Source organism: Bartonella sp. AC62GZZY, assembly GCF_042196525.1.
In the GTDB taxonomy this organism is placed as follows: Bacteria; Pseudomonadota; Alphaproteobacteria; order Rhizobiales; family Rhizobiaceae; genus Bartonella.
On the sequence record NZ_JBHIQN010000010.1, the window covers coordinates 16,549 to 60,214 of the forward strand.

The following is a 43,666-nucleotide window of genomic DNA, read 5'->3' on the forward strand; positions in this document are numbered from 1 at the left end:
GACAACCTCAGACAACCTCAGACAACCTCAGACAACCTCAGACAACCTCAGACAACCTCAGACAACCTCAGACAACCTCAGACAACCATATGAAAGGCTTTAAAAAAAATTTCCTCATCGAAAATTTTTACAAGGTATTTTTTTAGATTATACTCTATTTTCCACCTAAAATGTTGACTTTATCACCTGATAATCAAAGAAAAATGTTTGATCACCTTGCATGCTGTATCAACCTTTCCCAAAATGACAACGCCCACACCGGTCTTTAAATCCGGTCTTTAAATAATGCCAATCAATAAACAATGGTTTGTAAACAATCTGGCTTCTTATCTAACAGATTTAACTTGGCTTCCCCCTTCAAATGCCTCTTTGTAATGTATCCCTATTTAGAGTAACTCTACAAAAAAAACACTGCTTTAGGAATACTCACAGACGAAAAACACCCTATGCATAAAATTTTAACCACATCTCAAACAATGGTATTTTACAACACAACGGAACAAACTATTGTCTTACAGATTTTCTCGTATCACTCTCATCCTGTTTCAAGAAGTTTCCTGATAAGCACAAAATGCCATCTCAGAGAGTTCAATGCCTCACCATACGTTACAACGCATCACCAACCTGCTGCTTCTAGCCAACAGTACACCCATTTTGAAAGCAAAGAGGAGCCTTTTTTCCTACATGCTTTGCCAAAAAAGGGAGTGCTTCATTTTGCCTTTTCTCACTTTAAATAAACATATCCGTTGACCTCTTCCCACCACCCTCAAAGGACAAAGGTTTTAGCCCCACATCGGTTTGTAAACAATCCAACTCCTCTGAAGGAGCTCCATATCTGCTCATTATTTATATGATTCACTTGCATAATACTTAACCAAGCAAATCCTCCCCAGAACAGTTGCTAATGTATTAAATACTTTAAGCTATCTTACTGATATCACCACCTTCAATAATAGTGTTTTAATGACGGTACTTTACGCTATAATAGGATAAAATTATCTAGGGGCTTTTTGTCATCGCACAGCAGCGGTTTAAACCCAGCACTTGAAACAATGGATCACGATACCACAAGAGAGAGGCATTTGGGATAAAATCTTTATTCCTCAGCAAAAAACGCCATGAATAAAGAAATTTTTTTTGTTCTTTCCCTACCTTTAATAATCACTGTCTTGATCCTCTAAAGAACAATAGATAAACTCACCTTTAGGCATCCAACAAAGGCAGCACAAAAAATAAAAGAATAAAGAGAGTTGAGTTTTTTTTCTAAAGCGCCTCAAAACTTTCTGCACAATATATTCTATAAGACTTTTTTCATAACAAACATTTTGCAAGCATTTTTATCTTTCTCTCACACAGCTTTCATTCTCAGGCTTTGACAGCATAAACCACCGCCACATTGACAGGACGTGTTTCATCTCCCCCTGTTTTTTGCAACAAGACCTTATGTTCATGCTCTCCCGCAGGACCTGTCAACAAATTTTTATTGTAAATTTGAGCCAGATTTCTATAATATTCACCGTGATTCATATCCCAAACTACCTTTTCAATCATGGGGTAACTATGCTGGTGGTTACCTGTTGAATCTGTTTTTCCTTCATGGGTATGAGATTTAAAAGACTCTTCTTGTCGACTTCCCAAGCGACGTCCTTTATCAATTGCTTTTCCACTATCGAGCCCCCGTAAAAACATTCCACGCAAATCGGGAACATTGAATGTTGTTCTCCCATCTCCTTTTCCCCATGTTTCTCCCAAAACAGCAAAGAGATTAGCATAGTTCCTTCGCGAATATTCTTTACCATCACAGAGTAACCATCCAGAGGGTATTTTTTCTGTAGCAAAAGTCCCAATAAATCCAGAAGAAAAAGTTTCAGGCAAAGGAGGAAAGGGAGGGATTTCAGGAAGTTTTATAGTAGGATTGGTTAAAAACCAGCCATCAGCATTTTTTCCGGCAATATCATGCGTATAGACGACTTCATAAAGCCCCCCCTTTTGAATTTCCTCCCCTTTTAAAGGCATGATACCCTCTGGCGTTGCCATATAAGTTGGTCTTGGAAGTAATTGATTCAAAGAAATATTTGTCTTTCCTCTATTGACGCCTTGTGCTTTAAAGCGCACAACAATGCCATCCATATAAGTCTCAAAAAAAGACTTTGTTGCCAAACGAAGTGATGTCCTCTCGTTTTCCACATCGACAGTAAACTGTGTTTCAATCCCGCCCCCATTATCCAACAAATATTCTTTGATGCGTTGCATCATAGCGCGAGCACTATCATTGACTGTGCTTGGCGGTTGCCCTTCTGCCCAGTTTATACTTTCATCGGCATAAGCATTTTCTGATGCAACAATTGACCAATCATAAATCGAACTCATAGAAGATACTCTTTTTTCAAAAAGGGAAAACGAGCAAAAAATGAAGAAAAGAAAGCCGCAACTTTATTTTTAGATGCCGGTATTTTTTCCATTTTCACTTTTTCCATTTTCAAACCTATTTTGTCATAATCAACATGCAATAACTTTGTTTTTGCATTGACATAAACAGCTTCAGGCTTCACACGCAACACATCTTGCGCCATAACGCCCTGATAACGTTGTGGATTTCCTTTATAATTAAAGGTATAAAGTGGATATCCCTTTTTCTGCCCCACAGGGATAATATTTTCTTTTGCTCTCACATCACAAAGCCCTAAAATTCCTCCGACCAATCCAAGCACTTGCTGCGCATCACGCAACGGATCTTTTGTCACAGAAGGTATTGTTGTAGATTTTCCTGAAGTTGTTCCGTAATTTCCAGCGGCCTGTGTTCCTACCTGTAACAAGCGTTCTAAGCGATTCCAATCTTGATTATCTTTTTCTGACCATTTTTGGCGCTCCGCATCTAAGACATTTTGACGATTCATATCTTGAATCATTCCTCCTTTCAAAGCATTGCTTTGCGCATTACTCTGTCCTTGATAATAGCTATTTGCTGCATTAACCTGATCCTGCTGAGAGCGATCAATCATCTGGTTCGCGTTCATCATATTATTAATATCTTGATTATACTGCTGTACCGCAGCATTTGTTGCCAAGGCGCCTAACTCATCGGCCAGCACACCAGTATGAGCGCCAGAACCATAACGTCCTGCCCCAGACATAGATTGATTAATCGCATCAGAAGTTTTATTCAAAGCATTTTGCAATGCAGTATTAAATTTACTATTGCTTCCAATCCAGCTTCCCTTAGCCATACCGGAAAGATTTGTAGCGCTGTTGGTTGGTGCATTCAACCATTGCGTTACCGTTGGATTATTGTAGAGCCCTGCTGCTTGTTGTAAACCGGTCAGCGCATTTTTTGTCATATCGCTAAGACCGGCAACTCTCTCTCCCTGATAAACGTTTCCACCAATTCCTTTATTATAAAGTCCAAGCGCGTTAGCACTGGCTTGTTTAAGAATATCAGCGGCCCAAGCGGGTGGTGCATTTGTTTGTGTTGTTGTCTGTACTTGAGGTGTTTTTTTTCTACTCATGAACCCAGAACCTTTCTATATTGAATAAGATTACGAGAATATCCGTGATGAGCGAGCTTTTTCGCCCATCCAGTTCTTCCAAACATGTGCATTTCGTCCGCATTGATTGTTCGCGCCCATTTTTCGACTTCATCAATCAACTTGACCAATTTCAGCCCTCCCTCTCCCGCAAGATCTGAGAGAACGACGCATTTTTTTCCCGTATGGGTTATTTCAACTTTGGTAATTGCAAAAGCACTAAATTGGATTTTATTTTTTAAGACCAGCCACAATTGTGCTTGTCCTGTAGCGATTTCTTCAGCAATTTTTTCCAGACAAACATCATCCGGAAAGCGCTGCGCATATTTTTTCAATGCAGCATTGAGTGCCTCTTGATAGGGAGCTATTTTTTCCCATGGCCACTGCTCTGTCAGATGAGCAGAATATAAATCTTGACTCTCAAGCATCATAATTTGGGCTCTTTTAGCTTTGTCACCCCCTCTTTGAGCAATACGCATCCCCATGCATACTTCACGCATTCGTGCTTACCGCACAACTTTCAAAAAGAAGAAGAGAGACACCACAACAAAAAATAATCCCCCATCATCCCTTGTAACAAGAAATAGGGAATACGCCATTCCTACTTTATAGAAACCATGGTGCAGCCTATTTTTCCTTTATTGCAGAAAAGCATGAAACATAACGCACCACATTGTTCTTCATACTATAAAGACACGGCTTATCGCATTGTGCCTTTGTTTATAAAGGCTTGGGAAGCCTATGGGGCATTTGTTCTTTAATAATAGAGGCTTTGAACCTATCGCATGGTATTATAAAAGGGCATGCCTATTGCATGGTATTATAAAAGGGCATGCCTATCGCATGCCGGCAGACGTCAATTCCACATCAAATCCGGTGACATGAGTCCAATTCACCCCTTCAGGAATACGCAATTTAAAGCGATAAAACCGTGCCCTTGCGCGACAATGAATTTGTCCAGTATTATAAGAGGGTTGTTTTTCTGGCAACCAAACAGTTTCCTCTTCAAGAGATTGTCGAAAGCGCATTCCCACAGATAAATAAAACTTTCCACTATTGACCTGAGGCATAATATTTTTCACGCGTGTTATCATGCCATTTGTCTGTCCCATTTCTTGTGATATCACCACACAAGCCATAGGACACCCAGAAAACGACCCCAGTCTGCCCTGTTGATCAAATGCCCCCAGCATAGGTGATTCATTTCTCCACACTTTACTATCAAGAGAAAAGGACAAATCGTCAATATTCTTAGTCACAAAATCAAGACCTTCTAGAGTTGTTCCGGCTAAGAAAATAGGCAATATCATTTTGATATCGACGAGAGCTTTTGTCCATTTTTGCAATCCCCAATCATAAATGAGCAAGATCCGTTTATGAATGTTCTCATCAGAATCAACCATCCAATAAACACGATTGTACACCCCATCGATAGCAGCAGACAGAGTGTACAGATTATCCTTCCTTGATTTTGCTGTCATCGTTCGATCCACTTTTTCGAACCCAATAGGGATAATCTGTCCCTCATTTGTTATTTGATAAAAACCGCCCTCATCGGCAAAGAATGCTAAATCGCCCCGACAAACGATTGATTCAGCATTTTTAGCGCCTCGTTTATCGTGGATTTTTTGGAAACTAAAAATAATCTTTGATCCAGGGATAAAAGAACCGGCATAGATTGCAGAACGCATAAAGATAATTGGATTTGTTGTCTCGGTTGCCCCTTGGACGAATCCGCCATCAGGAAAATCTTGATAATCACAACTTTTTTTCCCCACGGTCCAAAATTCAGCATCATTCAATCCAGACCAATGAACCCGTCTTGGATTTTCGGTTAATTTCATCAAACAAACGAAATCTCCCCAGATTCGAACAATCCCCGCTTGTGGCGGATTACCTCCTAAATTTCTAAATGTTTTATCATGGTTAATATCGATCACTTGTGGTCTATCATTGGCATTAACAGCAATGATCAAATCACCAAACAAAGCAAAAGACCACGGAGCATCGATATTAGCAAGATAAGATTTTCCTTTTTGGCTAATATCCCTCCACTTCATTGTTGTATTATCAAGCAAGTAGATTTTTTCTCTTGTCCCAGCAATAATAGAAACCCCATTTTTTGTTTTAACCGCAAGAGCACCTAAAATTGGCTCCGGACAAGGCTCTGATAAAGGTTCAAAACTTGGCATAGGAATATAGGAGCCATCAGCTGGAAGCACATTAACAAGTTCATCAGTAAAAATTCCATTGATATCCGCCACATCGGGTCGATAATCAGCGATTGGGAAAAAAGCCATCAAGACCCCCATAAAATCTTTGAAGAGCCCAGTGCCATTCAAGACACCAAGGCTTATTAATAATAAAAAAAACTACAAAAGCCCTTAGAACAAAACTCTAAAGGCATAAAATTTAAGAAAATAAACAACCTTAGGTTGTTTAATGCATCAAAAAAACGATACCATCAATAATAGCCACCCCAACGCCATCCACCAGCGCCAAACCAAAATCAACTGCCCGCAATCACCCACAATGACGGGGGGAAAAAGCCATTAAGGCCCCCATAAAATCTTTGAAGAGCCCAGTGCCATTCAAGACACCAAGGCTTATTGATAAAAACTATAAAAGCCCTTAGAACAAAACTCTAAAGGCATAAAATGCAAGAAAATAAACAACCTCAAGTTGTTTAATTCATCGAGCAAAATGTGACCATAAAGAATGGTGGAGCCCAACGCCATCCACCAGCGCCTAACCAAAACCAACCGTCGTCACCAATCCCCATGATTGGGAAAGAGCCTTAAAACCCTTCATAAAATCTCTAAAAGAGCCCAGTGCCATTCAAAACACCAAGGCTTATTGATAAAACTAACCATAAAAGCCCTTAGAACAAAACTCTAAGGACATAAAGTACCATAATACACAACCTCAGGCTGTCTCATTTATCGAGCAAAATGTGACCATAAAGAATGGTGGAGCCCAACGCCAAACACCAGCGCTTCACCATCAACACCCAACGCGCATCCAACCATAAAGGACAAACCAACCTTCAACGCCCGCCATAAACGATTTCGAAAAAAGCCTTTTAAAAACGCATTGGACGAATTTTTGAAGAACCTTTTCGACGCGATGTTTCAATACGCAAAGCTTGAAGCTGTTCTTGAAAATCTCTGAAAGAAACGGCGGCATATTCAGGATCTTTAAGGATATTTTTATACAATTCATATTTTGCCCGCGCTTTAATAAGATCAAAAGCATGAAGCAACCAAGGATTATCATCTTCTCTCAGCTGTTCATCCGCAATATGAATAGGAGCATACGAGAGCTTTACGGTTTCCACATGTTCTGGTGTTGGAAAGAGACCTATTTTTTGATCAAGGTACGTATAAAAGAATGACGTTCCTAACGCAGGATGCATACCATATTGTTGATGCAACACTTCCAAGGGCTTAAAGAACAATTTTGTTGGTGTTTCATCGTTTGTTGCTAAAAAGACGCTCTCTAAAACCTTTTCTGATTCAATAAAAACCCCCTCTTCTTGCCCATACCATGTTTTACCACTTTGTGTTTTAAACGTCCTTTCTCTTTTTTCATTAAAGAAAAAGGGTTCGCGTTCACACAAACGCAAAGCCGTAAAAATTGAATCTTGAATTTGCAGGGAATATTCCGCTGTTGTATCGTCAATTTCATCTTGAATAAGCGCGACCATATAAGCAAAAGTTTTAGAATGGTCTGAATGTGTAAGGTTTAGATTTTGGGGATCAGTGAATAAAGTGGTCATAAGCCTGTCCTTGTTTCTGGAAGCATTTTAAATTTTTCCCCCAACAGATCCCTCTTGTTGGGGGAAGAGAGCAAACATTCGCTTTAAGCGGGCGCTCCATAAGTTGGGATGACGATAGTGCCAAAATCCTGAGCCCCTTGCGTACTTCCTGGCAAGGTAAAGCAAGTTTTTTTCATACCGATAATGGTTTTTGCCGCGACCCCGAATTCTCTTTCATAGTCGAAGAGTTCTTCCACCAATTTATAGCGTGTTGCTCCTCGATCTTTACCAAAAGCAATCACAGCACTCTGCGCACCAAGCAGAACAGCCCGCCGCACATTTGGTACAGCTTTATTTGCCGTCCCAGATTCAACCCCTTCGGTAATATGTTCAGCTTCGCGTAAAACCACACCATTATACATGCCCAAAGACCCATCATAGAGCGGATTTTTGATACGACTTCCACTATAGATTGCCTTAGTAATGTCGAGCCATTGCCCCGCATCTGTATTGGTTCGCAATTGCGTCACTTGGGTTGGGTGCAGATACAGCACATAGACATTTTCGCCATCAATCCGCACAGGTCTAATTTTAGGATTTGCCAATTTAGCCCGTTCGACAGCTTTATCAATGAGCTTAAGATCAAAAACATCGCCTTCTTTTAAGTCCTCATCTTTTGCTTTATCGTTAGGACGTACCACGCGTTTATTGGTTGGTGCCGTTGGCGCATTAAACCCATAATGGACAGGTTTAAGAGTAATCGTACGTCCCTCAAAGTTAATAGCTTTTGCGGTATAACCACACACTTGAATGAAGAACATCATACTCAGACGATCTGCATACCAATCAACCAAACCATTTTTTGCCTCGGTGCGCAAATCATGGAGAATTCGTTGCTGATCAATTGTTCCCTCATTTTTGACACGCACAGCATGAACGAGTTCATTAATTGCCAAGCGATCATTGAGAAACTGTAAAGCTTCTTCATTGCCTTCCAATGTCTGCCCTTCACTCACCCCATCGCCTAGCAACTGCACACGCAAATTAAAGCTAATGGCATCCCCACTTGCTTTCGTGGTTTCATCCTTTAATTGTACGATACTGTTTGAATCATTTCCAATCAACGGTGCAATTGGAAGTGCTTTTGAGACTTCTTGGTTTAATAATTTAGACCATGTGCGCACTGCCATTGGGTCATTAAGTCCGATATAAGTTACAGTCATTTTGTCCTCTAAAAGTTTTATTGACATAAAAAACCCGGCAAAGCGCCGGTTGTTAAAACACCACATTTTATTTCAAATGGTGAATAGTTTGTTCGTGAGTTTTATCTAATTTCTGTTAGCGTCTGCCTCCTCCTTATAAGAGCTCTCCTCACCGCATCCGTGCTTTGAGAAATCCCCACTCCCCCCGCCCCTGTTCCCTCAAAAAACGCCTGCCACCTTCACGCCCCAAAAGCCGCTCCACGTTCCCGCAAAAGACCCTGCCACATTTTTGTTTTTAAAATTCTCTTCCCCCCATTAAACGATTAAAAGCAGCTTTATTTTTAGGATCAGCAACCCAAGCGCTAAATTCTGCTTCTGACATTTTATCAAGCATATCCAAAGAAATTGGCCCATTTGGCGTTAAACCGTTATAAGCAGCAAGAGTACGCGCAGAATTGTGTCTTTCCTGTAAATTTTCATCCATGTTATTGGGAACATTTGTGTAGCCAATTTTTTGTGCAATCGTGTAAATCACTTCAGCAGGGTTTTGATTTTTTTGCGCACAATCGCGCAAGATCTGCTTCAACTCATCACCAATTATCGCATCAATATTTTGGGGATCTGCCATCTCAGGATAGAGCGAAGCACAAGCAGCCAACTGTTTAGCCCGCGTTTCATAAATAAAATCGGCGGCTTGATCAAAATCATGATGTTTTTGTTTAACACTGGCAACAGACTGTTGATAGAATGCGTGCAACTGTTCTGCTTCACAAACAGTCGGTTTATCTTGGGGTTTTTCATGTAAAAGCCCTTGTTTTTGGAGTGTTTTTCCCAACCATTGCATATAGCCCATAAAGTCTTTTTGTGGATCTGGTGGAACATCTTCTCCTCCTTGAACCTCTTTTTCTACCTTTTGCGAAGAGGACTGTTTTTGATGCGTTTGCCCTTGGAAATTATCTTCGAGAGTTTTTTCTTCTCTTGCAATTTCACCATCTTCTCCCTCTTGTGTTGAGACCAGAAAATCTTGTTTTAATTGGTTTTGTTCTGCCGGCGTTAAGTGTTCTTGGTCCATGACATTAGCCTTTTCTTTTTTTTAACAATAAAATTAAATTTTTCAGATAAAACAGCCTGTGAGCATTTATTCCCTCAATGCTCTCCCATCACTTGGGCTCCACCATTCCCCACCATATTCACCCCACATAACGGCAAGACTCCCTCTCCACCCTGTTTTCCCCAACAGGGATAGTTCCATAAAACAGCTCTTCGAAGATAAAGGAAGACGACATTATGCTATGGAAATTGTATCGATAAGCAATTTCTGGTAGATGGAATTTATCAGAAGTCGCGCATGACAAAGCGTCCTATTGTTGAGCCTTTACTGTCTGCAACATCTGCATTATCTGCTCTGTTCCCACATTACCCCCCATCTGTGCTGAGGCATTTTGCTCTTCTTGGAGAGCGTTTTGCGCCTTTATAGCGATTTTATGAATGAGTGAAGCGGGTAAAGGCGAATAGCGTAAAAGATCGAGCATAATCTCTGGCGTTGCAAAATTTTGCATCAAAGGAAGCAATTGCATGATCAATGCAAAAGTACGCTCTTTTTCATTAAGACTTGTTGGCGCATCATCCACGACAATATCATATTCCAAACTTGTCACCATTTCGCGTGTCAGTGGAACATATTGAGCATTTTCATCCCCGGCAATACGGACCAACCGCCCATCGGAGAGATAATTTTGAATAAGATAGAGAATAATTTTTCCCTGTCGTTGCCGATATCGACGCAACCCATCAAAAAAGGAAGCCAAAAGATTAAGTGACGATTGTCGCCGTTGTTGTTCAAGAATGCCAGGCTGATTGACAGCTCGCGTCCCAATAAATTCAGAAGACAATCCCGTCACCTGTTCGAGAGCACTCTTTGCTTCATTAAACAATTGAAAAAAACCTTGCGGAAATTGCGCCACGGGTTTAGGCTGGATTCTTCCGCCAGAGACAGCCCCACTTTTCAACCAAGTAATACTATCGGCTCTAGCCCAACTCTCGACGGCTTGTCGATCATCATCAAAAGCATCGCGTTCTGCCATAATGCCGCCTTTTGATTGGCTATTGAGCAAATGCATTACTTGACTAAAATATTTGTTTGCCCACCGTTGCGGATCTTTTGTTGGCTTAACAATTCCGTAAAACTGTCGGCTTAACTTATCAAAAGTACCGGTAATACACTCCCATCCCAATTGATTGGGTGGAACCAAGGGCTTATCAGGCGCTTCGAGCAGCTTTCTGCCCAAAAATGCCCGTTTGACAATTTTTTTGGTCAACTTTGTTGCTTGAATATGAGGAAAGGTTTTGCTTAAATTTTGGAAATCCTGCTCTGAATAATCGATAAATTTTCCACTTTGCGGCTCAAGGACTTTATAAACCACCTCGCGTTCAAACCAGCGACATTCTGCCAATGTCACCATTTTAGGACGTTGATAACAGCTTGTCTCTTCTCCCTCTACCTGATAACTTTGTGTTATCCCATTGCTGGTTGGCTGTAAAAAGCTCTGATGTTTCACCCAATCAGCATGAAGATCGCTCCAATGAACATTGGGAAACATTTCCTGCGCTACGGCAAGAGGTTTTTCATCAATATACCATAAGCGTTGAGCATCAATGAGATTAGACTTAACAGCACTTGCATCCCACACCATTTTCATAGGGTCCAGCCGCGCAATGATTGGTTTTCCTTGTGGATCTTGTTCATAATCAAGGCGTGTATCTGTCCAGCCCATGCCGCAAATAATTGCATCTTGAAAGGCATCGGAATCTTCGTATTCGCCGTCGGCTTCATCGCGAAACCATTCGGCTGCTCCTGTTAGAATCTGATTAGCAAAAGCTGCACCTTCTTGTCGTGGAATAAATTGGACTTGTCTTTTATTATTGCGCTCAGCACCGATCACAGCATTAATTAAAGGTGCAATACGGTTAAAAGTCATCACCGGTCTGTTTTGTTCGTGCAAGACGGCAAGGTCTTGCTCATTCCATTGCCGCCCATTATAAAAATCGTAATCTTCTTGGGCATTTTTTCGCCATTTTTCGACATGGGTAATATCATCCTGATACCAACCCACGAGTTTTTTAAAGAGAGCTTGATTTTCAAGCGTTTCGATTTGATCAAAAGAAGAATTTGTAGACATATTCATTAAAAAGCCATCCATGAAGTTTGAGAATGGTGAGAAGAGCGATAAGTTTTTTTTCGCACTCTAGCATTTGGTTGTTCATAAGCCACGCACATCAGTCCAAAGGCATCGGCCCCATGGCTAGCCCAATCATGTTCAGCCCCTAGACCGATATTGCGCTGTTCATCACGCTTTTCATGATACCAGGCGAGCGCTTTTCTCCCCGCAGATGTTGTTTCACGATTAAACCATAGTGCAGGAAACAACCGCCTTACGGCTTCGATACGCATTTTAACAGCGCCTGTTCCTTGATTAGGAATTATTTTGGTTTGAAAACCAGCTTGTTGAAGAGCACTTTCAAAACTCACATTATAGACACGATCTTTTGTTGCGCCATCATGAGGCAAGACCATAAGAGCCTTATCATATCCCTTTTGAAAGACCCACCCCACATGCTCTGAGAGGGGTTGTCCTTGGGCTTCATAATAATCGAGCACTCGGATTTCCCGTCCAACAAACTGCGCCACCCACAATGCGGTAGCATCGGCCTTTGCGCCTGTTCCCCCAATATCCCAAAAGATTCTCACCTGCATCAAAGGGTCCCGTGGAACAGTGGTAATCCGCCCTTCCATCTCGGCTTCGAGCAGACATTTCTGATAATAAGCGCCTTGCACAGCTTGGAGATATTCTCCTTCCCAAATATGGTTATACTGCTCTGGTCTTTGCTGTAAATCGTCCATTCGATCACGATTGAGTTTTTCAGGAAATTGCGGATTATCGCGCCAATTGATCTCCACCCCTTTGATATGAGGATTATCGACATTTCGGAAACGTTTTTCCACGGGTGCATTTTCATGGCATGGGTTCCATGTCACCCATAATTCTGCATTCCAATCTTTTCCTTCTTCGCGCAAAGTTGGAATAAGTGTTTGCCAAGCAGTTTCTGTCACGGGCTCCGCCTCATCCACCCAACAAAGGAAAACGCGCCCCATTGATTTAATGCTTGCGATATTGCGATCAAGTCCAGCAAACACATAGACAACCCGTCCATCTTTTGACTTAATATATTTATCGCCGATTTCATAATAGTCTTGTAAAAAAGAATAAGCTTCGATAGCGCGTTTAATTTCTTCCAACGAACTTTCATTAAGAGAATTTTGAAATTGCCGTGCACAAAGGATAATACCGCGTTCTCCAGCCATTCCATGGCGATATCCCACCACGGCCGACATCAAAGCAAAAGAACGTGTTTTTCCAGAACCGCGTCCTCCCCAAGCGGCTCGCACATCGGCATTTCCAGTAAAAACAGGAATAAGCTTTGGAATAAGAGCTACTTGAGCCGTTTTCTGCTCCATTTTTTGAGAAATTTTCTGAACCGTTGTCATTATAAATTTTCATACTTTAGCAATAATTGCGCTGCACCCTTTTGCTTATCCCAAGTTTCATTATCCCAGAGCAATTGAACAAAAAGAGCAATTGAACGAAAAACGCCCTTCTCAAAAGCAGCGCTTTATCTTTTTTTCATCGCACATGTTCAATAAATTTCACTTTTTTACATGAGATCCCCTTGACTCCACCTATATGCCCCAACGTCCTTATCCCCCCAAAGATCATTATCTCCCCAAAGGTCCCTATTTCCCCATCACACCCCTCAAACACCGCGCCTGTCATCCCCCAACCACAAGCACAGTATCCCCCCAAATCATAGCCTCAGCACACGCTCTCAGGCATATCCAAAGCCCAACATCCTCCAAGACCATGCCTCTCAAGCATCACCAATCCTCACACTTTATCCCCCAAGATACCCCACCAAAACACATGCATCCCGCAAGCATAACACTTCTCTCAAGTTTCATGCCTCTCACCCATCAAAACACTGTTCCATATCCACCACACAAATACCCTGCACCAAACCCTCCAGCACACGGGCCCTTACGGCATCATTTACCAAAGCCCCTTCCCAGTATCACGAGCGCCTACAAGCACGATAGCCTCCGCTTCAATCCCCTCAAGATAGGCAATCACTAAAGCATCCCCCTTCCAAGACATCACCCCACATCATCCACCTCAACCTAACATTTTTCAATATCACAAGCCTCAGTGACCAAAGGATCACACTTCTCCGGTTCAGTATTTTTGGGCTTCACTGGCACAATCTCAATACGCGAAACTGTTTTAACATCTCCCCCATTTCAATAACGAGAAAAGACCAAACCTTCACCAGAAATCCAAAACAGCAAATATCATCAAGCACTCCCCAACATCTTTCAGGTATCGCGCCCCTCACGCATCGCCATAAAAGCATCTTGCCCGCCCCCTTCACACAAACCACCCCAGACACCATATACCCCCAAAAAACACCATATGCACCGAAGTCTCCTCCAGTCCACGTCCTCATGCATCCCCCACCAAAGCCCCTTCCCAGTATCACGAGCGCCTACAAGCGCGATAGCCTCCGCTTCAATCCCCTCAAGATAGGCAATCACTAAAGCATCCCCCTTCCAAGACATCACCCCACATCATCCACCTCAACCTAACATTTTTCAATATCACAAGCCTCAGTGACCAAAGGATCACACTTCTCCGGTTCAGTATTTTTGGGCTTCACTGGCACAATCTCAATACGCGAAACTGTTTTAACATCTCCCCCATTTCAATAACGAGAAAAGACCAAACCTTCACCAGAAATCCAAAACAGCAAATATCATCAAGCACTCCCCAACATCTTTCAGGTATCGCGCCCCTCACACATCGCCATAAAAGCATCTTGCCCTCGCCGCTTCACACAGACCACCCCAGACACCATATACCCCAAAAAACACCATATGCACCGAAGTCTCCTCCAGTCCACGCCCTCGCGCATCCCCCACCAAAGCCCAACAACTTCACAGCTCACACGCCTAAAGCACTCAGCCCCTCACCGCAATTTCAATCATAAGCTTTCAGGCAAACACCTAGCATCCCCGTTCAAAGACTATATCCCTTAAACATCATGTGCCCAACCCAATATTTTCTCGTAGCTTCAAACCTCAGTAACCAAAGGATCAGGCTTCTTCGGTTCAGTATTTTTGGGCTTCACTGGCACAATCTCAATACGCGAAACTGTTTTAACATCTCCCCCTGCTTCTCCCGTAACCTGAAGAGGCAAGACTTTTGCCAGCAGCGAAAAAAAAGGAACAGGATTATTCAACGCATGATATTGAAGATAAGACACCAGCCCATCCTCACCATAGTGATATCCAGCCTGCTCAGCGGCTGTCAAAAGAGCTTCATTAAATCGCTTTGTTGTTTTATTCAAAGTTGTTTTTTTACGCCCTTTTCGACGTAAGGGAAGACAATGTTCATCTACCATCATCATGTTCCTTCCAACTAAAGAAAAACCAATACTTCAAACACAAAAAATGACATGAAAATCAGCAACAAAATTTAACAAGCCATCAACAATAAAAAATGAGACCACACCCTAAAAGACAAGAACCCACATAAAGCCCAAATCCTCCGCATAATTTTACAGATACACGTTTTTACGCTTTTCCATCTTTACAGAAAAAAACCAAATGAAACGCCCACATCACCACCCCACGCAGCTCTGTAAACACGGATTTGTCAACAACTCAGCTTCTCACTCTAACGGATTCCCCTGCTGATTATTTCATATGGCTATCTCACACTTCAAAGAATGGTGTTTCATCAAACACGCCAGATAAACTCTGATCTACAATTCGACTTCAAAAAGCAAATTTTCCTCTGCTAAATAAAGCTTCCACCCCGCACCGGTTTTAAACTATAATCCAACCTCTTACCCAATAAATTCCCCTACTAACATCAGATTACCGCCCCCAAACATCCCTATTTTACAGTATAACCGTACAGCAAACATTTTAATTGTTCTTGCCAATCTTCCGAAACTACTTTACTGATAGGCTTGTGTTTTTGATCGTCCACGCAACGGTCAAATAGGGAGTTGAAAACCCGAACGCTCGGTACATAAATTTATCCCGCTTTGCGGATATCCCGGAATTCCGGGAGTTTTTGCTATGTCCAAGTGCTTTTCAGCACTAAAAGCAAAAAGCTGATCCGAGTGTCAGTATTTTCAACCTCCCGGAATACTCATGCGAGGGCGCTCGCAACCGGAGGGGAGCTTGAAGTGCAAACTAAAAATTCACATTTCAATGATATTTCAATAGGCAAAAGAATCCGTCACAGACGCATTTCAATGGGGCTTTCTCAAAAGGAATTAGGAAGCCATTTAGGTGTCAGTTTCCAACAAATCCAGAAATACGAAAAAGGTTTAAATCGTGTAAGCGCGGGGTGTTTGCTCGAAATTGCTAAAAAACTAGAGGTTCCTATGAACTTTTTTTATGCGGACCTTTTAACAGCAGATATTCCCACAAAAGAACATGCCTTACACCACGATCAAGACACATACAGCGAAAAAGAATACGCCCTTTTGAAAAACTTTAGAGAACTCCAGCCGAAAAAACAAAAAGCAATCTTGTGGTTGATTTCTGATTAGACAAAAGCACACCCATCAACATCCCTCGCCAATATATCCAACATCCTTTAAATATAAGCTTCAGATCACGACACCTCAAAGAAGGCAATTTTATCAGACACGACAGATAAGCGCTGCCCTAAAATATTCCCTCACACACTTTTCTCCAGTCAACGCGATTTATACCCCTCTTCATCCCAGCTTTCCCCGCTCCATTCACAAACGCGTCCCCTAGTTCTCCATATTCCATGCCATGAAAAGCATACACAAAGCATAAATCCTTCACTTCAATTTTACAGATTCACGTTTTTACGCTTTTACATCTTTACAGAAAGCAGCCAAACAAAATTTTTCCCCCAGCATCTTACACTGCGTTGTTAAGAATCCGACATCTTGTAGCAGTTTCCTCCTACCAAGCACTTAGACAGATCAGCACACCATACCCCTCAAACAACGGATTCAACAAGCAAGCCTTTTCTGAATATTCTTACACCCATCCCTCTCCAACACAAAGAGCGAAAGCTCCTACAAATACCGATCAATTCCGCTTCGAAGCAAAGACCCCACCCAAAAGACAAAGCTTCACACACACACCAAAAAGCTTCTCCCACAGCGCCAATTTTCACATGCTTCATCCTAGCTTTCCACTTCATTTGCAGACTCGTTCCCCAGTCCTCTCACCCCATTCCATGCCAAGACAAAAGCATACAACACATAAATCCTTCACTTCAATTTTACGGATTCACGTTTTTACGCTTTTACATCTTTACAGAAAACAACCAAACGAAATTTCCAAACCAGCCCACCACTCAATAAACAAGAGTCTGTAAACAATTCAACTTTTATCGCGTATATTGCACTTGGAAAACACCCCTCACCACCCCTCAAAGGATACTGTTTCACCAGACACGGATAGATAACCTCTACCCTCAAATATCCAGACACTCTCACAAAAAGCACCGTATAAATTGATATGCTTGAAGATCCGTCGACGGCATATCCTTGCCTCTAATGCCCCCATCTCACCCTACCTCAAATGACAATATTTTACAGCATAAAGCATAAGGCATAAGGCATAAGGCATAAGAAGATAATGAGACAGTTTTTAAGATACAAAAAAATGCTCTCATTTTCCAAATCTTTTAATTGTTCTTGCCAATCTTTTGAAATTACTTTATCACTCAAAAAGTGCTTTGGTCGTCTACGCAGCGATCAATAGGGAGTTGAAGCCCGAAAACTCAAACATTAATTTACCCCACTTTGTGGGTATCCCGGAGTTCCGGGAGTTTTTGCTATGTCCAAGTGCATCTTCGCACTAAAAGCAAAAAGCTGATTTGAGTTCAGTGCTTTCAACCTCCCGGAATACCAATGCGAGGGCGCTCGCAACCGGCAGGGGGGTTTGAAGTGCAAACAAGAAATCCACATTTCAACGATATTTCGATAGGCAAAAGAATTCGTCATAGACGAATTTCAATGGGACTTTCTCAAAAAGAGTTAGGAAGCCAGTTAGGTGTCAGTTTCCAACAAATCCAAAAATATGAAAAAGGCTTCAATCGTGTAAGCGCGGGACGCTTACAAGAAATTGCCAACATCTTAAAAGTTCCCATTACCTTTTTTTATGCCGATATTGTCACAAAAGAAAATTCTCTACTCCACGATCAAGACACCTATAGCGAAAAAGAACACGCCCTTTTAAAAAACTTTAGAGAACTCAAACCGAAAAAACAAAAAGCAATCTTGTGGTTGATTTCTGATTAGACAAAAGCCCATCAATCGACATCCGTTGCCAATATTCCCCTCAGCCTAAAGCCTTGCCCGCCTGATACCACCAGATCTCAAAAAACGGTTCACGACACCGGTTTACGACATCATAGGATAACAAACTTCAAAATAGGATAACAAACACCAGAACCTTGGAAAAACATCCCCACCCCTCTCACAGAATCTTATCAAAAGATCTCATCTGATTTAAACGCACAATTCCGATTGTATCATTATGATACCTTTTTACATTTACCTTGTCAAGTTTTTATATTTTTCTTTTGATATTTTTGTGTTTTTCTTTAAGGGGAGCCACATCCCTCAAAACATCTTTCCTGCAAAATGCCCCTCATACAAAACACAATGTCTAAAACAACAAGAGCTAAAATAGGATTCCCCCTAAATAGGATTCCCCCTAAATAGGATTTCCCCTAAATGGGATTTCCCCTAAATGGGATTTCATTGTATTGCTCATTCATCCACTTATTAAAAAACACCTCTCAATTCTTCTCACACCCATTTCACGAATATCCCCCATAAAAATATAATTGTTAAGCTCCGCATAGAATATAAACGCCAACCACGATTTTTCTCTCTTCACATCTCTTTACACATCAGCTCTGCAATCTGTTCACAGCTATTCCCCACACACTCTTCTCCAGAAAACGCACTTCAACAACACTCTTCATCCCAACTTTCTCCTCCATTCACGAAGACACTTCCCCCAATCCTTCCCACCACACTCCATGCCATGATAAAAGCTCTCACAAAGCACAAATCCTCCGCTTCATTTTACAGATTCACATTTCTACGCTTTTACATCATTACAGAACGCAGCCAAAGGAAACTCCCAAACCACCACGCGATAATTTGATAAAAACAAAACACCTTTACAACAATCTCAAACAACAGATTTCTGTAAAGAGCTCATATGAATTTGATTGATCAGATCTGACTATTAGATTGGCATATAGAGCCGTAGAACAGAAAGTAATTTTCTATAAGACAGAAACGATAAAAGCGCTATATAACTGAGACAGAACATGAAGAATTGCAAACAGATAAAACGACATCTTTCTTCGTTACAACACTGAAATTGTAAACGAGACTACGAATAACTATCGTCTGAATATGCAATTTCACATCTGCAAATTTTTATTGATTAATTCAATCCCAACATTTTCCCTGAAACACATTTCTTCATTATCTACTTCTTTGAGACAAACCGGTAAAGGGGTTTCATCTATTATAAGTACGGACATAATAACGCGTTACTCCAACCTCATCATAAGAAACCATAGACATGATACCTGTCTTTATTGGCGTTATTTGATAAGTCAAGATTACACCATTTTGCTGTTTGTTTGGTTGATCTGTATAGATCACATTATATCCATTCCGTCGCAAGAGATCAATAAATACAGGAGTAAAGTTGTCTTCTGTTTTATTTTTTTTCACAATAAGAGTTGTTGTAGCGGGCGGTAAAGGTTTTTTAAGATTACGAACAAAATCGTTAGCAATTAATTTTACATCATCTTTCGTAATATTTGGACTGACATAACTTGATGAATAATTACTGATAGATGCACAACCAGCCACCAATACAAGCGGTAACGGAAATAAATATTTTGACATCTTAACTCCCCTATTAATTGCATTCTCTTCTGAGAAGCTCCTACACCAGAAATAAGAGCCTCCTTTCAAAGAATAGCCTTAACAACATACTGCTTTACTATCAAGCATTAGTTAATCAATTTCTCACTTGTTAAAAAAACGCCACCATCCTCATAGTACTTAAAGCTTATGCTTAACACACAAAATATATATGTTAAAAGTACGAAAAAACACATGTAAAGCATGTAGTATACATATAGTATATGTATACTTACTTTCATGGTGTGTTGCATTACATAAACCAACGCACAGCACCCTTCATTTCCCCTCCATTCACGAAGACACTTCCCCCCAATCCTCGCACCACATTCCACGCCCCCAAAAGCCCAAAGTGACCAAAAACACGCACAATATATGAACCCATAAGTCCTTCACTTCACTTTTACAGATTCACATTTTTACGCTTTTACATCATTACAGAACGAAGCCAAGGAAAGGTTCACCGCCCCGTACCACTCTATAAACAACGGTCTGTAAAGAATTCAAATGCTTGCCTAGCAAGTTTCCACCACTGACCACTCATTCATTTCAGATTCCCCCTTCAAAGAGCTGTGTTTTTATCTCATGAATAAGATAATTAGCGAACCGTCTTTAGAAAAAAGAAAAGGCATGGAGATATCAAATATATCAATGGTCGTCATCGACTGTCGTGTTAAGAGGTGTTAACTCTTTATTTTTCTTAATTTTTACAACGCCAATAATTCCCGTGGAAATAATTAATGCGGACATAGCTAAAAAAGAGCTTAACAATCCCACGAGAGCCAAAAGTCCAGCAATAAAGCCAGAGATTGCTTCCGCAGAGTTCGCTAAAGTTGAAAAGGTTCCAAAACTTTTACCAAAATCTTCACGACGAGAATATAATTGAATAGCTGAGACTAAACCAATATCCACAAAGGCACCCATAAATCCTAAAACAAATGCTAACACGAGAAGGAGTTTTAAATAAAGTCCAGCAGCTAAAGGCATAACAAACAGAATAACCCCATAAAGAAGCCAAAATATCATGAGCTTCAACGATGTAATATTTAATATAATTTTACTATATAACAAACCACCAACAATAGTTCCAACAGCCATGAGAGAAAAAATATAACTAACAAAGTTTTCCTCTCCCCCTATAGAGAGAACAAAAGCTGGAATTAAAAATCTTAAAATTGCACCCGTAAAGAGAATAGCAAACGACGAGCCAACGAGCGTAATAAATAAATTATTATGTTCTGTAGAAATATATTTAAGATATGAAGCTGTTTCTCGATAAATTTTTATAAAATTGAATGATTTATTCTCATTTGAATTTAAATTCGTGAGATTAAATAACACGATAATAGATATAAAATAGGTAAAAAAATCAAAAATGAGTACTGCCGATTTATTTACTAAAAAAAGCAGTATGGAACAAACCAAAGGGCCAATGACGGATGCAGTTTCCATGATAATTTGAGCAATGCTATTGGCCTTTGTAAGATCTTTTATTGAAAACATTCTGGGAATAGCAGCTTGAAAACTTGGTTGGAAAATACTTCTTCCTATCGTTGTACATATTGCTGCAAAAATAAGAACAATGATATGTGCCGTACCTGTTATATAAGTTATAAAAACAAACAATGAAGCTAATAATCTAACAACTTCACTTAAGATGATATTTTTCTTCAAAGAAAAATTATCCGCTAACCAACCTCCTATAGGGCCAAAAAAGAGAAAAGGGATAAATCGAAAAAAATACACAAGACCTGTAAAAAAGGTGTTATCTGTTAATTCTAAGACAAGTAAAATAAAAACAACTTCATAAGCATAATCACCAACTTTAGAAATAAAGAGAGAGCAAAAAAGAGCTAATGGACTCTTTTTTAAAAACAAATTCATATCAACCATCCGATGTTAAACTTAGCTACACTTAAAATTACACTTCCTTCAATACAATTGGTGATATGAACTTCAGAAGAGTCTTTTATTCTAATAAATCGCTTAATAAGTTAAGTGAAAATTTTTAAAGAAATACTCCTATTGATATAAGCATTTACTCTAATATCAAGTAATATCTTTAAAAAAAGAAAGAATGTAAAAACTATTAGATCACAATCTTCCATATTATTACATTGACCTCCACCCCACGTCTCAAAGAATGAAAATTCCCAACCAGCACTAGTCTACAATCCCACTTCAAAAAGCAGCTTTCCCCACAAAATAAAGCTTGCACCCAACCACTCCTCAAGCGACAGCACTTCGTCAGGCTCAACAAATCAAGCCCTATCTCCAAAACCGCCCTCCTTCACGCATCTCTTTGCACCACCGGATTACCCACACTCTCCTCCTATCCATGCGCACTTTCTTCATTCTCCATTCCCCCCTTTTTCTCTCCCATCACACTCTCACAACTTAACAGCACTCTTCCTCCCAACTTCCATTCACGAAGACACTTCCCCCAATCCTCGCACCACATTCCATACCATGACCAAAAACACGCACAATATATAAATCTATAAGTCCTCCGTTTCACTTTTAAGGATATACATTTTTACGCTTTTACATTATTACAGAACGAAGCCAAGGAAAGGTTCACCACCCCGTACCGCTCTATAAACAACAGTCTATAAATGAACGCAGCTTTTTGCCTAGTACCCCCTTACAATCTTCAGTCGCCCCCCTCAAACGACAACACTTCATAAAGCTCAACAAATCAAGCCCTGCCCTCAAATATTCTAGCTCTTTACTCCCCCCTAAAAGAGCAATGTTTTACGGCATAATAGAATAGAAAATTCTTGATTTTTCTTGCCAAGCTTCTGAAATTACTTTATCACTTAAAGTGTAATTTTGGTCGTCTACGCAACGATCAATAGGGATTAAAAACCCGAAGACTTGACACATAAATTTATCCCGCTTTGCGGGTATCCCGGGATTCCGGGAGATTTTGCTATGTCCAGGTGCTTTGGCACTAAAAGCAAAAAGCTGAGTCAAGTCAGTGTTTTTAACTCCCGGAATACCAAAGCGAGGGCGCTCGCAACCGGAGGGGGGCTTGAAGTGCCAACTAAAAATCCACATTTTATCGACATTTTGATAGGCAAAAGAATCCGTCACAGACGCATTTCCATGGGACTTTCCCAAAAAGAATTAGGAAGCCATTTAGGTGTCAGTTTCCAACAAATCCAAAAATATGAAAAAGGCTTCAATCGTGTAAGTGCCAAATGTTTACTGGAAATCGCTCAAAAACGAGAAGTTCCCGTAAACTTTTTTTATGCAGACATTACCACAAAAGAAGATCTTCCCACAAAAGAAACCCTCTTACACCACAATCAAGAAACCTATAGCGAAAAAGAACACACTCTGTTGAGAAACTTTAGAGAGCTCCAGCCGAAAAAACAAAAAGCAATCTTGTGGTTGATTTCTGATTAGGAAAAAGCACAACGATCAACATTATTCCATTCATATCCCCCTTAAGTCACATTCAAACCAACACACCACAGCCCCTTCAAAGAGCAATGTTTTACGGCATAATAGAATAGAAAATTCTTGATTTTTCTTGCTAATCTTCTGAAATTACTTTATCACTTAAAATGTAATTTTGGTCGTATACGCAACGATCAAGAGGGATTAAAAACCCGAAGACTTGACACATAAATTTATCCCACTTTGCGGGTGTCCCGGGATTCCGGGAGATTTTGCTATGTCCAGGTGCTTCTCAGCACTAAAAGCAAAAAGCTGACTCGGATTCAGTACCTTTAACTCCCGGAATACCAAAGCGAGGGCGCTCGCAACCGGAGGGGGGCTTGAAGTGCCAACTAAAAATCCACATTTTATCGACATTTTGATAGGCAAAAGAATCCGTCACAGACGCATTTCCATGGGACTTTCCCAAAAAGAATTAGGAAGCCATTTAGGTGTCAGTTTCCAACAAATCCAAAAATATGAAAAAGGCTTCAATCGTGTAAGTGCCAAATGTTTACTGGAAATCGCTCAAAAACGAGAAGTTCCCGTAAACTTTTTTTATGCAGACATTACCACAAAAGAAGATCTTCCCACAAAAGAAACCCTCTTACACCACAATCAAGAAACCTATAGCGAAAAAGAACACACTCTGTTGAGAAACTTTAGAGAGCTCCAGCCGAAAAAACAAAAAGCAATCTTGTGGCTAATTTCTGATTAGGCAAAAGCACAACGATCAACGTTATTTGTTAATATATCAAACAACAAAACATCCTTAAATCAAATTCAGATCAAGACACCACACCCCTTCAGAGAGCAGTGTTTTAAGGCAAATAGGATAATCAGCTGCATTTTTGTTGTCACTTATAATTTTCCAATGACTTTTGAATGCCTCAATTAATCTTTTTTATAGCACTTTCACTCTTTTTAAAGCTTCTTTCTCTGCTTCTTCTTTTAACTTCATGCCATTGGCGCCTTCGTACCTTTTTATTGTTTTTTCAATCTGATCATCAGTCCCTGCTTTAAAGACAATCATTGTTTCAAACGGACGAAATAATGACGATTGCGAAATATGAAAAAAGATATTCGTGCTCAAATTGCTTGGATCAAACTCGCTATACCCTGTACTTTTTAAGTCATGGATAGATATCGCTTTTTTTGACATAGCAAGACCAATAACATCGCTATTTTTCTCACCAAAATTTTGTACTTTTAAAAGGTTATTTTTAGCGTCATAAACTGTCGACATATCCATGACTTCGTTAAGAACTTGATCATTTATGTCAAATTGAGCATCTATGCCAAAAATGAATACAAGATCACGCAAAGAACAAGCTTTTTGAAAAAAACAAGCATTGTACAAACGTGAGGGAACCCCAAGACAGTTGACTGCTCGTCGAATGATTTTTATAGCGAGCTCATATGATTTTTCATCTAAACGATGATCACGAATGTCTGGAATGTAGATTTCTTGTGTTTCTTGTAACGGTGCATTTTCACTATTTAATGCACTATCAATAAGCTTTTCTAACCAATTGTAATTCTCAATATTATCCTGCTCTCGGACAGACGATCTGATCTCTTTTAAAAGATTGTCCAGCCCATACTCTTCTCTAAAAGCATGCTCTATTCGATCACACGTCATTAGAAATGTATAGTGATCTTCTCGTTTGTCCGGTATAGATGATGCTTCAATTTCTGGATCATTCACTTTAAATTGATCAACGCTTTCTCCACTTTTAACAGATATCGAATGCTCACCTCTAATAGTATCAAAAACTCTCGCCCCTTGCTCCTCCCTAAAAGAAAAGCCTTGTTCAAGAAACAACTTTAATGGATTGGAATCATCCGATGTTAACGACACATCTTGTATTAAAGAGTCCAAAATTTTCTTTTGAAGCTCAGCATCACTTATTAACGAATCTTTCCTATCCTCATAGAAATCCTTTAAGCTTTCTGGAATACGCCGATTATAACTCTTAACATCCTCTGCAAACCAGCTGTTAATTATTTCCTTGTTTGTGGCTAATTTCATAAGATTATGCCCCCCATTTAAATTTTACCCCGCTTAAATTTCAAATGATCCTTTTTATCAATAAATTCCAATACAGTTTTTATTAAAATCCTTGAAAAAAGTTCATTATCTTTTTATTTTACTTAATATTTACCATATTATAGTTTATTGGTAAATGTTAAGTAAAATCAATTAAGATATAGATGGTATTTTTAATATACACCTTCCACTTAAACTTGCCTTTGTAACACGAATAGCAAAAATTTTAACCAAAACAAGTTAGAGGTCTTGTTTTTCAAGTCTTTATCTTGATTAAAAAACTGCAAAATAGCAAACTTGATTGTGCAGATAATCATGCTTCATCATCTATTAGCCACCGACAAGAGTGCAATCAATCAAACAGTTTAAAAAAACTTTTAGCAAAATTTTAAAGCAGAAAAACGCACATCACCGAAAAAATGAGAGAGCAGCGCGTTTTACGCATCCTCCACCTTTTGCTTAAACAGCAAAACTCCAATCCATCGTCAAAATATCTTCGTCTAAAATTCCCATGCCACAGATCAGCCCCCTCAAAAAGCAATGTTTTACGGCGGATAAACGGCATTTCTCTTTAACGCTTCTACACACAAAGCAATAAAGCAACAAAGCAATCCTGCTTGTGACTTCACTTATAACATTGCAAGAAAATAGTTTTCACGACAAACAGAAGGAAAAGAATCCTACGATATTCGAGAACGCTCATTTAATATGCAAAAACACCGGCTACTCCCTTTGCTTTGCAATAAAACACCGCTGTCTCACAGTGAATTTTTCTAAATCAGCACGCCTCAAAGCGCGGTGTTTTATTGCACAATAAGATTATCACCGCCCTTTATACCATGAATTTCTCCAAACTTAATCTTCAGGCAAAAATTCCAACCGATCTCCTTGTTTTGTAATTTTCACCGTTGTCTCGTCGTGAATTTCTCCAAACAAGATTTTCTCTGCGAGAGGATCTTGAATTTCTTTTTGAATAATCCGTTTAAGCGGACGAGCACCATAGAGCGGATCATAGCCCTTATCGGCAAGAAATTTTCTCACCTCTGGCTCGATTTGCAAAGTTATTTTGCGTTCATTGAGTAGATTTTGCAAATGTTCTATCTGAATATCGACGATAGCTTCCATATCTTGACGTTGCAGCCTTTGAAAGAGAATAATCTCATCAATACGGTTTAAAAATTCAGGACGGAAAGCGGCTTTGACGACATTCATAACATCATTTTTTGCCTGATCTGTTGCTTGCCCTTCAGGCAAAGCAGTTAAAAACTCAGCACCAAGATTAGAAGTCATAATCAGCAAGGTATTTCGAAAGTCAACGGTACGTCCTTGACTATCCGTCAAGCGTCCCTCATCCAACACTTGCAACAAGAGATTAAAAATATCAGGGTGTGCTTTTTCAATTTCGTCAAACAGAATGACCTGGTAAGGTCTTCTACGTACAGCCTCCGTCAGCACGCCCCCTTCTTCATATCCAACATATCCAGGAGGTGCCCCAATCAGCCGCGCCCCAGCATGCTTTTCCATATATTCCGACATATCAATACGCAACATGGCATTTGGGTCTTGAAAGAGAAAAGCGGCCAGAGCTTTGGTTAACTCGGTTTTTCCCACCCCCGTAGGTCCCAAGAACATGAAAGACCCCAGCGGACGGTTAGGATCTTGCAGCCCCGCACGCGCACGCCGTACAGCACGAGAAACAGCTTGAACAGCCTCTCCCTGCCCAATCACACGTTTGCTAATTTCATCTTCCATCCGCAACAGCGCCTCCCGTTCTGCCTCCAGCATTCGATCAACAGGAATACCGGTCCAGCGCGAAACAATCCGCGCCACATGTTCAGCCGTCACCGTTTCTTCAACGAGATGATTTTGTTGGTCATCATTTTCCGCGATACTCAATTGTTTTTCGAGTTCAGGAATGACACTATAAGCGAGCTCTCCAGCGCGTTGGAATTGTCCATCACGCTGTGCAATAGCCAAAGCATTACGGGCTTCTTCGAGTTGTTTTTTCAAATCAGCAGCATGCCCTAATTTTTGTTTCTCAGCCTGCCAAGCACTTGTCATCTCAGCGGACTGTTGTTCCAATGTTTTCAGTTCTTCCTGCACATTTTTCAACCGTTCTTTTGCTGTTGGCTCGACATCTGTTTTCAAAGCTTCCCGTTCGATCTTCAACTGTAAAATACGCCGATCAACAGCATCGAGTTCTTCCGGCTTTGAATCGACCTGCATACGCAAACGTGCCGCCGCTTCATCGATAAGATCAATAGCTTTATCCGGCAAGAAGCGATCCGTAATATAGCGGTTAGACAAACGCGCGGCCGCAATTAAAGCACTATCAGCCAAGCGCACTTTGTGATGTTGTTCATATTTTTCCTTAATACCGCGCAAGATAGAAATAGTATCTTCCAAAGAGGGTTCAGGTACAAAGACAGGCTGGAAGCGGCGTGCCAAAGCAGCATCTTTTTCGACATATTTTCGATATTCATCGAGCGTAGTAGCACCCACACAATGGAGTTCTCCGCGTGCAAGAGCAGGCTTTAACAAGTTAGACGCATCCATAGGACCATCAGATTTTCCTGCTCCAACAAGATTGTGCAATTCATCAATAAAGAGGATAATTTGTCCATTTTCGGCTTGCACCTCTGCCAGCACTGCTTTGAGACGTTCTTCGAATTCTCCACGATATTTTGCACCAGCGATAAGCGCTCCCATATCGAGCGCATAGAGTTGTTTATCCCGCAAAGTTTCAGGGACATCGCCATTGATAATGCGCAGAGCTAACCCTTCCACAATAGCTGTTTTCCCCACCCCAGGCTCACCAATCAACACGGGATTATTTTTCGTCCGCCGTGAGAGCACCTGAATAGTGCGTCGAATTTCTTCTTCTCGTCCAATAACAGGGTCGAGTTTTCCTTCGCGTGCATCTTTTGTGAGATCCCGGGCATATTTTTGCAAGGCATCATATTGTCCTTCGGCATGGGGGCTTGTTGCTGTTTTTCCTTTCCGCAGCGCATTAATTGCCCGATTAAGCGCTTGCGGGGTCAATCCTCCACTTGTTAAAATATCGGCTGTTTTTGCGGTCTTTTCCATGATCAGCGCTTGCAACATGCGCTCCACGGTCACAAACTGATCACCGGCTTTTTTCGCAATATCCTCAGCCAGCGCGAAAACTTTTGCCAATGGCTGTGAAAGATAGAGCTGTCCATTTCCCCCTTGCACTTTAGGCAAAGCATCAAGTGCTTCTTTTAGCGCCTTTTGAATAAGAGTAAGATCACCACCAGCGTTTTGGATAAGCGATGCAGCCAATCCTTGAGAATCGTCTAACAACACTTTCAGGAAATGCTCCGGCATAAACTGCTGATGATCAGAAGCAAGAGCGCTATTTTGTGCTGATTGTAAAAAACCCTGTACGCGTTCGCTATATTTTTCCAAGTTCATTTTTTTTCCTTAAACCTCAAGCCATCACCACACTTTAACCTCTCCAATATTCCACAAAAGAAACATCCAGAAAGGATTATCCAGCCTCTAAAAAACACCGCGGAAAAAGCAGCATGAAGAAGAACCGTAGTGCTAAAAAGAATATGGGTTTCTACAAGCCTCATAGCAAGAGGGAGAAAAAAAATACGCTATCATTTTAAATAAAAACCGCAACTTTTCTTATACCCCACATCATCACTCCCCTTTTTAAACTCTCACCCACAAACTCCACCATTAAAACTTAAATTTGAACAGCAGAAAAGGAGCACGCAAAAACATTTAAAACAAAGCAGTCTTTACAGCATATAGTTTAGAGTAAAAGTCAAAATTACTTTTTCTCTTTTTACTTAACAAAACATTGAGTATAAGCTTTAATATTTATAAACTTATACTGTCTTTATCAAAATAAAGGAGTTTGAGTATGTACCATATTGCAAAAAAGATTCTTTTAATACTTTTATTCCTTCTGATAAGTAAACCAAGCTATGCCATCTTTGCCGGCAAAGTTATTACAATAGAGCATGAATGGCCTGAGAATGCATTATTTGATCTATTTGTTTTCACCCAGCAAGTAAACTACGATGGTGGGCCTAACTCCATCTATTTCTGGGGAAATAAATTTGAATTCCAAAACGGGAAAAGTGGACAAATTGGTTTTTTCAACAGGAGCGGCCGTACCATTCATTTTTCTATCTGGAATGCAACGGGATGGAAGGGTAATACATGTAAGCATTTTACTCAGGAAGGTTCAGGAGTACGATGTGAAATCAAGTTTCCATGGGAAATGGGACGCAGATATCGATTATATGTTGAAAAAAATGAGAATCTAGTTACAGCGAAAGTAGTCGATTTTACAACGGGTAAAAAAGTGAATATTGGGACCATAGAAGTACCAAATACATTTGGCAAACTCCGTAAATCTTCAAGTTTTGTTGAAGACCATTCTCGTTGGAAGAGACATCTTTCCTCCTGTTATGATTTAAGTCCGCAAAGTTCGATTTTTTTTGATCCTAATGGCTTAAAACAAAACAAGCTATACGAAGGGACTCTGAAAGTTTCTAATCAAGGAAAGTGTCGAGATTCTGACCTCATCCAAACATCATGTACGTTCACTTTTTGTATGACAAGTATAAGCGACTTTGGAGGTTTAGCCTCGCCTACAGCTAAACCAGAAGTCCCCATTTCCAATGGGAAAGATCTGTCTGCAGAAACAATTTCTAACATCTTGAAACAAAAAGAGCTTGTCGTTATTCGTTCAAAAGATCGTTCTTGGGCACCCAATATCTCTTTTCCATCTCCTGCTTCATTTAAGTGGAAATCAATCTTTATAGATCATCTAGCGGCTTCTAGTTCTACGCTTCACACCACTCACGGCACACAAAAGATAACCACAGGCCAAAAGATTATGTATATGTCTGATGGAAAAACTTGGAAAATTATGAAAAAAAACTAACTTTTTTCTTCTTGATAAGCCCCTCACTCCCCTTTAAAAATAAATGGGGGTGAGGAAGTTTTTTTCATTTCCCCACCACGGCTCCCTTTCCCAGTTATTTTTTCGAGCCCTGCTCTCATCCCATCGTCCCCTTTAGCTCACCTCATCACCATACTTTCAGGGCATTTTCTTCACCTTCACCTTCTCTCAAAACCCCACACCCTTTCCTCTCTATCTCCTCACCTCCCTCTTCTATCACCCTCACACCATCCTTTACCGCAATCCTTTACACCACCCCGCCTCTTATCCACGCCCTCCCTTTGTCCATAGGCACTCTCTCCATTCCACGCCCCCCTTTTTCTTTCCCGTCACACACTTACAACTTACAGCACTCTTCATTCCAGCTTCCCTCCTCAATTCACAGTCTCTTCACCCCCCCCATTTATTTCACCCCATCCATGCCAGACAAAAGCCCAACGTAACCCCAAAACACGCACAATGCATAAATCCATAAATCCTCCACTTCACTTTTACAGATTCACATTTTTACGCTTTTACACATTCACAGAAAACAGCCAACGAAAGATTCACCACCCCACACCGCTCGATAAACACTGGTCCGTAAACAATCCAGCTTCTTATCCAGGGAAGGACTACTGATCACTTCATATAATTATCACCACCCCTCAAAAGAGGCGTTATCAAACAAGACAAATAAGCCCTTCCTCCCAATATTCTCCACATACTCTTCTCCAGAAAATGCACTTAACACCCCTTTTCATCCCAGCTTCCCCGCTCCATTCACAAATGCATCCCCCTACTCTCACCACATTCCACGCCATGATAAAAGCATACACACAGTACAAATCCTCCGCATTATTTTACGGATATACGTTTTAAAGCTTTTACATATTCACAGAAATCAGACAAATAAAATTTCCACATCACCACCCCGCACCGCTTTGTAAACACTGCTCTGAAAATGAATCCAGCTTTTTGCCTAGTCCCCTTACAGTCTTCAGACTACCCTCCTCAAACGACAGCACTTCATCAGGCTCAACAAATCAAAGCCCTATCATGAATATTCAAGCTCTTCACTCCCCCTTCAAATAGCGCCGTTTTACGGTATAACAGAATAGAAAATTTTTCATTTTTCTTGCCAATCTTCTGAAATTACTTTATCACTTAAAGTGTAATTTTGGTCGTCTACGCAGCGATCAAGCTCTTTGCACCAAAACACGTGCCCCTCTTTTTTCCTTAGCAATACTGATTGGACTATCAATTTTTCCCTCACACCCTAAAGGCACCAACAACCTTCCTGCAACAAAGCAATTTATAATTATCAATGATAACAAAACCACCAATGGTAAGTCTTGGATATATATGTATTAAAACATCCATCGTTGACTGATCCCAATCTGCGTCTATATCAATGACGCTAAACCGGCAACCAGAAAGCAACTAAGGTAAAGGCTCTGTAGACCATCTTTTGAGAAACATCACATTTTCTTCAGCCATTCACAACGCCGAAAATTTTCTTGTACGTCATCAAACGGCGCCGAGCAATTGAGGTTATACGATAGAAAAGCTAAAATCAATTATTACAAATATCATTCTTTCAAGTAACTGACGAAGATTTTTTTACTTCTATGATTTTCAGGATAATTGTCTCAAAAAAGGTATTTATTACAGATCCAATTTGAACAAGTGATAATTTTTATTTAATATGACTGACAATTTACTGTTTTTTGTTGGTATTTATGAAGAGCTAAAAAGAAAATATTTAAAACTACATTTAACGCCAATGCCTTCAAATGCCTAAATGTCTTCTACTCAAAACAGCCAATCTTCTCGTATCCCCTCAGCAGCAAAACAACCAGACTAAGCATTATCTCCTCAGCCGCTCCCTATTTCTCACCACTCAATCTTTTCCCCAATTCTCTAAACAAAAAGGCTCAGATATTTCTTTAACCTCATCCCTCCTCTTCTCAAACTCAAGCTTCTCTCCAACGCCACACGCAAAATATCTCACTCAGACCTCCCCGCTAGAACAAACAACGCCCATCCCTTCAGCTTTCACACAAAAACGTTTTCTAAGCATTTGCTTCTCAAAAGACATGCCTCTTCTTTACTCTTCTTCATCACTTACTTGTGGTGGGGGTGGTAAGATATAAGCACCTGAAAGCCAACGATTAAGATCAATAGCTCGACAGCGTGTGGAACAAAAAGGATAAGAAGATTTTTGTGACATCTGACCACAAATAGGACAAGGATGTGGTGGGCGATGAGAGGTTTCTTTTTGTAAATTAGGCTCTTTTTGTTTTTGGGACACCTTTGTCATTGGCTCCTTCATTAATTTTGCTTCTATTTGTTTTCATATTTTCTTTTTGTTGTTTTTTACCTTGCATTGATCTTACCTTGCATTAGCTCTACGGACCAATCAATCTCTCTCATGCGTTTCTTCAGCCCAGTGAGTGAAAAGTGGATAGTGATAAGCGGTCAAGAGATCGGTTGTTTCAGCCAAAGGCAATCCCACAACATTAGAATAAGAACCCGTGATATGAACAACAAAAGCCCCTGCTTTTCCTTGGATAGCGTAGCCCCCCGCTTTGCCTTGCCATTCTCCTGAAGCAAGGTAAGCCTTCATCATGGCAGAGGTTAAGCGTCTAAAACGAACACGACTTTCAACCAATTTTACGGTTATTTTTCCACGTTCATTGAGCGCACAAATGGCACCATAGACCTTATGCGCCCGTCCAGAAAGGAATCGTAAACATTCATAAGCCTCATCCTCGCTTTCTGGTTTGGGGAGAATGGTCCGGCCAACAGCCACCACCGTATCAGCCGCCAAGATAATCATTTTCTGCGCAGACAATTTTTGGGGAACATTCTGCAACTCGTCTTGACCATTCTGACTGTACCAGCGCAAAATTTTTTGGGCTTTCAGCGCTTTTTCTTTTGCCAAACGTTTGGCAAGGTTTGCAGGATGTTCTTTTAATTTTGGCGTTTCATCAATATCGCTTGCATAAACCTGCTGGGGATCAATCCCTATTTGTGCCAAGAGCGCCAAACGCCGTGGCGAAGCGGAGGCAAGCACCAAATAAATTTCTTCTGTAAGAGTATCTGCCAAACGTTTTTTCCCCCACTCTCTTATATTGCTCATTTCCACCCCTTCACAATCGACTTCCCTCTTCACCCCCTTTAGCGCCCCCTTTTAAGCGCCCCCTTTTAAGCGCCCCTTTTAAGCGCTATTGATCTCCTTATCCTTTTTCCGCAACGATTTTACAGTTTTTCAAGGCTCTTCAAACACTCCCCTTTTTTCACTCATGAAAAGCAAACTAAAAAACTGTTAAAAAATAATAGAAATAATATGATAGCTTTTAGAAAAAAGTGCAAGCCACCCACGATGCTACTTATAGCGATATGTAATACGCCCTTTTGTCAAATCATAAGGTGTCATTTCCACCATGATTTTATCACCGGCCAACACCCGTATACGATTTTTCCGCATTCTACCAGCGGTATGAGCAATAATTTCATGGTCATTTTCCAGTTTCACACGAAACATCGCGTTAGGTAAGAGTTCAGTAACGATACCAGAAAATTCTAAAACTTCTTCTTTTGACATAAACAAACATTTCCTTTACAGTGCACATATTTTGTTAAGCTGCGCGTTATTTCCAGCGTTCATATCCTATTTTCTTAAGTTTGTGAATAAAAATTCCACAAAAAGGGAAAGGTTTTTCAAGTTTACTCTTCCATACTCTCAAAAAAACGGCCCCCCCACCCCTTAAGAATCAAAACTTTTTTCCACCAGTTTTACCCGCTAATTTCCTTCAGTTTTTATGATGATTTTGGTTTCAGTATGACAAGAAATTATGCTAATTTTTTCCCCTAAAGCATTTTCCCAACACCTCTGACTAATCCCTCCAAAACTTACTCACAATCATCCTCTCTCCAACTTTTCCTCACCTTCCACACTTTAAACATGCGCCCTTCAGATAAACACCACTCCCCCACGCCAGAAGCCCCTCCTTTTCTCAAAAACCTTCTCCATTCTTCACACACCATTCACAACATGCTTCACTGCCCCACACTTCATACTCTATGCATTTCCCATACAGCCTTCCCCATTTTCCCTCTCTTCACACACTTCCTCTAAGCCACTCCTTCCATTTATGTTGCTCTTCCTACCTTCGAAAACACAATCCCTATACATTGCGTATCATTAACCACAACGCCTCTAACGACATAAAGCCTTTTCCTTTTTTACGCATTTCCGTTTTTACGCTTCTCCACATTTACAGAAAGCAGCCAAACGAAACTTTCAAATTCCCCTCGCACCACTTTGTAAACATAGGTTTGTCAACAATACAGCTTCTTACTCTAGCGAATTCCCCTGCTGATTTCAGATCACGACACCACAAAGGATAATGTTGCATCAAACGCGACAGATACGTCCTATTTTAAAATATTCTTGCCCCTCCTTCACCACCCTAAAGTAAGATCACGCAAAGCATCGGTCAATCTCACTTCAAAAACAACTTTCCCCACACCCTCTCTCCTCTCTCGTCAACGCACCCACCTCTTCATCCAAACTTCTCCCCCTTCATAAAACTCTTCATCCCCACACCGCAATCTTCTCTCCACATTCCATGCCATGATAAAATCATACACCCCACATAAAGTCCCAGCTTCCTTTTTTACACATTTCTGTTTTTACGCTTTTACATATTTACAGAAAGCAGAAAATCTGTAAAAAATGCATTACACAATAACGTTTTCAACAACTGTCATTAAAAACTCGCCTCCCTTTTCATCTAAATCCCCCTATTTTCACTTAAATCATAGATATAAACCGCCCTATTATTGTATTGAGCAGCATAAAATTTTTCGAAAAATTCTAACGATCAAAAAGGGTCATAAGAAGCATTTTACGACTTTTAAAAGAATTTTTATTTACACCCAGTGCTTTTTTGTAACGTAGAAGAGCACATTTAATTAATTGACTATAAGAAAGTTTGAAATGAGAGAAGCTCTTCGTTTTTCTCATTCAACATCCGCAACAATAACTTATCCTTATAAGTCAATATTTTTTCGTAATACAAAACGTGCCAAAAGGAATATACTTGTGTTGCATATTCACGCGCTTGTTTTAAAGAAAGATCTCTCAACGCTCCATCACACCCATTTTGCAAAACGCTACCCGTAAAGGAATGGTAAGCTCCCATGAAGGATATAAAATCCATTCAGCCCCCCCTATCTTTACGCTTATGGAAAAACAAGTTTACGCTTATAGAAGAACAAGCCGGCATCATCACAAAAACTCTGCCAGCTCCCAATGTTGCAGACAGCCTTCGGTTCAAGAGACACTTCATTAAAGGCATGCCTTTCTTGTACAGTTTTGACCCACATGGCCCACTCACTTATGATATACAAGCAAGTAATTTTAATTGATTCAATATAAGAGAACTGGTGATGAGCAACTTTATTATATTCAGCAACGCGCTTCACTTTAAAAGGGTTATTTATCATTATAAATCAATATATTAATAAATAAGAGAGTCATCATCAAGCCGCTTACCTTTTTCTAAAAAAAAGCTTCACACTGAGAGAAAACATCTAAACGTTAGATAAAAAAAAAGGTTTGCCTCTAATAAACAAACCTCTACAGAAAATTATTCACATAACTTTCAAAATTTTAAATTAATCCCTCTAGAAGCAATAAAAACGCTTTAGAAGCACCAAAATGAATACAAAACTTTATTTAACACAATGTTAAGAAAAATCAAGAACAAAAATTTTTTATCGTTAATGCACCTTTAAAAACGAGGCTTCTTAACCCACGCAGCTCAACAATCTGGGGCTTTTCTACAAACTCCTCCAAGCCAATCAATCCCTTCATCTCTCTCAAAAGACAGCATAAAAGGTTCACAGTACAAGTCTTCGCTAAAAAAATATCAATCGCTATCGCTCATAAAAGCCAGCATTGGTATAAAAGATCAGATTATCGAACAATTTTTCTGAAATGTCTTCCAAATAAATAAAAAAGAAGCGGTTTCTTAAATATTTCCGCCTCTTTTAACAATAAAAATTATAATGAGGGATTATTAAAAAAATTCAAGACTATGAAGGGAACCAATTTGATAACAATTCATACCTTACAGGATCATCGGCACACTGTCCACCACCACATTCCAGTATGGTAGAAATCAAATTTGCCGCAATCAAAAATACAAATAAGAAACTTGCCGCTTTACTCAAGACTGGAAAAGGAGAAAATTCTTTGAACTTGTGTGCCAATTCGCCTAAAATCATGACAAATGAGACAGCAAAGATACAAAGGACAGAAATAATGAAAGCCCAAGTATAAAAATGCAATCCAAAGAACGTTGAACCATATCCTAAATCATCAGGTGTGATATGCAAAAACACTTGGCGTGCTGCCACAGCACTGGTTACCATACAACCGAGAATAACCATACCATAATGGGTATTTTTCACCTTATGGTGAATATTGAGCAAGAACCCACAACCTGCCAGCATCAATCCAACGCGCTGCAGCAAACAAAGGGGACAAGGTAACTCAAACTTTACCAATTGATAATAAAAAGCCACCACCAAGACAACGGATAATCCAAAGAGTCCTAGCGTATTCATAAAGATAACGAAGTGAGGATTTTTTTGTTCAACATGTTCCATGGCTATTCTCTCAAAAAGATAAATTTAAAGTGGAAGTTGCGTGATGATTGAAAGTGAGAAGAATGACAACGAATAAAATTGCCCACAAAGCATAACTTATATTTTTTTTACCACACATAGTCGTTACTGCAGTACCTAAAGCGATTAAAAATGGAAGAAACATAGCTTTTAAATCTCCTTTACATCCGTTGTTTAACTCTTATTTATTTCAGCGTTCACCATATTACAAAATTGGGCAAAAAAGAGACCATGGATTTATTATTCACAATTCGTCACTCGCGATTGATATTACCATTATATTTAAGTGAAAAAACAAAGAACGATATAATCGCTCAGAAGCACATCTCAACAAAAGCGTTAAAAGCACAAAAGCGTTGATTATTCGCTTCCCCTTATATCGGCCATTGTTAAAGATATATCGACAATTATAAAGATTATATCCCCTATAAAGATTATATCCCCCACTCACAAAAGAATCACTTGAACAACAAAATAAATAGGCTTTGAAATCGAGAGATATACATCTCTTTTTTTCTCATAAGAATATCCTCATTTTGCAACACATTTTTGACATAAAAATCTCTTTTCTCATAAGTAATGTTTCAAATTGCAACAGATTTTATATCATATGGTGATCTTGTTTATTTTAGCAAATAAAAAATAAGACATTTTTTTAAAAAACTTATAATCAATGGCTTTTCCTCAATGCATTTTTCCCTCTTATCTTAAATAAAAGACAATGCCGCAAGCTCAACAGCCTCATGGGTCCCACACCACCCCGTTGCATTCCCCTCCCCCCTCACAAGAAGTGCTTCATGCCTTCAATACTTTATTTTTTCATCTCTCGAGATCCCCTTTAAATTTTTAGCTTTCCACCTTATTTGAAAAATAACTGTTTCTCTGTCATCAATTGGCTTTGCAAAAAGAATATAAAACTTTAAAAAAATAATGATAAAGAATCGCATTGAACCTTTGAAAAGGATAGAGAATGATGAAAAAATCATGTGATGTCGCGATTTTAATGGGGAGCCAATCGGATTGGCAAACGATGTGCCATAGTGCAGATATTTTGACGAATCTTGGTATTTCTCATAGTTCGCATATTGTCTCAGCACATCGAACTCCTGAACGCCTTTATCAATTTGCCAAAGAAGCAAAAGAAGCAGGGTTTAAAGTTTTAATTGCCGGTGCAGGGGGTGCAGCGCATCTTCCAGGTATGTTAGCAGCCCTTACTCCTCTTCCTGTTTTTGGCGTTCCAGTGCATTCTCACTCTCTTTCTGGTCAAGATTCTTTGCTTTCAATCGTGCAAATGCCAGCAGGGATACCCGTTGGCACATTAGCAATTGGCAAAGCAGGCGCAATTAATGCAGCACTTTTAGCCGCGGCCGTTATGGCCGTTTATGACCATGATCTCGCCCAACGATTACAAGATTGGCGTCAACAACAAACAGCCAATGTCGCCCAAACGCCTGTAACGGAGGTTTAAAATGGCACCGTTTTCCACTCCCCCCTCAGCCAACACCACCCCCTCCAACACCACCCCCTCAACCAACACCTCCTTAGCCAACACCACTCCCTTCACCATGTTACCTCCAGGCAGCGTCATTGGTTTAATCGGGGGCGGCCAATTAGCAAGGATGCTCGCCATAGCGGCCGCAGAATTAGGATTTCGAACCGTTATTTTTTGCCCTGAAGCCAATTGCCCAGCCGCTCAAACAGCAAACAACCATATTGTTTCCTCCTATGACGATATATCAGCTTTAGATCATTTTATTTCTCAGTGTGATGTTGTCAGCTATGAATTTGAAAATCTTTCGCTTCAAACGGTTCAATATGTAGAAAAGAGTAAGCCTGTTTATCCTTCTTCCAAAGCATTAGAGATCACGCAAGATCGACTTTTTGAGAAGCAATTTTTGCGTGATCAAGGGATTGGCACCGCGTTATGGCATGCTGTTGACAATTCTTCTTCTCTTCTTTCCGCTCTTGATACCTTAGGCGGACGTGGTCTTTTAAAGACGCGTCGTTTTGGTTATGACGGAAAAAACCAGATCAAGCTTGATCACCCAGATGAACAAACCCTTGACGAAGCCTTAAGGACTTTTCAGGAACAGCCTTGTATTTTGGAAGAAATAGTTCCTTTTTTATCGGAAATTTCGGTTCTTTCGGCACGTACAAAACAAGGGGAACATATTTTTTATGATTGCCCTGAAAATCAACACAAAAATGGTATTCTTCATAAATCCTTTGTTCCATCACATATTCCACCTGAGGTGCAAAAAGCAGCACAAGAAATCAGCTTAACAGTTATGGATGCCCTCAATTATGTTGGTGTTCTTTGCATTGAATTTTTTGTCTTAACGAATGGTCATCTTTTAGTGAATGAATTAGCACCGCGTGTCCATAATTCTGGTCATTGGACACAAAAGGCATGCATAACTTCACAATTTGAACAGCATATCCGCGCTATTTGCGGACTTCCCTTAGGCAGTCCCTATCGCCACAGCGATTGCCAAATGACCAATCTTATTGGTAACAATTTTAGCACGTTAAAATATTTCCTCACACAAGAGCGCACCTCGATCCATTTATATGGCAAAAGCACTGTTCACCCCAACCGCAAAATGGGGCATATCATCCAATTACTGGGACCAGCCAACAAATCTTAAGCCCACATATATATAAATACTTTTTCACACTTTTCTCCAAAATGAACTGAAAAAACAACCTCTTCCCCACACCGATATCCAGCGGCTTCAAAAGCGCTCCCCTAACCTTTTAATTTGCCCCTGAAAGGGCGTGAAGCCCTCCTACAAGCCCTGCCTCTTTTAAAAACATCACCTCTTCCTCCTCCAATCCGCTTCATCCTACACGAACATCTCATCCGCCCTCAAAAACAAAGCTTCACTCCACACCGATATCCAAGCAGCACAACAAGCGCTCCCCCCCTTCAACTCCACCCCCTAGCTCTTCTCCCCTTCCTTTTCTCAAAAATATCCCCCCACAGCTCAAAACAATCCACAGCCCCTAACTTCACCACCCCTCCACCTTCCACAGCATAAATATTCCCCATAACATACGCAGCCCCTTCATTTTTCTTTTAATGCCAACCTTTAAGAAATAGACTGATTTATTGCACCCCCATAGATACCAATCCCCATGATTGCGTTTTTATTGTCTCTAGCTTCTCTTCTTATGTTCATTTTTTCACAAAAGCATCGTTTTGTTTTCCATAAAATTGCTGCAAAGAGGTAAAACGTATTACTCTCCCAAAACAACTCTCGAGAATTCGGCCCAATATCGGCCAGACGATAGCCCTCTCCAGCATAGCAACTTTCTTCTTTTTCTCCTCTCTCTTTTTCCTTCAACGGATAGAAGATTTTCTTCTTTCATTAATTCCCCCAACACATTCCTCGAAAAGGTTTCCTGAACTTCTCCCCAAAGGCTTAAGTTTCTTCTTTTCAGATCAATTTTTCTTCTCTCACAAAATCCTCCCCTTTTTTAGTGCATCAATTTTTCCACCTTTTAATCCTGTTAAGACAATGAATTATAAGGCACATCATCACCGTATAATGCGCATTGATTTTATTGCATCTCGCACAATTCTTTATGAACTCCCCTTATCGTAAACGCACTTTGTTTACGCATATTCTTAACCACCCATAAGAGATTGTCTGTAACTCTCTAATCCTGCTCAGCAATGACATTCGTCCCCCCCCAACAGACCAGCGCTTCATGAAGTTCCCACAATTTTTCTCAATCCAAGCTTCTTTCAAGAGCACCTAATAATTTATAAATATAAATGTTTATTTTATTATCCTGATAAAGCTAAACTATACTTTTTAATACGATCATTTTAACACTATCATTGCCTTTAAAACGCTTATTGTGGCAAAAAACACTTCATTTCTAACAATAATAAAACTTTAAATGAGGTACAGTCTGTTCTTCCCCAAAAACGTAAAGGGGGTCCATTTAGACATATGTTGTTCCTTTTTCTTTTAACTTTTCGTAAACCCATTGTTTTCGTAACGAAAATCCTGTCGATAGGCTTTTTATTAATGACAGGAATTCTTTGTCTAATATACCTCACAGGAGGAAGAGAAACACTGCCCCTATTGATCGGGATACCAATGATCATTACGTCAGCTCTCTTTGGCATTTGCAACATGTATATAAATTGGTATTATGACATACTTTTATTACGTCTATCGCCAGACAATGTGAAGCTTTCACTCTTTCAATAAACATCATCATAGACCACCCTTGGGAAGGTCAAATTTTTTCTGCAACATGGATATTAAAAAGGATTCAAACTATCCACATTCAAGAGCCAAAGTGTATTCTCAGTATACTGGCTCCCTTATTGGATAATTTGAATTCCCCATCTGCTCGACAATATCCAGCACTCCACCCACGTAGAAATAATTGGGTTGCAAAGAATCATAAACTATTACCTTAAAAGAGAAATTTATGCATAATCTTTCACTCTAACCACACAGATTTAATCCCTCATTAAAAGTACCGAGCGCTCCGCTCCGTCCCTGATCTCCACATCAAAGATATAATTACAGGATATGATTACAGCACTAAGCTTATCCATTCCCAAACCAAATATCCTCTCACCCCTCACGTAAAATAAAAAGCCTCAAACAGAAGACACTTGTGTTGCCAATTTACGCACTTGTTTTAACACGCGCTTATTTTAAAGAAACATTTTGCCAATTCACATGCCCCACCACTTCACAACAGCAGCCCCCGTCATAGAGCATAAAGCTCTCGATAATAGCTTAAACATTTATAGTGCACCACCCTCTTTAAACTTATGAAGCGTAAACACCAACGCCATCACACCGCTTTGCCACCCCCCAATGTTACAACACTCTTAGCATTTGAAAGCATTCATAAAAGACCGTTTTATTCCTTATCTTCAAGTATCTTTACCATAGATCAATCCCGCTTGTGATATGCAAGAAGCGAATGCTATGCTTAAAGCTACACAAATTTGCAATGAGAAAACCTTAAGACTATGCAAAACTCTTATTTTACTATGTTTTCTCTGAACAATAGAAATTTATCCTTATCAATTCATCATCTTTGTCATCATCATGCGGTTTATTTTTTAGGTTTTAAGAATAAGCCTTAAGAATATCCTCACACACGAATAAAAAACACCTCATGTTATAAATTTTACATGAGCCTTACTTAACGATGATATTTTACGAAAAAACAGGATTATTTTCTCACAAATAGGAAGCTTTTACTTTTTTCCACTCTTTGTGCTTTTTGGTGTCCTTCTTTTTACGAGAAAATTTTTACCTTCAAGGCCAACCGTTAACACACTATAGGAATTTGTAAGGGATATACCCTTGACAAGAATAAGACTTCTTGTTAGATTTCTCCTACTTTTTTGCAATTTTCACTTATCGTTGTGCTAATGAAGTGTATTAATGCGTACCTTAAGAGTGCGCTTTTCTTTTTGTGATCACAGTGAAAAAGTGTATCGTGTGATGTTATGATGCAAGTACGATATCGCAATGCAATGCTCATTAAAGTGAGCAGTCTATTGGGGTTGTAATATTGTATTTTCGTGTTTTAATATTGTGTTATAGTATTGTGTTACGTAAACTATTTAAACGGTGAATATGATGAAAATTAAAAATTCGCTTAAAGCACTAAAAGAGCGCCACCGTAACAATCGTTTGGTGCGTCGTAAGGGTCGTGTTTATATTCTTAATAAAACGAATCCACGTTTTAGAGCACGTCAGGGCTAATTCTTTTAGGGATAATTTCTTTAGGATCAATGTTTTTATGCCTACTTTAATTGTAGGCTTAAAATTTTTTTTCTTGAGTTTTTTTGTTATAAGTCCGTTGATTACAAGTCTAGTATTTGATAATATTTGGTGATTTATCTTTTGGGGGCTTGTTTTTATGGATTCTTCTATTTTTTTAAAAGCCTTTCGATTTTTCCAGTTGCGTTTTTTCTGTATTTTCCAGCGCGCGTTTTTTCTTTCTTTTGTTGGCGTTTTTTGTTTTGTTCCCTCGAGCTATGGGCAAAATCCTCCTTCTCTTCCTGAAGATCGGCCTTCTCCACAATCGCTTTTACCGTTAGATGATCTTATTCCCAATTCTCCTCCCCCTTCCTCAACGCCCTCCGATTCTGATTCCTCGGCGGTTATTCTTGAAGATCTTGACAAAGAGCAGCTTTCCCATGTTGACAGAGTTAAGCAGCGCAAAGAAGCAGAAATTTCACGTTTACTCAAAGAATTGAAATATTGTGCTGATGTTGCTAAAGCGAAAAAGATCAGTCAACAACTTCAACATTTATGGTCCCAATCAGGGAGCGAGACGATCGATCTTTTGATGTCATGGGCTGAAAATGCACTCAACAGCGACGATTATGGACTTGCGCTTGATTATATTGATAATGCTCTTGCACTTTTGCCTACTCATGCTGAAGCTTGGATAAGACGCGCTTGGATTCACATTCAACTGAACGATTTCAAGCTTGCCATGCTTGATCTCAACCACGCTCTTGAACTTGAGCCGCGCAATTATAGTGCTTTTTTTGAACTTGGCGTTGTCATGGAAGCAACGGAGCGTCCCAAACTTGCTCTTAAAGCTTATAAAACAGCATTGGTTTACTATCCACAAATGCGCAGGATTCAAAAGCGCGTGCAAGCTCTGTTAGACGAACAATCACCACAAGCTCTTTGAAACCATTCAAGAACGAGACACTTTACGACATCCTTTCAAATCTAGATAAGACGCAAGCCGGCTTCACATTCCACTCAATAAACTAAAAGCCCCCTGCTTATAACCACACATCCCCCCACACAATTCACAGTGCTTTTTTTGAAACTTAGCCATTACCATGGAAGCAACAGAGCGTCCCAAACTTGGCTCTTAAGATTGATGAAACAGCATTGGATTACACTCCACAAATGCGCAGGATTCAAAAGCGCGTGCAAGCTCTGTTAGACGAACAATCACCACAAGCTCTTTGAAACCATT

35 protein-coding genes are annotated in these 43,666 nt (G+C 40.0%); 9 read left to right on the forward strand and 26 right to left on the reverse strand.

Going from position 1 to position 43,666, the window contains the following annotated elements:
* Positions 1 to 1,365: 1,365 nt before the first annotated feature.
* The 11 genes from ACFIML_RS06720 to ACFIML_RS06770 form a co-directional block, all read right to left on the reverse strand.
* Positions 1,366 to 2,370, reverse strand: coding sequence for a phage tail protein (locus tag ACFIML_RS06720; RefSeq protein WP_375609350.1), 1,005 nt, complete (start codon positions 2,368 to 2,370; stop codon positions 1,366 to 1,368).
* Positions 2,367 to 3,506 (reverse strand): tail fiber domain-containing protein, encoded by a 1,140-nt coding sequence (locus ACFIML_RS06725; protein ID WP_375609349.1) that lies wholly within the window; start codon positions 3,504 to 3,506, stop codon positions 2,367 to 2,369. The genes ACFIML_RS06720 and ACFIML_RS06725 overlap by 4 nt, the downstream gene beginning before the upstream one ends.
* Positions 3,503 to 3,955 (reverse strand): hypothetical protein, encoded by a 453-nt coding sequence (locus ACFIML_RS06730; RefSeq protein ID WP_375607088.1) that lies wholly within the window; start codon positions 3,953 to 3,955, stop codon positions 3,503 to 3,505. The genes ACFIML_RS06725 and ACFIML_RS06730 overlap by 4 nt, the downstream gene beginning before the upstream one ends.
* 405 nt (positions 3,956 to 4,360) lie before the next feature.
* Entirely contained in the window at positions 4,361 to 5,824 is a 1,464-nt protein-coding gene (locus tag ACFIML_RS06735) for a hypothetical protein (RefSeq protein WP_375607022.1), read from the reverse strand.
* A 782-nt stretch (positions 5,825 to 6,606) separates the two neighbouring features.
* Positions 6,607 to 7,302, reverse strand: coding sequence for a hypothetical protein (locus ACFIML_RS06740; protein ID WP_375687713.1), 696 nt, complete (start codon positions 7,300 to 7,302; stop codon positions 6,607 to 6,609).
* An 83-nt stretch (positions 7,303 to 7,385) separates the two neighbouring features.
* Positions 7,386 to 8,504, reverse strand: a complete 1,119-nt coding sequence (locus ACFIML_RS06745) for a N4-gp56 family major capsid protein (RefSeq protein WP_375607024.1) — start codon at positions 8,502 to 8,504, stop codon at positions 7,386 to 7,388.
* A 274-nt stretch (positions 8,505 to 8,778) separates the two neighbouring features.
* Positions 8,779 to 9,555 carry a hypothetical protein gene (locus tag ACFIML_RS06750; protein WP_375609347.1) on the reverse strand — a complete coding sequence of 259 codons (777 nt, stop codon included), beginning with the start codon at positions 9,553 to 9,555 and terminating at the stop codon, positions 8,779 to 8,781.
* Between the two features lie 289 nt (positions 9,556 to 9,844).
* Positions 9,845 to 11,668, reverse strand: coding sequence for a portal protein (locus tag ACFIML_RS06755; RefSeq protein ID WP_375687715.1), 1,824 nt, complete (start codon positions 11,666 to 11,668; stop codon positions 9,845 to 9,847).
* Positions 11,668 to 13,029, reverse strand: coding sequence for a PBSX family phage terminase large subunit (locus tag ACFIML_RS06760; protein ID WP_375687717.1), 1,362 nt, complete (start codon positions 13,027 to 13,029; stop codon positions 11,668 to 11,670). Before ACFIML_RS06760 ends, ACFIML_RS06755 begins: the two co-directional genes overlap by 1 nt.
* Before the next feature lie 882 nt (positions 13,030 to 13,911).
* Complete coding sequence (locus ACFIML_RS06765) at positions 13,912 to 14,157, reverse strand: hypothetical protein (RefSeq protein ID WP_375687719.1); 246 nt, start codon at positions 14,155 to 14,157, stop codon at positions 13,912 to 13,914.
* A 509-nt stretch (positions 14,158 to 14,666) separates the two neighbouring features.
* Complete coding sequence (locus ACFIML_RS06770) at positions 14,667 to 14,996, reverse strand: hypothetical protein (protein WP_375686655.1); 330 nt, start codon at positions 14,994 to 14,996, stop codon at positions 14,667 to 14,669.
* Between the two features lie 795 nt (positions 14,997 to 15,791).
* Here ACFIML_RS06770 and ACFIML_RS06775 point away from each other — a divergent pair.
* Positions 15,792 to 16,160 (forward strand): helix-turn-helix domain-containing protein, encoded by a 369-nt coding sequence (locus ACFIML_RS06775; protein ID WP_375687721.1) that lies wholly within the window; start codon positions 15,792 to 15,794, stop codon positions 16,158 to 16,160.
* Positions 16,161 to 16,585: 425 nt separating this feature from the next.
* On the opposite strand, the gene ACFIML_RS06780 is transcribed toward ACFIML_RS06775, so the two are convergent.
* Entirely contained in the window at positions 16,586 to 16,774 is a 189-nt protein-coding gene (locus ACFIML_RS06780; protein WP_375687723.1) for a hypothetical protein, read from the reverse strand.
* A gap of 769 nt (positions 16,775 to 17,543) precedes the next feature.
* Between ACFIML_RS06780 and ACFIML_RS06785 the strand changes: the two genes are divergently transcribed.
* Entirely contained in the window at positions 17,544 to 17,897 is a 354-nt protein-coding gene (locus ACFIML_RS06785; RefSeq protein ID WP_375687739.1) for a helix-turn-helix domain-containing protein, read from the forward strand.
* A 1,242-nt stretch (positions 17,898 to 19,139) separates the two neighbouring features.
* Here ACFIML_RS06785 and ACFIML_RS06790 read toward each other — a convergent pair.
* From ACFIML_RS06790 to ACFIML_RS06800, 3 genes are all read right to left on the reverse strand, one after another.
* Positions 19,140 to 19,535 (reverse strand): hypothetical protein, encoded by a 396-nt coding sequence (locus ACFIML_RS06790; RefSeq protein WP_375607030.1) that lies wholly within the window; start codon positions 19,533 to 19,535, stop codon positions 19,140 to 19,142.
* 271 nt (positions 19,536 to 19,806) lie between these two features.
* Complete coding sequence (locus ACFIML_RS06795; RefSeq protein WP_375607031.1) at positions 19,807 to 19,938, reverse strand: hypothetical protein; 132 nt, start codon at positions 19,936 to 19,938, stop codon at positions 19,807 to 19,809.
* A 263-nt stretch (positions 19,939 to 20,201) separates the two neighbouring features.
* Entirely contained in the window at positions 20,202 to 21,437 is a 1,236-nt protein-coding gene (locus ACFIML_RS06800) for an MFS transporter (protein WP_375607032.1), read from the reverse strand.
* 1,155 nt (positions 21,438 to 22,592) lie between these two features.
* On the opposite strand from ACFIML_RS06800, the gene ACFIML_RS06805 reads away from it, so the two are divergent.
* Both ACFIML_RS06805 and ACFIML_RS06810 read left to right on the forward strand, forming a co-directional pair.
* The gene (locus tag ACFIML_RS06805; protein WP_375607090.1) at positions 22,593 to 22,964 is read left to right on the forward strand and encodes a helix-turn-helix domain-containing protein; all 372 of its coding nucleotides are present in this window, start codon (positions 22,593 to 22,595) and stop codon (positions 22,962 to 22,964) included.
* 379 nt (positions 22,965 to 23,343) lie between these two features.
* Positions 23,344 to 23,715, forward strand: coding sequence for a helix-turn-helix domain-containing protein (locus ACFIML_RS06810; protein ID WP_375607090.1), 372 nt, complete (start codon positions 23,344 to 23,346; stop codon positions 23,713 to 23,715).
* A 186-nt stretch (positions 23,716 to 23,901) separates the two neighbouring features.
* Here the strand turns inward: ACFIML_RS06810 and ACFIML_RS06815 are convergent, their stop codons facing one another.
* The gene (locus ACFIML_RS06815) at positions 23,902 to 25,029 is read right to left on the reverse strand and encodes a hypothetical protein (protein WP_375607034.1); all 1,128 of its coding nucleotides are present in this window, start codon (positions 25,027 to 25,029) and stop codon (positions 23,902 to 23,904) included.
* 873 nt (positions 25,030 to 25,902) lie between these two features.
* Complete coding sequence (clpB, locus tag ACFIML_RS06820; RefSeq protein WP_375607035.1) at positions 25,903 to 28,482, reverse strand: ATP-dependent chaperone ClpB; 2,580 nt, start codon at positions 28,480 to 28,482, stop codon at positions 25,903 to 25,905.
* Between the two features lie 460 nt (positions 28,483 to 28,942).
* On the opposite strand from clpB, the gene ACFIML_RS06825 reads away from it, so the two are divergent.
* A complete protein-coding gene (locus ACFIML_RS06825) occupies positions 28,943 to 29,974 on the forward strand; it encodes a DUF3472 domain-containing protein (protein WP_375609341.1) in 1,032 nt (343 codons plus the stop codon).
* 1,269 nt (positions 29,975 to 31,243) lie between these two features.
* Here the strand turns inward: ACFIML_RS06825 and ACFIML_RS06830 are convergent.
* The 8 genes from ACFIML_RS06830 to ACFIML_RS06865 all read right to left on the reverse strand — a co-directional run bounded on the left by ACFIML_RS06830 (position 31,244) and on the right by ACFIML_RS06865 (position 36,818).
* A complete protein-coding gene (locus tag ACFIML_RS06830; protein WP_375607038.1) occupies positions 31,244 to 31,414 on the reverse strand; it encodes a TylF/MycF/NovP-related O-methyltransferase in 171 nt (56 codons plus the stop codon).
* 667 nt (positions 31,415 to 32,081) lie between these two features.
* Complete coding sequence (gene yacG, locus ACFIML_RS06835) at positions 32,082 to 32,294, reverse strand: DNA gyrase inhibitor YacG (protein ID WP_375607039.1); 213 nt, start codon at positions 32,292 to 32,294, stop codon at positions 32,082 to 32,084.
* A gap of 99 nt (positions 32,295 to 32,393) precedes the next feature.
* Positions 32,394 to 33,116 (reverse strand): Maf family nucleotide pyrophosphatase, encoded by a 723-nt coding sequence (locus ACFIML_RS06840; protein WP_375687726.1) that lies wholly within the window; start codon positions 33,114 to 33,116, stop codon positions 32,394 to 32,396.
* A 246-nt stretch (positions 33,117 to 33,362) separates the two neighbouring features.
* A complete protein-coding gene (gene infA / locus ACFIML_RS06845) occupies positions 33,363 to 33,581 on the reverse strand; it encodes a translation initiation factor IF-1 (protein WP_004857577.1) in 219 nt (72 codons plus the stop codon).
* Between the two features lie 1,381 nt (positions 33,582 to 34,962).
* Positions 34,963 to 35,202 carry a hypothetical protein gene (locus ACFIML_RS06850; RefSeq protein WP_375607041.1) on the reverse strand — a complete coding sequence of 80 codons (240 nt, stop codon included), beginning with the start codon at positions 35,200 to 35,202 and terminating at the stop codon, positions 34,963 to 34,965.
* A 22-nt stretch (positions 35,203 to 35,224) separates the two neighbouring features.
* Positions 35,225 to 35,368, reverse strand: a complete 144-nt coding sequence (locus tag ACFIML_RS06855) for a hypothetical protein (RefSeq protein ID WP_375638483.1) — start codon at positions 35,366 to 35,368, stop codon at positions 35,225 to 35,227.
* 711 nt (positions 35,369 to 36,079) lie between these two features.
* Positions 36,080 to 36,655 carry a disulfide bond formation protein B gene (locus ACFIML_RS06860; protein WP_375607042.1) on the reverse strand — a complete coding sequence of 192 codons (576 nt, stop codon included), beginning with the start codon at positions 36,653 to 36,655 and terminating at the stop codon, positions 36,080 to 36,082.
* 10 nt (positions 36,656 to 36,665) lie between these two features.
* Positions 36,666 to 36,818, reverse strand: a complete 153-nt coding sequence (locus ACFIML_RS06865; RefSeq protein WP_273790835.1) for a DUF5993 family protein — start codon at positions 36,816 to 36,818, stop codon at positions 36,666 to 36,668.
* An 825-nt stretch (positions 36,819 to 37,643) separates the two neighbouring features.
* On the opposite strand from ACFIML_RS06865, the gene purE reads away from it, so the two are divergent.
* Positions 37,644 to 38,141, forward strand: coding sequence for a 5-(carboxyamino)imidazole ribonucleotide mutase (gene purE, locus ACFIML_RS06870; RefSeq protein WP_330168079.1), 498 nt, complete (start codon positions 37,644 to 37,646; stop codon positions 38,139 to 38,141).
* Between the two features lies 1 nt (position 38,142).
* Positions 38,143 to 39,321 carry a 5-(carboxyamino)imidazole ribonucleotide synthase gene (locus tag ACFIML_RS06875; protein WP_375615231.1) on the forward strand — a complete coding sequence of 393 codons (1,179 nt, stop codon included), beginning with the start codon at positions 38,143 to 38,145 and terminating at the stop codon, positions 39,319 to 39,321.
* 444 nt (positions 39,322 to 39,765) lie between these two features.
* Here ACFIML_RS06875 and ACFIML_RS06880 read toward each other — a convergent pair whose 3' ends face one another.
* Complete coding sequence (locus ACFIML_RS06880) at positions 39,766 to 40,020, reverse strand: hypothetical protein (protein ID WP_375607044.1); 255 nt, start codon at positions 40,018 to 40,020, stop codon at positions 39,766 to 39,768.
* Between the two features lie 2,280 nt (positions 40,021 to 42,300).
* Here ACFIML_RS06880 and ykgO point away from each other — a divergent pair.
* Positions 42,301 to 42,426, forward strand: a complete 126-nt coding sequence (ykgO, locus tag ACFIML_RS06885; protein WP_004863016.1) for a type B 50S ribosomal protein L36 — start codon at positions 42,301 to 42,303, stop codon at positions 42,424 to 42,426.
* A 157-nt stretch (positions 42,427 to 42,583) separates the two neighbouring features.
* A complete protein-coding gene (locus ACFIML_RS06890; protein ID WP_375607045.1) occupies positions 42,584 to 43,369 on the forward strand; it encodes a tetratricopeptide repeat protein in 786 nt (261 codons plus the stop codon).
* Positions 43,370 to 43,666: the final 297 nt, after the last annotated feature.

Bases quoted from the DNA above. Each gene is read 5' to 3' on its own strand.
- ACFIML_RS06890 (WP_375607045.1), top strand. From the start codon at position 42,584: ATGGATTCTTCTATTTTTTTAAAAGCCTTTCGATTTTTCCAGTTGCGT.
- ACFIML_RS06770 (WP_375686655.1), bottom strand. From the start codon at position 14,996: ATGGTAGATGAACATTGTCTTCCCTTACGTCGAAAAGGGCGTAAAAAA.
- ACFIML_RS06860 (WP_375607042.1), bottom strand. From the start codon at position 36,655: ATGGAACATGTTGAACAAAAAAATCCTCACTTCGTTATCTTTATGAAT.
- infA (WP_004857577.1), bottom strand. From the start codon at position 33,581: ATGTCAAAAGAAGAAGTTTTAGAATTTTCTGGTATCGTTACTGAACTC.
- purE (WP_330168079.1), top strand. From the start codon at position 37,644: ATGATGAAAAAATCATGTGATGTCGCGATTTTAATGGGGAGCCAATCG.
- ACFIML_RS06745 (WP_375607024.1), bottom strand. From the start codon at position 8,504: ATGACTGTAACTTATATCGGACTTAATGACCCAATGGCAGTGCGCACA.
- ACFIML_RS06855 (WP_375638483.1), bottom strand. From the start codon at position 35,368: ATGTGGGTCAAAACTGTACAAGAAAGGCATGCCTTTAATGAAGTGTCT.
- yacG (WP_375607039.1), bottom strand. From the start codon at position 32,294: ATGACAAAGGTGTCCCAAAAACAAAAAGAGCCTAATTTACAAAAAGAA.
- ACFIML_RS06740 (WP_375687713.1), bottom strand. From the start codon at position 7,302: ATGACCACTTTATTCACTGATCCCCAAAATCTAAACCTTACACATTCA.
- ACFIML_RS06815 (WP_375607034.1), bottom strand. From the start codon at position 25,029: ATGAAATTAGCCACAAACAAGGAAATAATTAACAGCTGGTTTGCAGAG.
- ACFIML_RS06730 (WP_375607088.1), bottom strand. From the start codon at position 3,955: ATGATGCTTGAGAGTCAAGATTTATATTCTGCTCATCTGACAGAGCAG.
- ykgO (WP_004863016.1), top strand. From the start codon at position 42,301: ATGAAAATTAAAAATTCGCTTAAAGCACTAAAAGAGCGCCACCGTAAC.
- ACFIML_RS06750 (WP_375609347.1), bottom strand. From the start codon at position 9,555: ATGGACCAAGAACACTTAACGCCGGCAGAACAAAACCAATTAAAACAA.
- ACFIML_RS06720 (WP_375609350.1), bottom strand. From the start codon at position 2,370: ATGAGTTCGATTTATGATTGGTCAATTGTTGCATCAGAAAATGCTTAT.
- ACFIML_RS06850 (WP_375607041.1), bottom strand. From the start codon at position 35,202: ATGGATTTTATATCCTTCATGGGAGCTTACCATTCCTTTACGGGTAGC.
- clpB (WP_375607035.1), bottom strand. From the start codon at position 28,482: ATGAACTTGGAAAAATATAGCGAACGCGTACAGGGTTTTTTACAATCA.
- ACFIML_RS06790 (WP_375607030.1), bottom strand. From the start codon at position 19,535: ATGTCAAAATATTTATTTCCGTTACCGCTTGTATTGGTGGCTGGTTGT.
- ACFIML_RS06780 (WP_375687723.1), bottom strand. From the start codon at position 16,774: ATGAAGCATGTGAAAATTGGCGCTGTGGGAGAAGCTTTTTGGTGTGTG.
- ACFIML_RS06795 (WP_375607031.1), bottom strand. From the start codon at position 19,938: ATGGGTTCATATATTGTGCGTGTTTTTGGTCACTTTGGGCTTTTGGGG.
- ACFIML_RS06825 (WP_375609341.1), top strand. From the start codon at position 28,943: ATGTACCATATTGCAAAAAAGATTCTTTTAATACTTTTATTCCTTCTG.
- ACFIML_RS06755 (WP_375687715.1), bottom strand. From the start codon at position 11,668: ATGAATATGTCTACAAATTCTTCTTTTGATCAAATCGAAACGCTTGAA.
- ACFIML_RS06865 (WP_273790835.1), bottom strand. From the start codon at position 36,818: ATGTTTCTTCCATTTTTAATCGCTTTAGGTACTGCAGTAACGACTATG.
- ACFIML_RS06735 (WP_375607022.1), bottom strand. From the start codon at position 5,824: ATGGCTTTTTTCCCAATCGCTGATTATCGACCCGATGTGGCGGATATC.
- ACFIML_RS06875 (WP_375615231.1), top strand. From the start codon at position 38,143: ATGGCACCGTTTTCCACTCCCCCCTCAGCCAACACCACCCCCTCCAAC.
- ACFIML_RS06800 (WP_375607032.1), bottom strand. From the start codon at position 21,437: ATGAATTTGTTTTTAAAAAAGAGTCCATTAGCTCTTTTTTGCTCTCTC.
- ACFIML_RS06725 (WP_375609349.1), bottom strand. From the start codon at position 3,506: ATGAGTAGAAAAAAAACACCTCAAGTACAGACAACAACACAAACAAAT.
- ACFIML_RS06760 (WP_375687717.1), bottom strand. From the start codon at position 13,029: ATGACAACGGTTCAGAAAATTTCTCAAAAAATGGAGCAGAAAACGGCT.
- ACFIML_RS06840 (WP_375687726.1), bottom strand. From the start codon at position 33,116: ATGAGCAATATAAGAGAGTGGGGGAAAAAACGTTTGGCAGATACTCTT.